The organism is Escherichia sp. KTE96, from assembly GCF_000408525.1.
GTDB classification, from domain to species: domain Bacteria; phylum Pseudomonadota; class Gammaproteobacteria; order Enterobacterales; family Enterobacteriaceae; genus Escherichia; species Escherichia marmotae.
Genome location: NZ_KE137147.1, coordinates 445281 through 502951 on the forward strand (window position 1 = coordinate 445281; position 57671 = coordinate 502951).

Annotated in this window: 53 protein-coding genes, 1 tRNA gene, 1 pseudogene and 1 riboswitch (2 of these 56 cut by a window edge); of the genes and pseudogenes, 27 read left to right on the plus strand and 28 right to left on the minus strand. The window is 50.9% G+C overall.

The window, feature by feature from the left end; genetic code table 11:
• The 4 genes from parC to ygiW form a co-directional block, all read right to left on the minus strand.
• Positions 1 to 364: the 5' portion of a DNA topoisomerase IV subunit A gene (gene parC / locus A1WG_RS16135; RefSeq protein WP_001281917.1), read on the minus strand. 1895 nt of this gene lie to the left of the window's left edge; only the first 364 of its 2259 coding nucleotides appear in the window; the start codon lies at positions 362 to 364; its stop codon lies off the left edge, out of view.
• Between the two features lie 137 nt (positions 365 to 501).
• Positions 502 to 2109: an ABC transporter substrate-binding protein gene (locus A1WG_RS16130; RefSeq protein WP_000288650.1), complete on the minus strand. Its 1608-nt coding sequence runs from the start codon at positions 2107 to 2109 to the stop codon at positions 502 to 504.
• Between the two features lie 108 nt (positions 2110 to 2217).
• Positions 2218 to 2700, minus strand: a complete 483-nt coding sequence (locus A1WG_RS16125) for an AraC family transcriptional regulator (RefSeq protein WP_000796007.1) — start codon at positions 2698 to 2700, stop codon at positions 2218 to 2220.
• A 51-nt stretch (positions 2701 to 2751) separates the two neighbouring features.
• Positions 2752 to 3144 (minus strand): OB fold stress tolerance protein YgiW, encoded by a 393-nt coding sequence (ygiW, locus tag A1WG_RS16120; RefSeq protein WP_000712662.1) that lies wholly within the window; start codon positions 3142 to 3144, stop codon positions 2752 to 2754.
• Positions 3145 to 3295: 151 nt separating this feature from the next.
• Here ygiW and qseB point away from each other — a divergent pair, with 151 nt between their 5' ends.
• The 4 genes from qseB (at position 3296) to A1WG_RS16100 (ending at position 6337) form a co-directional block, all read left to right on the plus strand.
• Positions 3296 to 3955 (plus strand): quorum sensing response regulator transcription factor QseB, encoded by a 660-nt coding sequence (gene qseB, locus A1WG_RS16115; RefSeq protein WP_001517108.1) that lies wholly within the window; start codon positions 3296 to 3298, stop codon positions 3953 to 3955.
• Positions 3952 to 5301 (plus strand): quorum sensing histidine kinase QseC, encoded by a 1350-nt coding sequence (gene qseC / locus A1WG_RS16110; protein WP_000673336.1) that lies wholly within the window; start codon positions 3952 to 3954, stop codon positions 5299 to 5301. Before qseB ends, qseC begins: the two co-directional genes overlap by 4 nt.
• A 109-nt stretch (positions 5302 to 5410) precedes the next feature.
• Positions 5411 to 5992 carry an NADPH:quinone oxidoreductase MdaB gene (mdaB, locus tag A1WG_RS16105; RefSeq protein WP_000065441.1) on the plus strand — a complete coding sequence of 194 codons (582 nt, stop codon included), beginning with the start codon at positions 5411 to 5413 and terminating at the stop codon, positions 5990 to 5992.
• A gap of 30 nt (positions 5993 to 6022) precedes the next feature.
• Positions 6023 to 6337 carry a putative quinol monooxygenase gene (locus A1WG_RS16100; protein WP_000633738.1) on the plus strand — a complete coding sequence of 105 codons (315 nt, stop codon included), beginning with the start codon at positions 6023 to 6025 and terminating at the stop codon, positions 6335 to 6337.
• A 44-nt stretch (positions 6338 to 6381) separates the two neighbouring features.
• On the opposite strand, the gene A1WG_RS16095 is transcribed toward A1WG_RS16100, so the two are convergent.
• The 5 genes from A1WG_RS16095 to A1WG_RS16075 are packed head-to-tail and all read right to left on the minus strand — an operon-like array spanning position 6382 to position 11059.
• Complete coding sequence (locus tag A1WG_RS16095; protein WP_001517109.1) at positions 6382 to 7269, minus strand: MurR/RpiR family transcriptional regulator; 888 nt, start codon at positions 7267 to 7269, stop codon at positions 6382 to 6384.
• Positions 7266 to 8213: an iron-siderophore ABC transporter substrate-binding protein gene (locus tag A1WG_RS16090; RefSeq protein WP_001517110.1), complete on the minus strand. Its 948-nt coding sequence runs from the start codon at positions 8211 to 8213 to the stop codon at positions 7266 to 7268. Before A1WG_RS16090 ends, A1WG_RS16095 begins: the two co-directional genes overlap by 4 nt.
• Before the next feature lie 10 nt (positions 8214 to 8223).
• The gene (locus tag A1WG_RS16085) at positions 8224 to 9261 is read right to left on the minus strand and encodes a FecCD family ABC transporter permease (protein WP_032141510.1); all 1038 of its coding nucleotides are present in this window, start codon (positions 9259 to 9261) and stop codon (positions 8224 to 8226) included.
• A gap of 8 nt (positions 9262 to 9269) precedes the next feature.
• The gene (locus tag A1WG_RS16080; protein WP_001517111.1) at positions 9270 to 10253 is read right to left on the minus strand and encodes a FecCD family ABC transporter permease; all 984 of its coding nucleotides are present in this window, start codon (positions 10251 to 10253) and stop codon (positions 9270 to 9272) included.
• The gene (locus A1WG_RS16075) at positions 10250 to 11059 is read right to left on the minus strand and encodes an ABC transporter ATP-binding protein (protein ID WP_000940884.1); all 810 of its coding nucleotides are present in this window, start codon (positions 11057 to 11059) and stop codon (positions 10250 to 10252) included. The genes A1WG_RS16080 and A1WG_RS16075 overlap by 4 nt, the downstream gene beginning before the upstream one ends.
• 373 nt (positions 11060 to 11432) lie before the next feature.
• On the opposite strand from A1WG_RS16075, the gene A1WG_RS16070 reads away from it, so the two are divergent.
• A complete protein-coding gene (locus A1WG_RS16070; RefSeq protein WP_001051713.1) occupies positions 11433 to 13574 on the plus strand; it encodes a TonB-dependent siderophore receptor in 2142 nt (713 codons plus the stop codon).
• Between the two features lie 55 nt (positions 13575 to 13629).
• Here the strand turns inward: A1WG_RS16070 and parE are convergent, their stop codons facing one another.
• Genes parE through nudF form a run of 5 tightly spaced genes read right to left on the minus strand, consistent with a single transcriptional unit; the run spans position 13630 to position 18036 of the window.
• Positions 13630 to 15522 (minus strand): DNA topoisomerase IV subunit B, encoded by a 1893-nt coding sequence (gene parE, locus A1WG_RS16065; RefSeq protein WP_000195279.1) that lies wholly within the window; start codon positions 15520 to 15522, stop codon positions 13630 to 13632.
• 28 nt (positions 15523 to 15550) lie between these two features.
• A complete protein-coding gene (gene yqiA, locus A1WG_RS16060) occupies positions 15551 to 16132 on the minus strand; it encodes an esterase YqiA (RefSeq protein WP_000105733.1) in 582 nt (193 codons plus the stop codon).
• On the minus strand, positions 16132 to 16959 hold the full coding sequence (gene cpdA, locus A1WG_RS16055; protein WP_000444754.1) for a 3',5'-cyclic-AMP phosphodiesterase: 828 nt from the start codon (positions 16957 to 16959) through the stop codon (positions 16132 to 16134). Before cpdA ends, yqiA begins: the two co-directional genes overlap by 1 nt.
• 24 nt (positions 16960 to 16983) lie before the next feature.
• Positions 16984 to 17406: a DUF1249 family protein gene (locus A1WG_RS16050; protein ID WP_000833390.1), complete on the minus strand. Its 423-nt coding sequence runs from the start codon at positions 17404 to 17406 to the stop codon at positions 16984 to 16986.
• Positions 17407 to 18036: an ADP-ribose diphosphatase gene (gene nudF / locus A1WG_RS16045; protein ID WP_000917113.1), complete on the minus strand. Its 630-nt coding sequence runs from the start codon at positions 18034 to 18036 to the stop codon at positions 17407 to 17409.
• Between the two features lie 204 nt (positions 18037 to 18240).
• Between nudF and tolC the strand changes: the two genes are divergently transcribed.
• The 6 genes from tolC to dsbI all read left to right on the plus strand — a co-directional run bounded on the left by tolC (position 18241) and on the right by dsbI (position 25360).
• Positions 18241 to 19722 (plus strand): outer membrane channel protein TolC, encoded by a 1482-nt coding sequence (tolC, locus tag A1WG_RS16040; RefSeq protein ID WP_000735302.1) that lies wholly within the window; start codon positions 18241 to 18243, stop codon positions 19720 to 19722.
• Between the two features lie 147 nt (positions 19723 to 19869).
• Entirely contained in the window at positions 19870 to 20541 is a 672-nt protein-coding gene (locus tag A1WG_RS16035; protein WP_000831543.1) for a DUF1190 family protein, read from the plus strand.
• Positions 20542 to 20546: 5 nt separating this feature from the next.
• A complete protein-coding gene (locus A1WG_RS16030) occupies positions 20547 to 21707 on the plus strand; it encodes a glutathionylspermidine synthase family protein (protein ID WP_000442874.1) in 1161 nt (386 codons plus the stop codon).
• Positions 21708 to 22191: 484 nt separating this feature from the next.
• The gene (locus tag A1WG_RS16025) at positions 22192 to 23988 is read left to right on the plus strand and encodes an aryl-sulfate sulfotransferase (protein WP_001517112.1); all 1797 of its coding nucleotides are present in this window, start codon (positions 22192 to 22194) and stop codon (positions 23986 to 23988) included.
• Positions 23989 to 24005: 17 nt separating this feature from the next.
• Positions 24006 to 24674 carry a thiol:disulfide interchange protein DsbA/DsbL gene (locus tag A1WG_RS16020; RefSeq protein WP_000040026.1) on the plus strand — a complete coding sequence of 223 codons (669 nt, stop codon included), beginning with the start codon at positions 24006 to 24008 and terminating at the stop codon, positions 24672 to 24674.
• Between the two features lie 14 nt (positions 24675 to 24688).
• Complete coding sequence (gene dsbI / locus A1WG_RS16015; RefSeq protein ID WP_016242547.1) at positions 24689 to 25360, plus strand: protein-disulfide oxidoreductase DsbI; 672 nt, start codon at positions 24689 to 24691, stop codon at positions 25358 to 25360.
• 48 nt (positions 25361 to 25408) lie between these two features.
• Here the strand turns inward: dsbI and ygiD are convergent, their stop codons facing one another.
• Positions 25409 to 26197: a 4,5-DOPA-extradiol-dioxygenase gene (ygiD, locus tag A1WG_RS16010; RefSeq protein ID WP_010378843.1), complete on the minus strand. Its 789-nt coding sequence runs from the start codon at positions 26195 to 26197 to the stop codon at positions 25409 to 25411.
• 142 nt (positions 26198 to 26339) lie between these two features.
• Between ygiD and zupT the strand changes: the two genes are divergently transcribed.
• On the plus strand, positions 26340 to 27113 hold the full coding sequence (zupT, locus tag A1WG_RS16005; protein ID WP_000115865.1) for a zinc transporter ZupT: 774 nt from the start codon (positions 26340 to 26342) through the stop codon (positions 27111 to 27113).
• A 57-nt stretch (positions 27114 to 27170) separates the two neighbouring features.
• Here zupT and yqiD read toward each other — a convergent pair whose 3' ends face one another.
• Together yqiD and ribB are read right to left on the minus strand one after the other, a co-directional pair.
• The gene (yqiD, locus tag A1WG_RS25260; RefSeq protein ID WP_000469265.1) at positions 27171 to 27341 is read right to left on the minus strand and encodes a protein YqiD; all 171 of its coding nucleotides are present in this window, start codon (positions 27339 to 27341) and stop codon (positions 27171 to 27173) included.
• 262 nt (positions 27342 to 27603) lie between these two features.
• The gene (gene ribB, locus A1WG_RS15995; protein WP_001076995.1) at positions 27604 to 28257 is read right to left on the minus strand and encodes a 3,4-dihydroxy-2-butanone-4-phosphate synthase; all 654 of its coding nucleotides are present in this window, start codon (positions 28255 to 28257) and stop codon (positions 27604 to 27606) included.
• 103 nt (positions 28258 to 28360) lie between these two features.
• A riboswitch (FMN riboswitch) is annotated at positions 28361 to 28509 on the minus strand.
• Between the two features lie 122 nt (positions 28510 to 28631).
• Here ribB and ubiK point away from each other — a divergent pair.
• A complete protein-coding gene (gene ubiK / locus A1WG_RS15990; RefSeq protein ID WP_001517114.1) occupies positions 28632 to 28931 on the plus strand; it encodes a ubiquinone biosynthesis accessory factor UbiK in 300 nt (99 codons plus the stop codon).
• A 33-nt stretch (positions 28932 to 28964) separates the two neighbouring features.
• On the opposite strand, the gene glgS is transcribed toward ubiK, so the two are convergent.
• Positions 28965 to 29165, minus strand: a complete 201-nt coding sequence (gene glgS / locus A1WG_RS15985) for a cell surface composition regulator GlgS (RefSeq protein WP_001517115.1) — start codon at positions 29163 to 29165, stop codon at positions 28965 to 28967.
• Positions 29166 to 29433: 268 nt separating this feature from the next.
• Between glgS and A1WG_RS15980 the strand changes: the two genes are divergently transcribed.
• The 3 genes and pseudogenes from A1WG_RS15980 to ibsE all read left to right on the plus strand — a co-directional run bounded on the left by A1WG_RS15980 (position 29434) and on the right by ibsE (position 32049).
• On the plus strand, positions 29434 to 30063 hold the full coding sequence (locus A1WG_RS15980; RefSeq protein ID WP_001517116.1) for an OB-fold-containig protein: 630 nt from the start codon (positions 29434 to 29436) through the stop codon (positions 30061 to 30063).
• A 26-nt stretch (positions 30064 to 30089) separates the two neighbouring features.
• Positions 30090 to 31751 (plus strand): annotated as a pseudogene (locus tag A1WG_RS0121540) (flotillin family protein).
• 238 nt (positions 31752 to 31989) lie between these two features.
• Positions 31990 to 32049, plus strand: coding sequence for a type I toxin-antitoxin system Ibs family toxin (gene ibsE / locus A1WG_RS24490; RefSeq protein WP_001387082.1), 60 nt, complete (start codon positions 31990 to 31992; stop codon positions 32047 to 32049).
• 118 nt (positions 32050 to 32167) lie between these two features.
• Here ibsE and hldE read toward each other — a convergent pair whose 3' ends face one another.
• Genes hldE through ygiF form a run of 3 tightly spaced genes read right to left on the minus strand, consistent with a single transcriptional unit; the run spans position 32168 to position 37813 of the window.
• Positions 32168 to 33601: a bifunctional D-glycero-beta-D-manno-heptose-7-phosphate kinase/D-glycero-beta-D-manno-heptose 1-phosphate adenylyltransferase HldE gene (gene hldE, locus A1WG_RS15975; RefSeq protein ID WP_001517119.1), complete on the minus strand. Its 1434-nt coding sequence runs from the start codon at positions 33599 to 33601 to the stop codon at positions 32168 to 32170.
• A 47-nt stretch (positions 33602 to 33648) separates the two neighbouring features.
• Positions 33649 to 36489, minus strand: coding sequence for a bifunctional [glutamate--ammonia ligase]-adenylyl-L-tyrosine phosphorylase/[glutamate--ammonia-ligase] adenylyltransferase (gene glnE / locus A1WG_RS15970; protein WP_001517120.1), 2841 nt, complete (start codon positions 36487 to 36489; stop codon positions 33649 to 33651).
• Between the two features lie 22 nt (positions 36490 to 36511).
• Positions 36512 to 37813 carry an inorganic triphosphatase gene (gene ygiF / locus A1WG_RS15965; RefSeq protein WP_001517121.1) on the minus strand — a complete coding sequence of 434 codons (1302 nt, stop codon included), beginning with the start codon at positions 37811 to 37813 and terminating at the stop codon, positions 36512 to 36514.
• 241 nt (positions 37814 to 38054) lie between these two features.
• Here ygiF and A1WG_RS15960 point away from each other — a divergent pair, with 241 nt between their 5' ends.
• Positions 38055 to 38675 (plus strand): TIGR04211 family SH3 domain-containing protein, encoded by a 621-nt coding sequence (locus tag A1WG_RS15960; RefSeq protein WP_001125318.1) that lies wholly within the window; start codon positions 38055 to 38057, stop codon positions 38673 to 38675.
• 63 nt (positions 38676 to 38738) lie between these two features.
• The gene (gene cca, locus A1WG_RS15955; protein WP_001517122.1) at positions 38739 to 39977 is read left to right on the plus strand and encodes a fused tRNA nucleotidyltransferase/2',3'-cyclic phosphodiesterase/2' nucleotidase/phosphatase Cca; all 1239 of its coding nucleotides are present in this window, start codon (positions 38739 to 38741) and stop codon (positions 39975 to 39977) included.
• A gap of 181 nt (positions 39978 to 40158) precedes the next feature.
• Here the strand turns inward: cca and bacA are convergent, their stop codons facing one another.
• Together bacA and folB are read right to left on the minus strand one after the other, a co-directional pair.
• Positions 40159 to 40980 carry an undecaprenyl-diphosphate phosphatase gene (bacA, locus tag A1WG_RS15950; protein ID WP_001517123.1) on the minus strand — a complete coding sequence of 274 codons (822 nt, stop codon included), beginning with the start codon at positions 40978 to 40980 and terminating at the stop codon, positions 40159 to 40161.
• Positions 40981 to 41070: 90 nt separating this feature from the next.
• Positions 41071 to 41439, minus strand: coding sequence for a bifunctional dihydroneopterin aldolase/7,8-dihydroneopterin epimerase (gene folB, locus A1WG_RS15945; RefSeq protein ID WP_001517124.1), 369 nt, complete (start codon positions 41437 to 41439; stop codon positions 41071 to 41073).
• A 105-nt stretch (positions 41440 to 41544) separates the two neighbouring features.
• Between folB and plsY the strand changes: the two genes are divergently transcribed.
• Positions 41545 to 42162: a glycerol-3-phosphate 1-O-acyltransferase PlsY gene (plsY, locus tag A1WG_RS15940; protein ID WP_001272800.1), complete on the plus strand. Its 618-nt coding sequence runs from the start codon at positions 41545 to 41547 to the stop codon at positions 42160 to 42162.
• Between the two features lie 44 nt (positions 42163 to 42206).
• Here the strand turns inward: plsY and tsaD are convergent, their stop codons facing one another.
• Positions 42207 to 43220: a tRNA (adenosine(37)-N6)-threonylcarbamoyltransferase complex transferase subunit TsaD gene (tsaD, locus tag A1WG_RS15935; RefSeq protein ID WP_001264356.1), complete on the minus strand. Its 1014-nt coding sequence runs from the start codon at positions 43218 to 43220 to the stop codon at positions 42207 to 42209.
• Between the two features lie 237 nt (positions 43221 to 43457).
• Here tsaD and rpsU point away from each other — a divergent pair, with 237 nt between their 5' ends.
• The 3 genes from rpsU (at position 43458) to rpoD (ending at position 47565) form a co-directional block, all read left to right on the plus strand.
• Complete coding sequence (gene rpsU, locus A1WG_RS15930; RefSeq protein ID WP_001144069.1) at positions 43458 to 43673, plus strand: 30S ribosomal protein S21; 216 nt, start codon at positions 43458 to 43460, stop codon at positions 43671 to 43673.
• A 110-nt stretch (positions 43674 to 43783) separates the two neighbouring features.
• Positions 43784 to 45529: a DNA primase gene (gene dnaG / locus A1WG_RS15925; RefSeq protein WP_000918813.1), complete on the plus strand. Its 1746-nt coding sequence runs from the start codon at positions 43784 to 43786 to the stop codon at positions 45527 to 45529.
• A gap of 194 nt (positions 45530 to 45723) precedes the next feature.
• On the plus strand, positions 45724 to 47565 hold the full coding sequence (gene rpoD, locus A1WG_RS15920) for an RNA polymerase sigma factor RpoD (RefSeq protein WP_000437384.1): 1842 nt from the start codon (positions 45724 to 45726) through the stop codon (positions 47563 to 47565).
• 79 nt (positions 47566 to 47644) lie between these two features.
• Here the strand turns inward: rpoD and mug are convergent, their stop codons facing one another.
• The gene (mug, locus tag A1WG_RS15915) at positions 47645 to 48151 is read right to left on the minus strand and encodes a G/U mismatch-specific DNA glycosylase (RefSeq protein WP_000227305.1); all 507 of its coding nucleotides are present in this window, start codon (positions 48149 to 48151) and stop codon (positions 47645 to 47647) included.
• A gap of 125 nt (positions 48152 to 48276) precedes the next feature.
• On the opposite strand from mug, the gene A1WG_RS15910 reads away from it, so the two are divergent.
• A tRNA-Ile gene (locus tag A1WG_RS15910) sits at positions 48277 to 48352 on the plus strand.
• Positions 48353 to 48410: 58 nt separating this feature from the next.
• Here the strand turns inward: A1WG_RS15910 and nfeF are convergent.
• Positions 48411 to 49175: an NADPH-dependent ferric chelate reductase NfeF gene (gene nfeF / locus A1WG_RS15905; protein WP_001517125.1), complete on the minus strand. Its 765-nt coding sequence runs from the start codon at positions 49173 to 49175 to the stop codon at positions 48411 to 48413.
• 277 nt (positions 49176 to 49452) lie between these two features.
• Between nfeF and nfeR the strand changes: the two genes are divergently transcribed.
• Positions 49453 to 50082, plus strand: a complete 630-nt coding sequence (nfeR, locus tag A1WG_RS15900; protein WP_016242548.1) for a DNA-binding transcriptional regulator NfeR — start codon at positions 49453 to 49455, stop codon at positions 50080 to 50082.
• A gap of 117 nt (positions 50083 to 50199) precedes the next feature.
• Here the strand turns inward: nfeR and aer are convergent, their stop codons facing one another.
• Entirely contained in the window at positions 50200 to 51720 is a 1521-nt protein-coding gene (aer, locus tag A1WG_RS15895; RefSeq protein ID WP_001517126.1) for an aerotaxis sensor receptor Aer, read from the minus strand.
• 418 nt (positions 51721 to 52138) lie between these two features.
• Between aer and ygjG the strand changes: the two genes are divergently transcribed.
• Positions 52139 to 53518 (plus strand): putrescine aminotransferase, encoded by a 1380-nt coding sequence (ygjG, locus tag A1WG_RS15890; protein WP_032141512.1) that lies wholly within the window; start codon positions 52139 to 52141, stop codon positions 53516 to 53518.
• 43 nt (positions 53519 to 53561) lie between these two features.
• Here the strand turns inward: ygjG and A1WG_RS15885 are convergent, their stop codons facing one another.
• Positions 53562 to 53894 (minus strand): tRNA-binding protein, encoded by a 333-nt coding sequence (locus tag A1WG_RS15885; RefSeq protein ID WP_001517127.1) that lies wholly within the window; start codon positions 53892 to 53894, stop codon positions 53562 to 53564.
• A 218-nt stretch (positions 53895 to 54112) separates the two neighbouring features.
• On the opposite strand from A1WG_RS15885, the gene ebgR reads away from it, so the two are divergent.
• Complete coding sequence (gene ebgR, locus A1WG_RS15880; RefSeq protein WP_001517128.1) at positions 54113 to 55096, plus strand: transcriptional regulator EbgR; 984 nt, start codon at positions 54113 to 54115, stop codon at positions 55094 to 55096.
• A 183-nt stretch (positions 55097 to 55279) separates the two neighbouring features.
• Positions 55280 to 57671, plus strand: partial view of a beta-galactosidase subunit alpha gene (gene ebgA / locus A1WG_RS15875; protein WP_001517129.1) — the 5' portion only. Its footprint extends 701 nt past the window's final position; the window shows 2392 of its 3093 coding nt (coding positions 1-2392); it begins with the start codon at positions 55280 to 55282; its stop codon lies beyond the right edge, outside the window.

Sequence of the window (57671 nt, forward strand, 5' to 3'; positions counted from 1 at the left end):
CGGTGTAACGCATTGCCGCGAACGATTTCGGATCGTCCGGCGCGCCCCAGTTCCCCTGACCATCAACCAGCGGATAACGGTAAGAAAACGGCTGCGCCATCAGAACCATCGCTTCATAGCAGGCGCTGTCGCCGTGCGGATGGTACTTACCCAGTACGTCACCGACGGTACGGGCCGACTTTTTAAATTTGGCGGTAGCATTCAGACCCAGCTCAGACATCGCATACACAATGCGGCGCTGAACGGGTTTCAGACCATCACCAATAAACGGCAACGCACGATCCATGATGACGTACATGGAGTAGTTTAAGTAGGCGTTTTCCGTAAATTCATGTAGCGCAAGGCGCTCTGCCATATCGCTCATTAATTCTGATTCCTCAACTTATTCGCCAGCCTTCAAAGGGGCAATATTGCCGGAGATACTACATTATCTGTCGCGTCGAGTCACAGGAGATCAGCGTGAATAGCGCCGCCGGGCGTGCTCCGACGGCGATAAAGGCATCAATGTGCCTTGATATACAACTCTTTGCTGTAGACATAATCCTGGGGATTATGCAGCGGGAAACCGCCAACGTAAGGTTTAAGCAATTTGATCAGCGGCTGATAGTAGATGGGAATGAGCGGTGCCTGCTGATTAATGATCATCTCTGCCTGCTGATACAACGCATTACGCTTTGTCGCGTCAGTGGTCTGCGCCGCCTGATTTAGCAACGCGTCATACTGCGCATTTTTCCAGTGACCGACATTCTCTTCACTATCGCTTTTGAGCGTGTTCAGGAAAGTGGAAGCATCATTGTACGTCGCATCCCACGACTGCCGCGATAGCATGAAATCACCGGCTCGCCGGGTATCAAGATAGGTTTTCCACTCCATCGTGCGCAGCGTCACCTGTGCACCAAGCCATTTTTTCCATTCGGAAGACAACGCAATTGCCGTTTTTTCATGCAAATCATACTTGTTGTAGAACAGTTCAAAGCGTAGCGGATGAGAAGCATCGTACCCCGCTTGTTTGAGCAAGGCTTTTGCCGTCGCCACGCGCTCACTCATCGGCTTTTGCAGTTCATCAAACGTCGTCGCGTTAAAGCCTTCTACCTCTGGCGGCGTCAACGTGGTTGCAGGCGTTCGCAACCCGAGTATCTTTTGCGCAATTAACGGCCTGTCGACCGTCAGATATAGCGCCCGCCGGACACGAACATCGTCAAACGGTGGTTTCTGGATATTGAAATTGTAATATTCACTGTTCAGACGCGGGATAATTTGCAACTCACCAGGCAGTGATTTTTCAATAGCAGGAATTTGTTGTGCCGGAACCCAGGTGAGATCGACTTCACCCGCACGATAGCGGTTATAGCCGGTGACTGAATTATCCAGTGCCAGATACTCAACCTGCTGCAATACCGTATGTTGTGCATCGCGGTACTTTGGATTTTTGCGTGCGGTAATCTTTTCGTTAACCACCCATTTATCAAGCACAAAAGCACCGTTGTAAACCATATGCTCTGGCTTACTCCAGCTATCGCCATACTTCGCAATCATATGATGCGGAACCGGAAACAGCGTCGGCCAGGCTAGCATTGTCGTAAACCACGGTACGGGCTGCTCAAGCGTGACTTCAAAAGTGCGGTCATCCGTCGCTTTCACGCCTAACGATGAGACATCCGATTTTCCCGCCGCGATAGCCGCTGCATTTTTAATATGCGCCTGCGCCAGATAGCCAGCAAAAGGGCTTGCCGTTTTGGGGTCAACCGCGCGCTGCCAGCCGAGGACAAAATCCTGCGCTGTCAGAGGCTGACCATCAGACCACTGTAAGCCGTTGCGTAAATGGAAAATATAGCGTTTGCCGCCATCTGACACTTCCCAGGATTCAGCCTGGGCAGGTTGCACTTTACCTTCGCCGTCCATCCATACCAGACCTTCAAACAGATCCAGCACAATCTGCGCGGCGGTATTCTCCTCAACCTTTTGCGGGTCAAGCGTGCCGGGGTCGCTATGATTGTTGTAACGAAAGAGCTGTTGCGGGGCGAGCGGTGTGTTGGCGGGAACGTCAGCAGCATAGAGAGGAGCCGCACTTACCAGGCTGACCAGCCATAATAAATTTCGCGTATACATGGTATTCCTTACCGGAGAAATTATAAGCCTGACAACAATACGCCAGTGGCATTGTTAGCTCAAACTTATCGCGAGTGATTTGGCTCACACTCCGGAAAAGATCCCCCTTCACATTAACGGCACATAAATATCCGTTTCCAGCCGCTTCTCTGACATCCCTTCGGCCAGGTTGGTGTAGTGAAACAATATCGGTGCGTTACGCATTTTCTCGCCGCTATCAGGAAGCCAACGGCGAATGATGGCCCGGATAGTGTGAGATATGTTATCCAGGTCGCCAGAATGACGGGCAACCGCATAACGCCCTGCGGTGAGTTCGCCATTACTCACACCATAACGATTCTCCGGAACAGGCTCGTTAACGCTGCCGCAAATATCAAAGCGAAACGCGTCTGGCGCAGTGGTGGCAGGATCGTCCCAGGCGACGCCAAAAGTCTGGCTTTGGTTAACGGGAGATAACCCCGTGTCTTTGCGCCACATGATAAATTTCGCCACGCTGTAGTTGAGCAACTCAGGGCTACAGCGATGCGGCAACATCGCCACGCGGGTTGATGGGAAATCGATAATATTTACGTCCAGTGCACGGTTTTTCATGTTGCTCCCTGCGAAATTATTCCCGGGAACGCGTCCCGGGAGCAGTAACAATTACGGATTGACTTTACTGATCTGTTTCACGTCAATCTCAACAGAGTTCCAGTCTTTATCCACTTCCCCCTGAATCTCAACCGTATCTTTCGGCGTAACTGTCACGCCGTTCCAGCGTTTGTGGTCGATATCGACATTGATGGTGCCGCTGGCATCTTTGAACACATACAGATCGTCAGAGATGCGCTCAACGATATTGCCACGCAGAGTTACCCAGGTGTCGTCACGCAAAGATTTCGCGTTTTCTACGTTAGTTACGCTGCCGTTCGGCCCCTGGAATCCTCCGGTTTGACTTTGTGTTGCCGATGGGCCAGAAAAGCCCCCCTGCTCTGCTGCCATAACCGGTGCGCTACACAGGGCCATTACTGCAATTACTGCTGCGAATTTTTTCATGTTTGTTACTCCCTTTGATGTCTGTTTCCAGGCATTAAACAAGATAGTCCTTAACAACTTCTTAAGGAAAAAAAAGAAAATTTAGTACTGTACAGAGCGCGTTACAACACGGTTTACTGACAACGAATACAGCTATCGCAGGGATGAAAAGATGCGAATTTTACTGATAGAAGATGACATGCTGATTGGTGACGGCATCAAAACAGGTCTTAGTAAGATGGGCTTTAGTGTTGACTGGTTTACGGAAGGTCGTCAGGGAAAAGAGGCGCTTTATAGCGCACCTTATGACGCGGTGATCCTTGATCTCACCTTACCGGGAATGGATGGCCGCGATATTTTGCGCGAGTGGCGGGATAAAGGTCAGCGTGAGCCGGTACTGATCCTGACCGCGCGCGACGCACTGGCCGAACGCGTGGAAGGTTTGCGTCTGGGGGCCGACGATTATCTGTGTAAACCTTTTGCATTGATAGAAGTCGCCGCCAGGCTGGAAGCGCTGATGCGCCGAACCAACGGCCAGGCCAGCAACGAGCTACATCACGGCAACGTCATGCTCGACCCGGGCAAACGGATCGCCACCCTGGCAGGTGAATCCTTAACACTCAAGCCAAAAGAATTTGCCCTGCTGGAATTACTGATGCGTAACGCTGGTCGTGTTCTACCACGCAAACTGATTGAAGAAAAACTGTATACCTGGGACGAAGAGGTCACCAGCAATGCCGTCGAAGTACATGTGCATCATCTGCGACGCAAACTCGGCAGTGACTTTATTCGCACCGTTCACGGTATTGGCTACACATTAGGTGAGAAATGAAATTTACCCAACGCCTTAGTCTGCGAGTCAGGCTGACGCTGATCTTTTTGATTCTGGCCTCGCTGACCTGGGTTGTCTCCAGCTTTGTAGCCTGGAAACAAACGATTGATAATGTCGATGAGTTGTTCGATACCCAGTTAATGCTGTTTGCCAAACGATTAAGTACGCTCGATCTTAACGAAATTAATGCGGCAGATCGTATGGCAAGAACGCCGGATAAATTCAAACACGGCCATGTGGATGACGATGCCCTGACATTTGCCATTTTTACCCGCGACGGCAGAATGGTTCTTAACGATGGCGATAATGGAGAAGATATTCCCTATAGCTATCAGCGTGAAGGTTTTGCTGACGGGCAACTGGTGGGTGATAAAGATCAATGGCGCTTTATCTGGATGACATCACCTGATGGTAAATATCGCATCGTTGTCGGCCAGGAATGGGAATACCGTGAAGACATGGCGCTGGCAATCGTCACCGGCCAGCTCATCCCCTGGCTTGTTGCGCTACCCATCATGTTAATCTTCATGATGGTGTTACTGGGTCGTGAGCTCTCGCCACTGAACAAACTAGCGCTGGCGCTACGTATGCGCGATCCCGACTCGGAAAAACCACTCAACGCCGCGGGCGTACCCAGCGAAGTGCGTCCGCTAGTCGAGTCGCTGAATCAACTGTTCGACCGTACACATGCGATGATGGTGCGTGAACGGCGCTTTACCTCTGACGCCGCTCACGAACTGCGTAGCCCGTTAACAGCGCTGAAAGTACAAACCGAAGTCGCACAGCTTTCTGACGATGATCCGCAGGCACGGAAAAAAGCACTGACGCAATTACATTCGGGGATCGATCGCGCCACCCGTCTGGTTGATCAACTGCTCACACTATCGCGGCTCGACTCGCTGGATAACCTTCAGGACGTCGCGGAGATCCCACTTGAAGATCTCCTGCAATCGGCGGTGATGGATATCTACCACACGGCGCAGCAGGCAAAAATTGACGTACGGCTGACGCTCAATGCCCACGGCATCAAACGCACCGGACAACCGCTATTGCTAAGTCTACTGGTACGAAATCTGCTGGATAACGCAGTACGCTACAGTCCACAGGGCAGCGTAGTGGATGTCACTCTGAATGCAGATAATTTCACCGTAAGAGACAACGGCCCCGGCGTGACGCCAGAGGCGCTGGCGCGAATTGGCGAACGTTTCTACCGCCCACCAGGACAAACCGCAACCGGTAGCGGACTGGGGTTGTCGATTGTCCAGCGGATCGCAAAATTGCATGGCATGAATGTTGTGTTTGGGAATGCGAAACAAGGTGGATTTGAGGCGAAAGTGAGCTGGTAGTAGTGAGACTTTTGCAAAATTCGCAAAAGACTTTGCACATTTTGCTAATTTCACCGCACCGCTCTGTGACGTACTATTGTCGGTAAACGTCTCTCCTTGAGGATAAAAAATGAGCAACATTCTGATTATCAACGGTGCGAAAAAATTCGCCCACTCCAATGGTCAACTGAACGACACCCTGACCGAAGTCGCGGATGGCACGCTGCGCGACCTCGGGCATGATGTCCGCATCGTTCGCGCTGAGAGCGACTACGATGTCAAAGCCGAAGTACAAAACTTTCTCTGGGCTGATGTGGTGATCTGGCAGATGCCTGGCTGGTGGATGGGCGCGCCGTGGACGGTGAAAAAATACATTGATGATGTGTTCACCGAAGGTCACGGCACGCTGTATGCCAGCGATGGTCGTACCCGCAAAGATCCGTCGAAAAAATACGGTTCTGGCGGTCTGGTACAGGGTAAAAAATATATGCTCTCGCTGACCTGGAACGCCCCAATGGAAGCCTTCACCGAAAAAGATCAGTTCTTCCACGGCGTTGGCGTTGACGGTGTGTATCTACCGTTCCATAAAGCAAACCAATTCCTCGGCATGGAACCGCTGCCGACATTTATCGCTAATGACGTGATAAAAATGCCTGATGTTCCCCGCTATACTGAAGAATATCGCAAGCATCTTGTGGAAATTTTTGGTTAACTAGAGCTCTGGCTTTAGAAGGAGTTAACCATGATTACAGTAATCGCAGAAATCCGTACTCGCCCTGGCCAACATCACCGTCAGGCGGTATTGGATCAGTTTGCTAAAATCGTTCCAACAGTTCTGAAGGAAGAAGGTTGCCACGGCTACGCGCCAATGGTGGATTGCGCTGCTGGCGTGAGTTTCCAGTCTATGGCGCCGGACTCTATTGTGATGATTGAGCAGTGGGAAAGCATCGCGCACCTTGAAGCGCATCTGCAAACCCCGCACATGAAAGCATATAGCGAAGCCGTAAAAGGCGATGTGCTGGAGATGAATATTCGTATCCTGCAGCCGGGACTTTGATGTTCCTGAAAAGAGGCCGGTGTTGCTACCGGTCTCAGGCCTGATTAGCCATTCTTTCTTCCCGTTTTCAAACCCCGATGGAAATCGTTAATTCGCTTAATGGTTTTAACCGCACGCTGCGGCACCGCTGAGGCCACCGACCAGACAATCATTTCCAGGCACAACAATACCGTACCATGTAGCGGCGTTTTCCCCTTTTCATCCCCGCGCGGAACGTGGATGACGATACTGGCGTCTTTACTAAAACGCGAATCCAGAGCGTTTGTCAGCAAAATAACCGGGATCCCCAGCCGTTTCGCTTCACGCAGCGTTGTCAGCCCTTCCCGGTGTGCAGATTTTTGCGCCATCATGATCAGCACATCGCCACGCTGAAGCGCGATCAATTGCTCGGCAAGGCCAATACCCGTACGGTTTAGCGCCGTGGCGGGCAAGCCAATGCGGTTGAATAGCCGCGCGGTATAATCCGCCAGAATACCCGAAGCGCCAATGCCAAAAATAGCAACTTGCCGCGCCTGCACCAACAAGGCTACCGCTTGCGCAAGCGAGTGGCGGTTTTCAGGCTCTGACAGGACATTGCAGGTATACAGATGCCCTTCAAGAACAAAGTCGATTGCGGTGTTAACATCGCTCGTCAAGTTACTCACCGTCGTAGACATCTTTTCGCTGGAGCTAAGGGCTGGGCCAAGCCACTGTTCCAGAGTACGTTTCAGATCGCGCAGCCCGGCAAACCCCAGAGCCTGTATAGCCCGAATTACTGTGGCATCGGAAGTGTTTAACGTGGCCGCAATTTCCATCGCCGTTTGCTCGAGGACCACTTCACGGTGCTCATTAATGTAGCTGGCGACGGTTCTTAACCCTGGCGTTAACTGACTCGCACGAGTACGAAAACGCTCCCCAAAAATATCAACCCGCGTTTTGTCTTTCTGGATCATTTGGCCTCCGGTAAAGGTCGCCCCGCAATTTGTGATTGTATCTGCGCAGCCATCAATCCCAGAGATGCAAAGGAGTTAGAAATCGCCTCTTCACGCGAAATCAACACATAACGTCCGGAACGACAGGCTGTCAGAAACTGACACCATCCCGGCATGACTTTTTCCATTGCTGCCAGCTCGTCCTGAGGTTTACCACCAGAATCACCGCGCCAGGTTGCAAAAACAAAATCGGCATCCAGTTCAGGCAAACGCTCCGCGCTCACATCCATTCGCCCACCTTCAGGAATGCTCTCAATTAGCGGCGGAAAGCGAAAACCAGCATCGCGTAATACCCGCCCCAGCGAATGATAGCTATGCATCACATTAATTTTTCCCTGATTTGCCTGAATCACCGATACCGTTATTTTTTGACTGTCCAGCGTCGCCTTCAGCGCATTGATTTGCGCCTGATAGCGGCGTTCAAGTATCGCCAGCCGCGCCTGTGTTCCTGTAAGTTCGGCCAACTTGCGGTAGATTTCTGGCGCGCCCCCTTTGAGATGATCAATGCTCACCGTGGGCGCAATTTTCTCCAGTTGTTCAATGGGCGTATTACGGGTCGGTTCTGTGATGATCAGGTCCGGCTTTGCCGCCACAATCGCTTCAATATCAATATCGGCTGTTCCAATGAAGGCGATCGATGAATTATCGAAATCAACACCTGTCAGTAACGCACCTGATCGAATGAAATGGCTACCGTCAGGCCGTGTACGCCCGTGGCTGGCGACAGGAGGTACACCGAGTTCAATCAGAGGAATGGTGATATCAAGATCGTGTAAAGAAACGATTCTCTTTGGATGTGCAGGCACTGTGACTTTGCGCCCTAAATCATCGGTAAACACCTGAACAGGCTCTGTTGCACGAGCAAAAAATGACAACAGTATCAGCAGAGAAAAAAATAAACGCATATAACTCCCGTTAAAAACTGTTCCTGCGTTGCCAGAGAAGTAGCAGAAAGAATGGTCCACCAATCAGTGAGATAACGATTCCTGCAGGGAGTTGCAAAGGCAAAAAAGCCAAACGACCAATGCTATCCGCCAGAATGACTAACAACGCCCCCGATACGGCGCTCCCCAGCAGTAATGTCGTCTGTCCACCACGCAGAATAAAACGTGATATATGAGGTGCTATCAGCCCGACAAAGCCGATGTTGCCAACGCAAGAAACGCAGACGGCTGTCAGGATTATTGGCGCGGCTACACGCAACAACGCCAGACGAGAACTGTTCACGCCTAATCCGGTTGCAACCTGATGACCAAGCAGAGCGATATCCGCAGTCCGGGCTGTGAACAGCAATAAAAGAGCGGCTGGCAACATCCAACAGGCTGAAATACCGACTAACATCCAGTTGGCTGCATGTAGGCTTCCCGATAACCACATCAATGCAGTTTGTACGTCACGAACATCTGCTGTGGTCATAAATACACCGATCCCCGCGGCGAAAAACCAGGAAACGCCAATGCCGATCAAAACAAATCGCGGGCGGGAAATATCGCGTGCACAGAAAATCACCACTAACGCAACGAATAAGCCGCCAGCGAGGCCAGCCACTGGACGCCAGAACATCCCCAGCATTGGAAACTGGAAAATCAGCCACAGCACTGCCACGCTACATCCTTCCTTGACCCCGATAAGACCGGGATCCGCAAGGCTGTTACGAGCAATAGACTGCATTGCGGCTCCCGCCATACCTAACATGGCTCCGCATAGCAACGCCATGATGACTCTCGGCAAGCGAATATCCTGCACAATATAACGTGTGTCTGTGTTCACATTTTCTGGAGAGAACAACGCTCGTCCGACTTCCGATGCCGGGACAGAAAAAGAACCATGCATCAGACCGAATATCAGTATTCCAACAGCAAACAGAGACAGTCCACCAAGCAACACCAGATTTTTAGGGCGTACCAGTGTCGAAAACTCACCAACACGTAGCGGGCGTAACCCAACGTTCATTATCCGGCTCATTTGAACATCCTCGTCGCCATAATGACAAAAACAGGTGCACCAACTAATGCCGTCATGACACCTGTCGCCAGCTCATGGGGCGTGAAAAGCGTCCTGGCAATAATATCTGCCAGTAATAGCAGTAAGGCACCGACACAAGCTGAAAGAGGTAGCAGAACGCGCAGATCCGTTGATACCAGACGCCGGACAATCTGCGGTACGAGCAAGCCGACAAAACCAATCGGGCCAGCAATCGATACGGCCGCGCCACAGAGCAACGCGATCGCAATCAGAGTGAATGTTCGCGTGCGTAGTACCGAGACGCCCAGGCCCTGCGCCATGCGATCGCCCAGTGCCAACATGTTAAGAGAGGGCGCAAGATAAAGAGCTAATACAAATCCCCCCAGAGAAAACCAGGCGGACGTACCAAGCGTCGCCCAATCCAACCCCGCTAAATCACCCGCTAACCATGTCCGCATCGCCAACAACGTTTGTTCGTCAAGAATCAGGATTGCAGCCGTTATTGAGGAAACGAACGCCGATAGCGCCACGCCGCATAAGGTAACTTTCATTGGCGTTAACCCTGAACGTCCTGCGGAAGAGAGCAGCAATATCAGCAGGAACAGTACCGCGCCTCCCGCTGATGCCAGCAATGGACGCCCAACAGGAAATGCCAGTCCTAGTGCACTGGCGGCAACGACAGCTAGGGCGGCTCCGGCATTTAAGCCTAAAATATGTGGCTCCCCCAATGGGTTACGAATGACAGCCTGCAACAAAGCACCAGCAACACCAAGAGAAGCACCAGTAAGCAATGCTGCCGCCAAACGCGGCAAACGGAGTCTTATAATCACGTTGTGATCGAAGTTTTGCGGTTCAAAATGGAAAAATGCCTGCAACACCGTTTGTGGTGCAATAAATCGGGCACCAATCCCAGGATATACAACGCATCCCACCAGCAGTAAGGTGAGGAAAAAAACAGTAACCAGCCCCGTGCGCATCATACTTTTTCTACACCACGAAACGGCATGAAAAACGGTTTTCCCGTCAGAGGATTTATTGATGCGTGAACATCAACGTCAAAGACAGCTTTCACCAGCTCAGGCGTGCAATGCTCCCCCTCATTCAACACACGCACCACTTTCCCCTGGCGTAAAAATATCAACGTATCGCCATAATTGACGGCAAAATTCAGATCATGCAACACCACGACGACTGTACGCCCGTGATGACGCGTTAAGTCATGTAATAACTCAAGAATTTCAACCTGATAACGTAAATCAAGCCAGGTTGTTGGTTCATCCAGCAGGATATAAGGCGTCTTTTGCGCCAACACCATCGCAATCCAGCACCGCTGGCGCTGCCCACCAGAGAGTTTTTCAACAGGTAAATGCGCAAACTCCTGCGTACCGGTTAATTTCAGGGCCTCTTCTACCGCCTGCTCGTCAGCGTCGCTCCATTGACGTATAAAATTCTGCCAGGGAAAGCGCCCGCGCGACACCAGTTCATAAACGGTTAAGCCCTCCGGCAATAATGGCGACTGCGGTAAGATCCCAAGTCTGCGGGATAACGCTTTCGTTGGTTGCTCGTGAATCGCTTTGCCATCAAGCAATATCGAGCCGCCCATGGGTTGCAATATACGCGCAATGGTACTGAGCAACGTCGACTTTCCACAGCCGTTTGCCCCAACCAGAACGGTCATTTTCTCTGTGGGAACGGAGAAAGAAACACCATCAACAATGATGTTCTTGTGATACCCGGCAGAAACATTGTCGAGGATCAGCCCCTGCCCTTTTGCGTTATGTGCCACGTGTACGCCAACTTAATCAAAGACAAACAAAAATAAAACTCATTCTCCTTTGAGAGTTTGACGCCACAAAATGTAGTAGTCAAGAAGTTAAAAGCCACACAAAAACAAGGTAAATAACAGGTAAAATCTTTTTGAAAATAAAAATTAAAACATTAAATATTAATGAGTTAAAAACAATCAACCTGCATTAAATCATCGTGAAAACACCTGTAGCATTTTTTCGTTATTTCTCATTTACTACTACATTATTGCATGATTGAATGATTCTCAATTACATATCCGATGGCGAAATAACAAACGGATAGTGCTTAGTGAGCAACAAGAAACAATTTTCACTCGCGACAATCCGCGAGTTTTTGGGATAAAAGACTAAATGGCTAAGTTCACACCTTCATTCTCAGGAGTCAAAGGTCGGGCGCTCTTTTCACTGCTCTTTGCGGCACCGATGATTCATGCAACAGACACTGTAACGACCAAAGATGGCGAAACCATCACGGTTACCGCGGATGCGAATACCGCAACTGAGGCGACCGACGGTTATCAGCCTCTGAGCACCTCCACGGCGACATTAACCGATATGCCGATGCTGGATATTCCGCAGGTGGTCAATACGGTTAGCGATCAAGTTCTGGAAAATCAGCATGCGACGACGCTGGATGAGGCGCTTTATAACGTCAGTAACGTGGTGCAAACCAATACATTAGGCGGGACTCAGGACGCTTTTGTACGTCGTGGGTTTGGTGCAAACCGGGATGGCTCCATCATGACCAACGGCCTGCGAACCGTACTTCCTCGCAGTTTCAACGCCGCAACAGAACGTGTGGAAGTGCTAAAAGGCCCGGCCTCCACGCTGTATGGCATTCTCGATCCTGGTGGGCTGATTAACGTCGTGACAAAGCGCCCGGAAAAAACGTTCCATGGTTCTGTCTCAGCCACGTCCTCCAGTTTTGGTGGTGGTACAGGGCAACTTGATATCACAGGTCCCATTGAAGGCACTCAACTGGCCTACCGCCTGACGGGGGAAGTGCAGGATGAAGACTACTGGCGGAACTTCGGTAAAGAGCGCAGTACATTTATTGCCCCATCACTCACCTGGTTTGGTGATAATGCAACAGTAACCATGCTCTATTCACATCGGGACTATAAAACGCCATTCGATCGCGGAACAATTTTCGATCTTACGACGAAACAGCCCGTAAACGTTGATCGAAAAATACGTTTCGACGAACCGTTTAATATTACAGATGGTCAGTCCGATCTGGCGCAACTCAACGCAGAATATCATCTCAATAGCCAGTGGACTGCGCGCTTTGATTACAGCTACAGCCAGGATAAATACAGCGATAATCAAGCTCGCGTTACCGCGTATGATGCAACAACAGGAACGCTGACACGGCGTGTTGATGCAACTCAGGGCTCTACTCAGCGCATGCATTCTACTCGTGCGGATCTGCAAGGGAATGTCGATATCGCTGGATTCTATAATGAGATTCTGGGCGGGGTGTCATATGAATATTATGATCTTCTGCGCACAGATATGATTCGCTGTAAAAACGCTAAAGATTTCAATATATACAACCCTGTTTATGGCAATACCAGCAAATGTACAACGGTCTCGGCATCGGACAGTGATCAGACGATCAAACAGGAGAGCTACTCAGCTTATGCTCAGGACGCACTCTATCTGACCGATAACTGGATTGCCGTCGCCGGGATCCGCTATCAGTATTACACGCAGTATGCGGGTAAAGGCCGTCCTTTTAATGTCAATACTGACAGCCGCGATGAGCAATGGACTCCCAAACTGGGGTTGGTCTACAAACTGACGCCATCGGTATCCTTATTTGCCAATTATTCGCAAACATTTATGCCGCAATCGTCAATTGCCAGCTACATTGGCGATCTTCCCCCGGAATCATCTAATGCTTACGAAGTCGGGGCAAAATTCGAGCTGTTCGATGGTATAACCGCAGATATTGCGCTGTTTGATATCCATAAACGCAACGTGTTGTATACCGAAAGTATTGGTGACGAAACCATCGCCAAAACGGCAGGCCGCGTTCGTTCAAGAGGGGTAGAAGTCGACCTTGCGGGAGCATTAACTGAAAATATTAATATTATTGCCAGCTACGGCTATACCGATGCTAAGGTTCTGGAAGATCCTGATTATGCAGGAAAACCATTGCCGAATGTTCCTCGTCATACCGGTTCGCTATTCCTGACCTATGACATTCATAATATGCCTGGCAATAACACGCTGACGTTTGGCGGTGGCGGACATGGCGTAAGCCGTCGTTCAGCAACCAATGGGGCTGACTACTATCTGCCGGGCTATTTCGTTGCCGATGCCTTCGCCGCATATAAAATGAAATTGCAGTATCCGGTCACTCTGCAATTAAACGTCAAAAACCTGTTTGATAAAACGTATTACACCTCTTCCATAGCCACAAATAATCTGGGTAATCAGATTGGCGATCCGCGTGAAGTGCAATTCACGGTGAAAATGGAATTTTGATAAAAAAAGCCCGGTATGTTTACCGGGCTATATTTTATTCTCCTGGCGGGAATTATCAGACCTCAATCTCCGCCATATCACCTTTCTCTTGCAACCAGTTACGGCGGTCTTCCGAGCGTTTCTTCGCCAGCAGCATGTCCATCATCGCGTCAGTACGCTGATCGTCTTCATCATCAATGGTTAACTGCACCAGACGGCGAGTATTCGGATCAAGCGTGGTTTCGCGCAATTGCATCGGATTCATTTCGCCCAGACCTTTAAAACGCTGGACGTTAGGCTTGCCTTTTTTGCGTTTTAACTGCTCAAGCACGCCCTCTTTTTCTTCTTCCGTCAGCGCGTAATAAACCTCTTTCCCGAGGTCAATGCGGTAGAGCGGTGGCAGAGCAACGTAAACGTGGCCGTGTTTCACCAGCGTGCGGAAGTGCTTTACAAACAGTGCGCAAAGCAACGTAGCAATGTGCAGGCCATCGGAGTCCGCATCCGCCAGGATACAGATCTTGCCATAACGCAACTGGCTAAGGTCGGCGCTGTCAGGATCAATACCGATCGCCACAGAAATATCATGCACTTCCTGCGAGGCCAACACTTCATCAGAAGAGACCTCCCAGGTGTTAAGGATCTTACCTTTCAACGGCATGATCGCCTGATATTCACGATCGCGCGCCTGCTTGGCTGATCCACCTGCGGAGTCACCTTCCACGAGGAACAGTTCGGTACGATTGAGATCCTGCGCGGTACAGTCAGCCAGTTTGCCAGGCAACGCCGGGCCACTGGTCAGCTTTTTACGTACCACTTTCTTCGCCGCACGCATACGACGCTGGGCGCTGGAAATCGCCATCTCCGCCAGCAATTCAGCAGCCTGGACGTTCTGGTTCAACCACAGGGTGAACGCATCTTTCACCACGCCAGAAACGAATGCCGCACATTGACGCGAAGAGAGACGTTCTTTGGTCTGCCCGGCAAACTGCGGATCCTGCATTTTTACTGACAGCACATATGCGCAGCGATCCCAGATATCTTCCGCTGACAGTTTCACGCCGCGCGGCAGAATGTTGCGGTATTCACAGAACTCGCGCATCGCGTCCAGCAGGCCCTGACGCAGACCGTTAACGTGCGTCCCGCCCTGCATCGTTGGGATCAGGTTGACGTAGCTTTCGGTCAGCAGTTCGCCACCTTCCGGCAGCCACAAGAGCGCCCAGTCCACCGCTTCGGTATCGCCAGAAAAATTACCGATAAACGGTTTTTCCGGCAGCGTCGGCAAGCCATTTACCGCTTCCGCGAGGTAATCATTCAGACCGTCCTGATAGCACCAGCGTTGTTCGGTATTGTTGATCTCATCTTTAAAAGTGATCTCAACGCCGGGGCACAGTACCGCTTTGGCTTTCAGCACATGCGTAAGGCGCGAAACAGAAAAACGCGGGCTGTCAAAGAAGGTTTCATCCGGCCAGAAATGTACGCTGGTGCCGGTATTGCGTTTACCGCAAGTGCCGACAACCTGCAAATCCTGTACTTTTTCGCCATTTTCAAACGCGATGTTATAAATCTGGCCATCGCGGCGCACGTTGACTTCTACGCGCTTTGACAGGGCGTTAACCACCGAAATCCCCACGCCGTGCAGGCCGCCGGAGAACTGATAGTTTTTATTGGAGAACTTACCACCCGCGTGCAGACGGCAGAGGATCAATTCTACCGCCGGAACACCTTCTTCCGGGTGAATATCCACCGGCATTCCACGGCCATCGTCAATGACCTCCAGCGACTGGTCAGCATGTAAAATAACGTCCACGCGTTTTGCGTGACCGGCCAGTGCTTCATCGACACTGTTATCAATAACTTCTTGCCCCAAATGGTTTGGGCGAGTGGTATCGGTATACATCCCCGGGCGGCGGCGAACCGGCTCAAGCCCGGTGAGTACCTCAATGGCATCAGCGTTATAAGTTTGCGTCATGGTTTAAGTTAGCAATTCGAGTTGATCGTCAGAGATGGTGCAGACCAAGAAAATCGACGATCGGGTTGAAATAATCTTCGAAGCCCGTGAATGCGTGGTTGCCGCCTTCTATTACAGTCTGGCGGCAGGAGGCGTAGTACGCCACCGCCTGGCGGTAATCCAGCACTTCATCTCCCGTCTGTTGCAGCAGCCAGATAAGATCCGGTGCTTCCAGTGGGTCAATCTGCATGACTTTGAGATCGTAAATATGGCGTGACTCTAGCACATATTGCTGCCCGGTGTAGGGGTTCTCGTTCTGGCCGAGATAGTCCGTCAGCAGTTCAAACGGGCGCACAGCCGGGTTTACCACTACCGCTGGCAGCATAAAACATTGCGACAACCAGGTAGCGTAATAACCCCCAAGTGACGAACCAACGATACCCAGCGAATCACCACCATGTTCCAGCACAATGGATTCCAGCAGTTCTGCCGCATCGGAAGGATACGGCGGCAACTGCGGAATAATCATCTCAACGTCAGGGTGATGCTCCGCCAGCCAGTTTTTCAACAAGCTCGCTTTCGCTGAACGCGGCGAACTGTTGAATCCATGCAAATAAAGAAGCGTTGACATCAGTAGCCTTCTGAAGCGGTATCTGGTTGGAAACGAGTGTCCGCCAGGCGGTGCACTTCGGTAGTCAGAGTGCCATCGGCATGGAGTTCCAGCGTACGCCAGCCAGGGGCAATAGTGTCCAGCGTAAAGTTGGAACAGTGTGGTTTAAACTGCACACAGGTTGACGGCGTTGCCAGCAGGCGGCGACCATTCCAGTCGAGATCGAGTTCCTGATGGATATGTCCGCACAACAGATATTTGACGTGCGGAAACTTCACCAGCACGTTATCCAGTTCACCCGCGTTACGCAGACTGTGCTGGTCAAGCCAGCTACAACCCGCAGGCAACGGATGATGGTGCAGCAGCAGCAAAGTATGACGTTCTGGCGCATCGGCCAGTTTACGTTCCAGCCAATCAAGCTGAAACTCGCTCAACTCGCCGTGCGGTACGCCAAACACCTGGCTATCCAGCATCAGGATTTGCCATTGCTCACCAATAAACACACGCTTCGCCGGGGAGATGCCCGCATCCTGTAATGCGCTGTACATCGCAGGCTGGAAATCATGGTTACCCGGCAGCCAGACGCAGGGCGCACGAAAGCTTGCGATGCCTTCTGCAAAGTGCTGATAGGCCGCAGAGGATTGATCCTGTGCCAAATCACCTGTCGCGACAATCAGGTCGAATTCGTGCTGGTGTGGGCGAATCGCCTCCAGCACCGCCTGATAGCTCTCCCAGGTGTTTACCCCCAGCAGGGCTTCGTGCTTTTGTGCAAACAGGTGAGTGTCGGTAATTTGTAAAATCCTGACTCTGGCCTCACCAGCCAGAGGAAGGGTTAACAGGCTTTCCAAATGGTGTCCTTAGGTTTCACGACGCTAATAAACCGGAATCGCCATCGCTCCATGTGCTAAACAGTATCGCAACCAGTCCGCTAAAAACTGATTAATTTGATGCTTTTCGTCGCGTTGATGCAACTTTTTATTAGGATAATCATACCGCGCTTTAAAGCGAAAAATCTGCTGACTTGAACACACTTCAGCCACCATCGCGTCATGATACAGACGCACCGTCATTGACGGAAGGCTCCAGTAACTGATTGCAGGTGCAATCTGTTCAATTGTCACCAGGGTAGTGTATCGGGTCGATTCCACAATCGTTAACCGATATTGTGCGTTTGCCACCTGATAGCTTACAGTTTCGCCGGGTGCGTCATTGCGCGGCAACAAACGGCGCAATTGTGAAAAGTTCATCTCGCACAGGCGCATCATTTCAGGAAAGTCAGGTGTGTAACGCTTCATTTATGCCCACTCATTTTTTAACGCTTGATGATGCAGTTGCAGCCATTGCAAAGCGATGACCGACGCTGCGTTGTCGATTTTCCCCTCTTCTACCCACCGGTATGCCTGTTCCCGGCTTACCACATGAACGCGAATATCTTCGTTTTCATCAGCCAGACCGTGAATACCGCTTGCGGTCGTGGCGTCCACTTCGCCCACCATAATTGACGAACGCTCACTGGTGCCGCCCGGGCTTGCCAGAAAACTTAACACCGGTTTGATCCGTTTGACTATCAGTCCCGCCTCTTCAATCGCTTCGCGACGGGCGACATCTTCTACGCTTTCACCTTCTTCGATCATCCCGGCAACCATTTCCAATAACCAGGGCGTTTCGCTGGTGTCATAGGCGGCAATCCGAATCTGCTCAATCAGCACAACTTCATCGCGTACTGGGTCAAAGGGTAGCAAGACTGCGGCGTGCCCGCGCTCAAAAATTTCCCGCCGGACCTCATGACTCATTTGCCCGTTGAATAGACGATGACGAAATCTATAAAGATCTAATGAAAAAAAGCCGCGATAAAGTGTTTCTCGTGCAATAATTTCTACATCGTTTTTGCCAAATGTAACGGGCAGGTTGTCTGGCTTAAGCATTGTTAATGTCCTGACACTAATAGTGAATTAAATGTGAATTTCAGCGACGTTTGACTGCCGTTTGAGCGGTCATGTGTTAAATTGAGGCACATTAATGCCCTATGGCACGTAACGCCAACCTTTTGCGGTAGCGGCTTCTGCTAGAATCCGCAATAATTTTACAGTTTGATCGCGCTAAATACTGCTTCACCACAAGGAATGCAAATGAAGAAATTGCTCCCCATTCTTATCGGCCTGAGCCTTTCTGGGTTCAGTACGTTGAGCCAGGCCGAGAACCTGATGCAAGTTTATCAGCAAGCACGCCTTAGTAACCCGGAATTGCGTAAGTCTGCCGCCGATCGTGATGCTGCCTTTGAAAAAATTAATGAAGCGCGCAGTCCATTACTGCCACAGCTGGGTTTAGGTGCAGATTACACCTACAGCAACGGCTATCGCGACGCGAACGGCATCAACTCTAACGCGACCAGTGCGTCCCTGCAGTTGACCCAGTCCATTTTCGATATGTCGAAATGGCGTGCGCTGACCTTGCAGGAAAAAGCGGCCGGAATTCAGGACGTCACTTACCAGACCGATCAACAAACTCTGATCCTCAACACCGCGACCGCTTATTTCAACGTGTTGAATGCGATTGACGTTCTTTCCTATACCCAGGCGCAAAAAGAAGCGATCTACCGTCAGTTAGATCAAACCACCCAACGTTTTAACGTGGGTCTGGTGGCGATCACCGACGTGCAGAACGCCCGCGCACAGTACGATACCGTGCTGGCAAACGAAGTGACCGCACGTAACAATCTCGACAATGCCGTTGAGCAACTGCGTCAGATCACTGGTAATTACTACCCGGAACTGGCGGCGCTGAATGTTGAAAACTTTAAAACCGACAAACCACAGCCGGTGAACACTCTGCTGAAAGAAGCTGAAAAGCGTAACCTGTCGCTGTTACAGGCACGTTTGAGCCAGGACCTGGCACGCGAGCAAATTCGCCAGGCGCAGGATGGTCACTTACCGACTCTGGATTTAACGGCCTCTACCGGAATTTCTGACACCTCCTACAGTGGTTCGAAAACCCGTGGTGCGACCGCAGGCCAGTATGACGACAGCAATATGGGCCAGAACAAAGTGGGCCTGAGCTTCTCGCTGCCGATTTATCAGGGCGGAATGGTTAACTCGCAGGTGAAACAGGCGCAGTACAACTTCGTGGGTGCCAGCGAGCAACTGGAAAGCGCACACCGTAGCGTCGTGCAAACCGTGCGTTCCTCCTTCAACAACATTAATGCATCTATCAGTAGCATTAACGCTTACAAACAAGCCGTTATTTCCGCCCAAAGCTCATTAGACGCGATGGAAGCTGGTTACTCGGTCGGTACGCGTACCATTGTTGATGTATTGGACGCCACCACGACGCTGTACAACGCCAAGCAAGAACTGGCGAATGCACGTTATAACTACCTGATTAACCAGTTGAATATTAAATCAGCTCTGGGTACGTTGAACGAGCAGGACCTGCTGGCATTGAACAATGCGCTGAGCAAACCGGTTTCCACTAACCCGGAAAACGTCGCGCCGCAAACGCCGGAACAAAATGCTATCGCTGATGGTTATGCACCTGATAGCCCGGCACCAGCCGTTCAGCAGGTATCCGCACGCACTTCCACCAGTAACGGTCATAACCCTTTCCGTAACTGATGACAACGACGGGGCTTCGGCCCCGTCTGAACGTAAGGCAACGTAAAGATATGGGTTATCTGCCGCATTCTTCCCCCTTCTCGCTTCAATTTCGACCAGCCATCCTCTATTCTGATGGGTATTTACCACTGGTCCCGGAAGACAAAAATGAAACGGACAAAATCCATACGCCACGCATCGTTCCGCAAAAACTGGAGCGCACGCCATCTGACACCTGTCGCTCTTGCTGTTGCCACTGTTTTTATGCTGGCGGGCTGTGAAAAGAGTGATGAGACCGTGTCTCTGTATCAGAACGCTGATGATTGTTCAGCCGCAAACCCAGGCAAAAGCGCAGAATGCACCACCGCGTACAACAATGCGCTGAAAGAAGCCGAACGTACCGCGCCGAAATACGCCACCCGTGAAGACTGTGTTGCCGAATTTGGCGAAGGTCAATGCCAGCAGGCACCTGCCCAGGCAGGCATGGCACCAGAAAACCAGGCGCAGGCCCAGCAATCCAGCGGAAGCTTCTGGATGCCGCTAATGGCAGGTTACATGATGGGTCGTCTGATGGGCGGCGGAGCGGGTTTTGCACAGCAACCGCTGTTCTCCTCAAAGAACCCTGCCAGCCCGGCTTACGGTAAATATACCGACGCAACCGGTAAAAACTATGGCGCAGCCCAGCCAGGCCGCACCATGACCGTACCGAAAACAGCAATGGCACCAAAACCAGCGACCACCACCACCGTTACCCGCGGCGGCTTTGGCGAGTCTGTTGCCAAACAAAGCACCATGCAGCGTAGCGCAACCGGCACCTCTTCTCGTTCAATGGGTGGTTAATACCGATGGAAAGAGTCAGTATTACCGAGCGCCCGGACTGGCGCGAAAAAGCCCACGAATACGGTTTCAATTTTCACACCATGTACGGCGAGCCGTACTGGTGTGAAGATGCCTACTACAAGTTGACCCTCGCCCAGGTTGAAAAACTGGAAGAAGTTACCGCCGAACTGCACCAGATGTGCCTGAAAGTGGTGGAAAAAGTGATCGCCAGCGATGAGCTGATGACCAAATTCCGCATTCCAAAGCATACCTGGAGCTTTGTACGTCAGTCATGGCTGACCCACCAGCCGTCGCTTTATTCACGTCTTGATCTGGCGTGGGACGGTACAGGCGAACCTAAGTTACTGGAAAATAACGCTGATACGCCAACATCACTGTATGAAGCAGCGTTCTTTCAGTGGCTCTGGCTGGAAGATCAGCTTAACGCTGGCAACCTGCCGGAAGGCAGCGATCAGTTTAATAGCCTGCAAGAAAAGCTGATTGATCGCTTTGCCGAGCTACGTGAACAGTATGGCTTTCAGTTGCTGCATCTCACCTGCTGTCGCGACACGGTGGAAGATCGCGGCACTATTCAGTATTTGCAGGACTGCGCGACCGAAGCTGAAATCGCTACCGAGTTTCTGTATATCGACGATATCGGTTTAGGTGAAAAAGGTCAGTTCACGGATTTACAGGATCAGGTCATCGCTAACCTGTTCAAACTATATCCGTGGGAATTTATGCTGCGCGAAATGTTCTCTACCAAGCTGGAAGATGCTGGCGTACGCTGGCTGGAACCGGCGTGGAAGAGCATTATCTCCAACAAGGCGCTTCTGCCACTGCTGTGGGAGATGTTCCCGAATCACCCGAACCTGTTGCCCGCTTATTTTGCGGAAGATGATCATCCGCAAATGGAAAAATATGTGGTTAAGCCGATCTTCTCACGTGAAGGTGCAAACGTGTCGATCATTGAGAACGGTAAAACCATTGAAGCGGCGGAAGGCCCGTATGGCGAAGAAGGAATGATTGTTCAGCAATTCCATCCGCTGCCGAAATTTGGCGACAGCTATATGCTGATTGGAAGCTGGCTGGTGAACGATCAACCTGCCGGAATTGGCATTCGTGAAGACCGTGCATTGATCACCCAGGATATGTCTCGCTTCTACCCCCATATTTTTGTTGAATAATACTGCTTAAAATTGCCCCGATAACCGGGGCAATTCATTATTAATCCGCAATTCATAACTCCAATCAATATATAACCACATACATCTCTACATTTTATTTAACATTAATAATCAATCTAATGTTAAATCGTCATATACAGACGGTTTTGTAATTAAAACAAGTAAAGAAATCACAATACAAGTCACTGATATTCCTTAAATATTTTGTTTTTATCACATTAAAATTTGATTTAATAATAAAAAAAACAATGCCGCAGAGATCACACTACACAATATTGAATATTGTTATTGATATATCGCCACCCTACTATCCATTAAAGATAAATATTCATTTCAGAGAATGACAATATATTAAAAAACAACAAAAACATTCTCACTATTTATTTAACCTGCATCTTCATTCATAAAATGAATTTATTAGTCCTATCTCAACAGTCGATATTCATCATTATTATATATTTGCGTTATATAAGGAGATATATCCATGTTTGATAAATACAGAAAAACACTGGTAGCCGGAACTGTGGCATTAGCTCTGGGTTTATCTGCAACTGGCGTGATGGCTGCGGGTTTTAAACCAGCGCCACCAGCCGGGCAACTCGGTGCTGTCATCGTTGATCCCTACGGTAATGCACCTCTGACCGCTGTGGTTAATTTAGACAGTCACGTCATTTCAGACGTCAAAGTTACCGTCCACGGTAAGGGCGAAAAAGGCGTTGAAATCAGCTATCCCGTGGGTCAGGAGTCACTAAAAACTTATGATGGCATACCGATTTTTGGTCTTTATCAGAAATTTGCAAACAAAGTGACCGTTGAATGGAAAGAAAACGGCAAAGCCATGAAAGATGACTACGTGGTGCAGACTTCAGCCATCGTCAACAATTACATGGATAACCGCTCCATCTCCGATCTACAGCAGACCAAAGTTGTTAAAGTCGCCCCCGGTTTTGAAGACCGCCTCTATCTGGTTAATACCCATACCTTTACCGCACAAGGTTCCGATCTCCACTGGCACGGCGAAAAAGATAAAAATGCCGGTATCCTCGATGCAGGCCCGGCAACCGGTGCACTGCCTTTTGATATCGCCCCCTTTACCTTCATTGTCGATACCGAAGGTGAATATCGCTGGTGGCTGGATCAAGACACCTTCTATGATGGCCGTGACCGCAACATCAACAAACGTGGTTATCTGATGGGTATCCGCGAAACACCGCGTGGCACCTTTACCGCAGTACAAGGCCAGCACTGGTATGAGTTCGACATGATGGGCCAGGTGCTGGAAGATCACAAACTGCCGCGTGGATTCGCTGACGCTACCCATGAATCCATTGAGACGCCTAACGGCACGGTACTGCTGCGCGTAGGCAAGAGCAACTACCGTCGCGATGATGGCATACACGTCACGACCATTCGTGATCACATTCTTGAAGTCGATAAATCGGGTCGCGTTGTCGATGTATGGGATCTGACAAAGATCCTTGATCCGAAACGTGATGCTCTGCTTGGCGCACTGGATGCCGGCGCAGTTTGCGTTAACGTTGATCTGGCCCACGCGGGTCAGCAGGCAAAACTGGAACCGGATACACCGTTCGGTGACGCTCTGGGTGTAGGACCAGGCCGTAACTGGGCGCACGTTAACTCCATCGCATATGACGCCAAAGATGACTCAATTATTCTCTCCTCTCGTCATCAGGGCGTAGTGAAGATTGGTCGTGATAAGCAAGTGAAATGGATCCTTGCACCATCCAAAGGCTGGGAAAAACCGCTGGCCAGCAAACTGCTGAAACCTGTGGATGCCAATGGTAAACCTATCGCCTGTAACGAAAATGGCTTATGTGAAAACTCGGATTTCGACTTCACCTACACCCAACATACCGCATGGATCTCCAGCAAAGGTACGCTCACTATCTTTGATAATGGCGACGGTCGCCATCTGGAACAGCCCGCCTTACCGACCATGAAATATTCACGCTTCGTGGAATATAAGATTGATGAGAAGAAAGGTACTGTTCAGCAAGTTTGGGAATACGGTAAAGAACGCGGTTACGATTTCTATAGCCCAATCACCTCCATCATCGAATATCAGGCCGACCGTAACACCATGTTCGGCTTCGGCGGTTCCATTCATCTGTTCGACGTCGGTCAGCCTACCGTCGGTAAGTTGAACGAAATCGACTACAAAACCAAAGAAGTGAAAGTGGAAATCGACGTGCTGTCTGATAAACCCAACCAAACTCACTATCGCGCGCTGTTAGTCCATCCAAAACAGATGTTTAAATAATTAAGAAGGGAATAAAAATGTCGAAATTAGGGATCTCATCACTGCTTAAAAGCGTGCTACTTACCGCTACCCTGGCGGTTTCATTTACTGCTTCCGCCTTCACCGAAGGCACGGATTATATGGTTCTGGAAAAACCCATTCCGAACGCCGACAAAACGCTGATCAAGGTTTTCAGCTATGCCTGCCCGTTCTGCTACAAATATGACAAAGCAGTTACCGGCCCGGTATCGGAGAAAGTGAAGGATGTCGTCGCTTTTACCCCATTCCATCTGGAAACCAAAGGTGAATACGGTAAGCAGGCAAGCGAAGTCTTTGCAGTATTGATTAATAAAGATAAAGCGGCCGGCATTTCTTTATTTGATGCTAACTCGCAGTTTAAGAAAGCCAAGTTTGCTTACTACGCGGCTTATCACGACAAAAAAGAACGCTGGTCTGACGGTAAAGATCCGGCTGCTTTTATCAAAACCGGTCTGGATGCCGCAGGTATGAGCCAGGCGGATTTTGACGCCGCACTGAAAGAGCCTGCGGTACAGGAAACACTGGAAAAATGGAAAGCGGCCTATGACGTAGCCAAAATTCAGGGCGTTCCGGCCTATGTCGTCAATGGTAAATACTTGATCTATACCAAGAGCATTAAATCTATCGACGCTATGGCAGACCTTATCCGTGAGTTAGCAAGCAAATAACAGGGAAACAGGCTATGGGTATTAAGGGAATGTGGAAAGACCTTAGCACTTCACCGGTGAACACGCTGGTAAGATGGCAGGAACAACGCTTTTTATGGTTGTTAATGGCTGTTGCGATGGGCGCGCTGATTATCCTGGCGCACTCTTTCTTCCAGATCTATCTCTACATGGCACCCTGTGAGCAGTGTGTTTACATTCGCTACGCCATGTTTGTGATGGTTATTGGTGGATTGGTTGCGGCGATTAATCCGAAGAATATCGTCCTTAAGTTGATTGGCTGTGTGATGGCCTTTTACGGCAGCATTATGGGACTGAAGTTTTCGCTCAAACTGAACGATATCCATCATGCAGTGCATAACCCGGATCCCGATTCACTGTTTGGCGTACAGGGTTGCTCGACCGATCCCACTTTTCCCTTTAATCTGCCGCTGGCACAATGGGCTCCAAACTGGTTCAAGCCTACCGGGGATTGCGGCTATGATGCGCCAATCGTTTCTGATGGCGTCACACTGAGCAGTATGCAGCAGTGGTTTGTGGAGATGTATCAGCAATCTGAAGGTTGGTATCTGCTACCTCCGTGGCACTTTATGAACATGGCACAGGCCTGTATGTTGGCTTTTGGTCTCTGTTTGTTGCTGCTACTGGTGATGAGCGGTGCGTGGGGACTTAACCTGCTGAGAAAGTAAGGTAATGCAAACCGAAGCCAACAATTTGGCTTCGGTTTTCTTCATCTATTAACCTACCTGCACCGATAGCATACTTAAACTCCCCATTTCTATGCCATCGACTGGAATGGTAATTGCCTCTTGCCCATCCCATGCGCCTAAAATATACAAAAGCGGTAGATAGTGTTCCGGTGTTGGGTTCGATAACGCCCCGCCCTCATGGTCCAGGTAGTTCACCAGAGGATGCTGTTCCACTGGCCCTTGCCACGTTAAATTCGCTTTCACATACTCATTGAACGACATCGCCCACGGATACGGTGAGCTGTCGCCATGCCATTTTACTGTGCGAAGGTTATGCACCACGTTGCCGCTGGCGACTAACATTATTCCTTCATCGCGCAGCGCCGCCAGTTTACGCCCCATTTCGAAATGCCAGGCGATGGGTTTAGTACTATCGATACTCAACTGCACCATCGGAATATCAGCTTGCGGATACATCTTAATCAGCACGCCCCACGAACCGTGATCAAAACCCCAGGCTTCTTGATCCAACGTGACAGGGACTGGCGCTAACAATTCAACCAGACGTTGCGCCAATACTGGCGATCCTGGAGCCGGGTAATGAGTGTCGTAAAGCGCCTGCGGAAAGCCACCAAAGTCATGAATAGTGGGCGGCGCTTCCATCGCAGTAACTCCTGTTCCCCGGGTAAACCAGTGAGCCGAAACCACAACAATCGCTTTCGGGCGCGGTAACGTCATCCCCAACTTGTACCAGCTACGGGTATATAGATTATCTTCCAGCACGTTCATCGGGCTACCGTGACCTAAAAACAATGCTGGCATACGTGTTGAAGACATGATGATATCCTTAACTAAAGGTGTCATTTTGATATCCTCACAATACGCTTGTTCGGCGGAGTAAGAACCCGGATAACAATGATGATCATCATCAGTTATTTTGAAGATCCGCCTGAAGGTGAAGATTTATAAGGAGTAGTCGATGTCAGTACCTCTCATTCTGACCATACTGGCGGGGGCAGCCACGTTTATTGGCGCGTTTCTCGGCGTTCTCGGGCAAAAACCCTCGAACCGGCTACTGGCGTTTTCGCTAGGATTTGCAGCGGGGATCATGTTGCTTATCTCATTGATGGAGATGCTACCTGCCGCATTAGCCGCTGAAGGGATGTCCCCTGTTCTGGGCTATGGGATGTTTATCTTTGGTCTGCTGGGCTATTTTGGTCTGGACCGTATGTTACCGCATGCGCATCCGCAGGATTTAATGCAAAAATCGGTGCAACCGTTACCAAAATCGATCAAGCGTACTGCCATTCTGCTCACTCTTGGCATCAGTCTGCATAACTTCCCGGAAGGTATCGCTACCTTTGTAACGGCAAGCAGCAATCTGGAACTGGGCTTTGGCATCGCGCTGGCCGTTGCATTACACAATATTCCTGAAGGTCTGGCAGTGGCGGGTCCTGTTTATGCAGCTACGGGGTCAAAACGAACAGCGATTCTGTGGGCGGGAATTTCTGGGCTGGCGGAAATACTCGGCGGCATTCTGGCGTGGTTGATCCTCGGCAGCATGATTTCACCCGTCGTTATGGCGGCAATTATGGCGGCGGTGGCTGGGATTATGGTGGCGCTCTCTGTTGACGAATTAATGCCGTTAGCGAAAGAGATAGACCCCAATAATAACCCGAGCTATGGCGTGCTATGCGGAATGTCAGTGATGGGATTCAGTTTAGTGCTGCTACAAACGGCAGGAATTGGCTAAAAACAATTTCAGATGTTGTCCTGTACATGGACAACATCTGCTGGCTCCCATAAAGCCCTATTCTAGCTTTTCGGCCGTCTCTTCTCTCGTACTGTTTAAGTATTTGTTTCGCGCTTCCAGCAGTGCGTCTCTATCCTGGCGAAAAGCCCGACAATAACGTTTCAAATGCAGGAAATAACCCACTACAACCAGCGCAATCAATACAATCCAGTACCAGGCGATAAACATCCTTTTTACCCTTAATATTTAACAATACTAAACATTTGGCGCATAAATTTCACATACCCTTTTCGGATATATTCATATGGTCGCATAATAACGGAACAAATATATGATTTTGATCATAATGAAAAAGGTTGGCTGATATCAGTGAAATTTTTTCATAGAAAAAGAGGGGATATTTACATTCCGTCAGGTGAAGACAAAATAAAACCGAAGCCTGCTACCGCTTCGGTTTCTTTGATTATCGCGCCAGTTTAAGCAGCCGTTTTCAGCTAGCTTTACGCTCATGCGCCTGCCGATACGCCACCAAATCTTCAATGGTGACCAGCGCCATATTGTGTTTATTGGCAAATTCAATGCATTCTGGCGCACGCGCCATAGTGCCATCATCATTAGTCAATTCACACAGCACACCTGCTGGTTTAAAGCCTGCCAGCGTCACCAGATCGATAGTCGCTTCAGTATGACCACCGCGAGTCAGTACACCACCCGCCTGTGCACGCAATGGAAATACGTGACCCGGACGATTGAGGTCAGAGGGTTTCGCATCATCGGCAATGGCGGCACGAACGGTCGTAATACGATCAGCAGCAGAAACACCGGTAGTCACACCTTCAGCAGCTTCAATGGTTACGGTAAAACCGGTGCCATAGGCACTGGTGTTATTTTCTACCATCATTGGCAGATCAAGTTGTTTACGGCGATCCTCGGTAATGCACAGGCACACAATACCGCTACCGTGGCGGATGGTCAGCGCCATCTGCTCAACGGTCATGGTTTCTGCCGGGAAGATCATATCGCCTTCGTTTTCACGGTCTTCGTCATCAAGCACCATTACACCGCGTCCTTCACGCAGCGCAGCCAGTGCATTTTCAACACGTTCGAAAGGCGTACCAAAAGAGGAAAGTAGCGTCTGATTCATGGTAAAAAAACCTCACTAAAATTATGGTTACCAGAATCAGGGCAGTCTTAGGAGTGGCGGCATACAGCCAAAATAACGTGAGCGGGTCCATGCCCGACAGAATCGTTACTCTCTCCCATCCGGACTTTAACCGTCGGCCCCGGAATTACACCGGATCTGCTGTCCTTTGAGTTTGCACCCAAAGCGCTCGCGGGCTTTCAACTATGTTGATTTACCGCCGGTGGGGAATTTCGCCCCGCCCTGAGAATAAGCGAGATCACTATAACGCTAATGGCTAGCGGCAGCAACGCTGCAGGTTCACATAATTCTGGTTTATGCCTGTCTCTTATCGCACTACAATGTTACTCAATACCTATCAGTTCAGGGAAACTACAATGATTGACCCGAAAAAAATTGAGCAAATCGCTCGCCAGGTTCACGAATCGATGCCTAAAGGAATCAGGGAGTTCGGGGAAGATGTGGAGAAGAAAATCCGCCAAACCCTACAAGCGCAGTTGACGCGTCTCGATCTGGTAAGCCGTGAAGAATTCGACGTTCAGACGCAGGTCTTGTTACGGACTCGTGAGAAACTGGCATTGCTGGAACAGCGCATCAGTGAACTGGAAACACGCTGCACCCCGACAGCAGAAACTCAATCTCCACCAGCTATCCCACCAGTTGATAAGCCTGAATAAAATAAACAAAAACGGGCCAAATGGCCCGTAATATCAATGTTCTAATTCCAGTTCTCTTGGCTGTGTCATCTGCTGGCAATACCATGCATAGCGGGCGCAAAACCAGGTTCGATGTTCTTCATCCATATTACCGGTGACGGCCAGAATATCGACCGGGCGGCCTTCAGTATGCATTCTGGCAAAACTACGCGCCAGGAAATCGAAATTATTTAAAGAATTAAGACTATGATCCATAAGCACATCCTCCGGTTATCGCATACCTTTTAAGGCTATATGCTTTTTCTGATTTCAGTATTCCTTAATCAGTGTAGTGCCTTTAAACATAACGTGCGTAAATATATTGTTTCGGATCACACTTTTTATCGAAAAATAAAAAATAACATTAATGGACTTCCCCTTTTAAAACATCACTAACACATGTTATTATTAGCAAAGGCAAATGTAAGAAAGGAAACAATACCATTGTAAACAATGCGTCACTGAATGGACGATGGAGTGACAGATGATTTTATTTACCGACTATAACGCACCTTATCTTTTTGCTATTTCCTTTGTACTATTGATCGGTTTGTTGGAAATTATTGCCATTATCTGTGGCCATATGCTCTCCGGCGCTCTTGATGCACATCTTGATCATTACGATTCCATAACCACAGGTAATATTAGCCAGGCACTTCATTATCTCAATATTGGAAAACTGCCAGCCCTCGTCGTCCTCTGTCTGTTGGCAGGCTTTTTTGGCCTCATTGGCATTCTTCTTCAGCATGTCTGTGTCATGCTCTGGCAAACACCACTCCCAAACCTGTTCGTAGTTCCAGTTAGTTTACTGCTCACAATTATCATGGTGCATTATACCGGCAAGGTGATTGCGCCCTGGATCCCTCGCGACCATAGTACTGCCATTACAGAAGAAGAATATATTGGCTGCATGGCATTAATTACTGGTCATCAGGCCTCTTCCGGAAAACCCTGTGAAGGAAAACTCACTGATCAATTTGGTCAAATACACTATTTATTACTGGAACCCGAAAAAGGGATATTCTTCAATAAAGGCGATAAAGTATTAATTATTTGTCGACTTTCTACAACGCGGTATTTGGCTGAAAAAAATCCCTGGCCAAACATATTGTAATTATTTAATTAAAAGGAAATTTAATAATGGATGATATTGTCAACTTAGTTCCGTCATGGATGTTCACCGCGATTGTTGCCGTATGCATTCTATTTATTATCGGTATTATTTTCGCGCGGCTTTATCGTCGGGCATCCGCCGAGCAGGCATTTGTCCGTACCGGATTAGGCGGGCAAAAAGTAGTCATGAGCGGCGGCGCAATTGTTATGCCTATCTTCCATGAAATAATCCCCATCAATATGAATACATTGAAACTGGAAGTCAGTCGCTCGACAATTGATAGTCTGATCACGAAAGACCGTATGCGCGTCGATGTGGTTGTCGCTTTCTTTGTGCGCGTAAAACCTTCAGTTGAAGGAATTGCCACCGCAGCTCAGACGCTGGGGCAACGCACTCTGTCGCCTGAAGATTTACGTATGCTGGTCGAAGATAAATTCGTCGATGCCCTACGTGCGACAGCGGCACAAATGACGATGCATGAGTTGCAAGATACGCGCGAAAACTTCGTTCAGGGAGTGCAAAATACCGTTGCAGAAGACTTATCGAAAAACGGCCTGGAACTGGAAAGCGTGTCACTCACCAACTTTAACCAGACCTCCAAAGAACATTTCAACCCGAATAATGCCTTTGACGCTGAGGGTTTGACCAAGCTGACCTAGGAAACAGAACGTCGCCGCCGCGAACGTAACGAGGTTGAACAAGATGTAGAAGTTGCGGTTCGTGAAAAAAACCGTGATGCGCTGTCGCGGAAGCTGGAAATTGAACAGCAAGAAGCGTTTATGACCCTTGAGCAGGAGCAGCAGGTGAAAACCCGCACTGCCGAGCAGAACGCAAAAATTGCTGCTTTTGAAGCTGAACGTCGGCGTGAAGCAGAGCAAACGCGTATTCTTGCTGAACGTCAGATTCAGGAAACCGAAATCGACCGCGAGCAGGCCGTCCGCTCCAGAAAAGTTGAGGCTGAACGTGAAGTTCGCATTAAAGAAATCGAACAGCAACAAGTCACCGAAATCGCCAACCAAACGAAATCGATCGCCATTGCGGCCAAATCGGAACAACAATCGCAGGCAGAAGCCCGTGCCAACCTGGCTTTAGCAGAAGCAGTAAGCGCCCAGCAAAACGTAGAAACGACACGTCAGACCGCCGAAGCTGACCGTGCCAAGCAGGTAGCGCTGATTGCAGCAGCACAGGATGCGGAAACCAAAGCAGTTGAACTGACCGTGCGGGCGAAAGCAGAGAAAGAAGCTGCAGAAATGCAGGCGGCAGCCATTGTTGAGTTAGCCGAAGCTACGCGTAAAAAAGGCCTGGCAGAAGCAGAAGCGCAACGAGCGTTGAACGACGCCATCAACGTACTTTCTGACGAACAAACCAGCCTTAAATTCAAGCTGGCACTATTGCAGTCTCTGCCTGCTGTAATCGAGAAATCCGTTGAGCCGATGAAGTCTATTGACGGTATCAAGATTATTCAGGTCGATGGCTTAAATCGTGGCGGCGCTGCGGGTGATGCGACATCAGGCAGCGTTGGCGGAGGAAACCTGGCGGAGCAGGCATTATCAGCCGCTCTTTCTTACCGTACACAGGCACCGCTTATTGACTCTCTACTTAATGAAATCGGTGTTTCAGGCGGTTCGCTGGCGGCACTGACTTCACCATTGGCTTCATCGATTCCCGTCGCAGATAAAGTAGAATAAATCTTCTTATATTCACATCCCTGGCTCAAAAAGCCGGGGATTTTTTATATCTACGTTCCAGCAAAAAGTGCAAATGATCAGGCTGTTGCAGCGTTTTGCGTGACCGCTCGGGGAAGACCAAACTGCATCAGAGAAAGCATTGTGCGGGGTCTGTCACTCATCAACACTCGGAGAGTCAGTAAGGGGCTGAAACAGAAAAGCCCCTCCCAAGGAAGGGGCCTTATAGAAGGAAAGGGTTATGATGAAGTTCGTCATCATACTGGTTGTGTTGTTACTGTTAAGTTTCCCGACTTACTAACAACTCATCAGAGGGAGAGAAATCCTCCCTTACCCTTGTTCCTTTACCTTAGGTTGAAAAAACAACAGCGCCAATAGATCTACCTGGCACGAAGCGAGATCTGCGAACCGCTTTCCAGTTAGCCTTTTTTATCCTGTTGGATCTTCTTGATGATGTTGGTTGTCGAGCAACCATCTTCGAAGTTGAGCACCAGCACTTCACCGCCGTTGGCCCAGACTTCTTTACTCCCGGCGATCTCTTCCGGTTTATAGTCGCCGCCTTTTACCAGCAGATCCGGCAGGATCCCGGCGATCAGGCGCTGCGGCGTATCTTCTTCAAATGATACCACCCAGTCGACCGCTTCCAGTGCGCCCAGTACAATCATGCGCTGTTCGAGCGGATTAACCGGACGAGAATCCCCTTTCAGCCGTTTAGTGGAGGCATCGCTGTTCACGGCGACAATCAAGCGATCGCCCAGTTTACGGGCATTTGCCAGATAGGAGACGTGCCCGGCATGCAAAATATCGAAGACGCCGTTGGTCATCACCACTTTTTCACCGCGTTTACGCGCCGCGGCTACAGCCAGCTTCAGTTCTTCTTCAGTCATCACGCCAAAGCCGGTGTCCGCACGTCCACGTACTGCGTTTTCCAGCTCGATCGGTGAAACCGTGGACGTCCCCAATTTACCGACAACAACGCCTGCTGCCGCATTCGCAAAGAAGCAAGCTTCTTCCAGTGAATTACCCGCAGCCAGCGTTGCCGCCAGCACGCCAATCACCGTATCGCCTGCGCCAGTTACGTCATAAACTTCCTGCGCCTGAGTTGGCATATGCAGCGGCGCTTTCCCCGGTTGCAGCAGTGTCATCCCTTGTTCAGAACGGGTTACCAGCAGCGCAGAGAGTTCATAATCGGCAATCAGTTTCATGCCGCGTTCAACAATCTCTTCTTCGGTCTTACATTTACCAACAACAGCTTCAAATTCAGAGAGATTCGGCGTCAGCAGTGTAGCGCCACGGTAACGTTCAAAATCAGTACCTTTTGGATCAATCAGCACCGGAACGCCCGCTTTACGCGCTAATTGGATCATATGCTGTACGCTTGCCAGCGCGCCTTTGGCGTAGTCAGAAAGCACCAGCGCGCCAATCGAACCCAGCGCCTGATTAATCCGCTCGTGCAGTGGCTGCGGATCGACGCCTTCGAAACCTTCTTCAAAGTCCAGGCGGATAAGCTGTTGGTTACGGGAAAGCACCCGCAGTTTGGTAATGGTTGGATGCGTCGGCACAGAAACGAAGTCGCATTTTACGTTCACGTCCGCCAGTGATTTACTGAGCGCGCGCGCCGCATCATCAATACCTGTCAGCCCAACCAGACGCGCGTTAGCACCGAGAGAAGCGATGTTCATCGCCACGTTGGCTGCGCCGCCCGGACGTTCTTCAATGGTATTGACCTTAACCACAGGCACCGGCGCTTCCGGCGAAATACGACTGGTGGGGCCGTACCAGTAACGATCCAGCATCACATCACCAACCACCATCACTCCAGCACGTTCAAACTCTGGCAGCGTTACTTTCATTCCTGTCTCCTGAGAGATTCAAAATTTGCGCGCGATAATATCACACTTCATTCCTCCACCAGCCACTTCTGCCAGCTTGCCCGCACCAGTTCACGCTCTGCGGTGAAGCACTCATCCGGCACATGGCCCGGCAACTCCTGTAACGCCAGGTGGTGAAGTTCATCGCGAAGCGTAGTGTAAGCACGGGTTAGCGCCATCGCTTCCCGCTCTTCCATAATGTCGTTTTGCGCCAGCAGTTCCAGAATGCGCACATTGTCTGACCAGCGCGTTAACTTTGGTTTTTCATGAGCGTAGCGCAACACCAGATATTGGGTAATAAATTCGATATCGGTAATTCCGCCCTCATCGGCTTTGATATCAAAGCGATCGCGATGTTTATTGCCGAGATGAGCGCGCATTTTCTCGCGCATTTCCCGCACTTCCGTTTGTAGGTTTTTACCTTCACGCGGCAGTGTCATAATTTCCTGACGCACCGCGTCGAATTGCGCTGTCAGTTGTGGATCGCCATACACCACACGCGCACGCACCAACGCCTGATGCTCCCACGTCCAGGCCTCGTTTTTCTGATAATCGGCAAACGCTTCTGTGGAGGTAACCAGCATTCCCGCCGCTCCGGACGGGCGCAGCCGCGCATCCACTTCATACAAAATGCCGGAAGAAGTACGTGTGCTGAACAGGTGCATAATGCGTTGCGCCAGACGCAGATAAAACTGCCGTCCGTCGATTTCCCGATCGCCGTCGGTCATTACATCCATCGGGCAATCGTGCAGGAAGATCAGATCAAGATCAGAACTGTAGCCTAACTCCCAGCCCCCCAGCTTACCGTAGCCGACCACCGCAAAACCGCGGCCTTCGCGTTCACTCAGGTGATTCGGTTTACCATAGCGGGCAACCATTTGTCCCCATGCTTGCTGTACCACAGCATCGATCATCGCCTCCGCCAGCCAGGTTAAGTGATCGCTCACTTTCATCACTGGCAGCGTTCCGGCAATATCCGCGGCAGCAATACGTAACAACTGTGCCTGTTTAAATTGACGCAACGCCTCAAGCTGTTGTTCTTCATCATCTTCTGGCACGCGCAGCAAATACTGGCGCAGTTCATCACGATATGCATCAGTCGCCGTCGGCTGGTAGAGCGTGTTCGGATCGAGCAGTTCATCCAGCAATAATGGATAACGCGCCAGTTGGCTGGCAATCATCGGAGATGCAGCGCACAGCGAAATCAAATGTTTAAGCGCCGCCGGAAATTCACTGAGCAACTCAAGATAAGTGGTACGAGTGACAATCCCCACCAACAAGGCGGTAATACGCGACAGCGTGACGGCGGCATCTTCACGCCCACAAACGTCACTCAGCAGATGCGGCATCAGATGGTCGAGTACCTGACGTCCGCGCGGCCCGATGGTACGTTTGTCTAACTCTTTACGGAAATCGGCAATCAGCGCCAGCACTTGTTTGCGATCATCCTCGCTAAGATGCGCCAACACCGGCGTGGTGTCATCTTCCTGCAACGCATCCTGCCACAACTCACGCCACTGCTCCGATAGCGACTCTTCCTGAGTTTCGCTTTCGTCATCGCCAATCAGTTCGTTAAATACCCGGCGCACATTGGTCATATGTCCGATCAGCGCTCCGGTCAGTTGCAACCAGTCAGCGAAATCCATCGCCCACGCCAGCCGCGCACGGTTAAGCTCATCGGCTGGGAGCGTCTGGGTTTGTTCATCATTAATGCTTTGCAGCAAGTTTTCCAGACGACGCAGAAACAGATATGCCACTCGCAATTGTTCGGCATCGTTTTCAGAAAGCAGATGCAGCGCGGCAATGGCGCTGAGTGTTGGCAGTAAAGAGCGTGATTGCAGCGACGGTTCGCGCCCACCGCGAATGAGCTGAAACACCTGGACGATAAATTCAATTTCACGAATGCCACCGGCACCAAGTTTGATGTTGTCAGTAAGGCCACGACGGCGGACTTCACGGGCAATCATCCCTTTCATGTTGCGTAGCGACTGGATCACGCTGAAATCGATGTAACGGCGGAAAACAAACGGACGCAGCATCGAACGCAATTCGTTAGCATAAACGCCATCGCTATCGCCCATAATCCGCGCCTTGACCATCGCGTAACGCTCCCAGTCACGCCCCTGTTCCTGGTAATAATCTTCCAGCGCCGCGAAACTCAGCACCAGCGGGCCACTTTCACCAAACGGGCGCAGCCGCATATCCACGCGATAGACAAAGCCATCTTGCGTCGGTTGATCCAGCACTTTAATCAGCCGCTGGCCCATGCGGGTAAAGAACTGAGCATTATCCAGTTCGCGGCGTCCTCCCTGCGTGCAACCATGTTCCGGCCAGGCAAAAATCAGATCGATATCCGAGGAGAAATTCAGTTCTCCACCACCCAGCTTACCCATGCCTAAAATCAGCAGCGGTTGCGCTTCGCCCTGCGCATTACACGGCGTTCCCCATTCGCGGCAGCAGGCGTCATACAGCCAGTCACGCGCCGCGACAATCAGCGTCTCCGCCAAATGGCTGAGTTGCTGCAAAATGTTCTCTTCCGCAACCAGCGCCAGTATTTGCGCCCAGGCAATACGCACCATAATGCGCCGACGGAACAGCCGCAGTTCGCGCATTAAGCTGGCTTCATCGTTTACATCACTGAGCGCCTTCTGTAACCATGCAGCGTAATGCTGCCATTCGTCGGCCTGCGGTGGTTCGCTTTCCAGTTCCACCAACCACTCTGGATGCGCAATCACACTGTCCTGCACAAAATCACTGAAGGTAAGTACTGACTTCGCCTGTGAGCTAAGTGATTCCTCGGCTAAAGGCGCTGGCAGCCGCTCAACAACGGTCTGCCAGTACTGCTGTAACGGTGAAGAGAGCGGCTTCATACGCGATTTTATCCTTGCCTGATTAACGTTTTCCGCTGTGCAACCAGAACGGTTCCTGATTGTTTGCCTCATTACGGAAATGTTCAATTTCAATGCGTTGCCCGATCGCAATAGCGTGACGCAGCCCCTGCCAGTTCTCCAGCCAGGCTTGCGCGACGAGAGGATCGTAATAACCTGCCAGCAGCAATACGGAGTCAATATCACGCGTAAGACGTGGCAACTGATCACGATAGCGATCGCCCAACGGCTGGCAAAAAACACTTTTCAGCTCAGCGGCGTGGCGGGAGAGATGGATATCAGCAAAGCGTTTAAAGGAATCACTCATTTTGCTCTGCGCTTTGCTATCTAAAAACGGCTGCCAGGCTTTGCTTACCAGCCATTCGGTCAACGCCAGTTTCGCCATTGCCGTTTCGGTAGAGTAGACAGCCGTTACGGCAGAAACCGCAGAAACAATTGTCGCTTCACATTGGGTCAGCAGATCACGTAAGTGAGTGCTCGCTTTACGTGGGACAATGCCACCGAACAGCATCAGCGTATGACGAACCAGGCCGATGGCTGCCAACACTTGCTCTTTCGCCGCATCGTTGCCGCGTACCCACAGCTCCTCATGATACTGCCATTGCGCTAATGCCAGCTCCAGCGCCGCTTCCAGCCCCTGCTCGACATCCGCTTTTGCCGCAACATGCAGAATAGAGGTGGGTTTAATTTCACGCGCAGGATTGCCCTGTGCCAGGTGATAACCACGTGCGGCTTTGCTCAGGCTGCCCTGACGCAATCCGGTTTGCGATACCAGTTGGCTCGCCAGTTTCAGCACCGCGCGCGTTTCACCGCTAAGTAATTCCAGCTCCAGTTCGCAGATGGGTTCAGCAAATTCACCGGCTTTCACTTCCCCCAAATCGAGGGCAATCTCAATCTGGCTGCCATCAACATCTACCAACCATTTTTCGCGATAAAAATCAGTGCTGAACAGCGGCTGTACGCGGGAAGCAAGATCGGCAGGTAATTCATTGTTTGGCCAGACTTCTACTGGAAACTGTGCCAGATCGAGGTTCGCCTCACTCAACGCAACGTTATATTCCGGTCGCTGGTGTAACCCGCCCGTTACCCGCCCGGCAACTTTCATGGTCATCTCATAGCGACCATTTTCGCCACGAATACGCAGGCCCATATCGTGCCCACGCAGCCAGTTATCCGGCGTTTCGTAGTAGACGTTGAGCAACTGCACGGGGTCATGATGCTCACCGCCCAGCGTATTGAGATGGTCACGCAACGCCTCAACGGCACTGTGATTAACAATAAACTTTAATTCGATTTCCTGAGCCATGGCCTTTACTTATCGGTTATGTCACATAAGTGACGATGAACGGCGAACTAAATGCGATCTTTTTTGTCAGTAGATAGTATTTTGCGCCAAATTGCCATGCAACGAGCATTTTGACGGGCGTAAAAGTTTGAAACAGTGGCAAGAGCTGACACAGAGGATTCCGATTGATGCCGAATGCTTTGCGTAGCGACACTGATGCCACTACTATCGTTCCACTTTCCATGACAATAACGACAGCCTGATGCCAAAATTACGCCTGATCGCACTAACTTTACTCGCGCTTAGCGCCACTGCCGTCTCTCACGCGGAAGAAAAGCGCTATGTTTCTGACGAACTGAATACCTGGGTCCGCAGTGGCCCGGGAGATAATTATCGCCTCGTGGGCACGGTTAACGCCGGTGAGGAAGTGACATTATTACAAACTGACGCCAACACCAGTTACGCCCAGGTGAAAGACAGCTCTGGTCGTACCGCCTGGATCCCGTTGAAACAACTTAGCACAGAGCCAAGTCTACGCTCCCGTGTGCCAGATCTGGAAAATCAGGTCAAAACCCTGACTAATAAGCTCACTAATATCGATAACACCTGGAATCAGCGCACGGCAGAAATGCAGCAGAAAGTGGCGCAGAGCGACAGCGTGATCAACGGGTTAAAAGAAGAAAATCAGAAGCTGAAAAACGAACTGATTGTCGCCCAGAAAAAAGTTGATGCCGCCAGCGTGCAACTGGATGACAAACAGCGCACCATCATCATGCAGTGGTTTATGTATGGTGGCGGCGTGCTGGGGCTTGGCTTGCTGCTCGGTCTGGTATTGCCGCACCTGATCCCAACGCGCAAACGTAAAGATCGCTGGATGAACTAAATCGCCTTCTTCGTCACACTATCTTATTATTAGGAATTGTGTATTTGACGAAGGGAAAATGGCGTGAAGATTTATCTGGTCGGTGGTGCGGTTCGGGATGCGTTATTAGGGCTACCGGTCAAAGACAGAGATTGGGTGGTTGTCGGCAGCACGCCACAACAGATGCTTGACGCGGGCTACCAGCAGGTAGGCCGCGATTTTCCTGTTTTTCTGCATCCGCAAACGCATGAAGAGTATGCGCTGGCGCGTACCGAGCGGAAATCCGGTTCGGGATACACAGGTTTTACCTGTTATGCCGCGCCTGATGTCACGCTGGAAGATGATCTTCAGCGTCGCGATCTGACTATCAATGCGCTGGCCCAGGATGATGACGGCGATATTATCGATCCGTACAACGGTCTGGGCGATCTGCAAAGCCGTCTTCTGCGCCATGTTTCCCCCGCTTTTGGCGAGGATCCGCTACGCGTGCTACGCGTAGCGCGTTTTGCCGCACGTTATGCTCATCTCGGTTTTCGTATTGCCGATGAAACAATGACGTTGATGCGCGAGATGACCCACGCGGGTGAACTGGAACACCTGACGCCCGAACGCGTGTGGAAAGAAACTGAAAGCGCCCTCACAACCCGCAATCCACAGGTGTTCTTTCAGGTACTACGCGATTGCGGCGCATTACGCGTTTTATTCCCGGAGATCGACGCGTTGTTTGGTGTCCCCGCTCCGGCGAAATGGCACCCGGAAATCGATACTGGTATTCACACCTTAATGACACTCTCAATGGCGGCGATGCTAAGTCCGCAGGTCGATGTCCGTTTCGCAACGTTATGCCACGATCTCGGTAAAGGGCTAACGCCGCCGGAGCTGTGGCCACGTCATCATGGTCATGGTCCGGCAGGCGTGAAATTAGTAGAACAATTGTGCCAGCGCCTGCGCGTCCCTAATGAAATCCGCGATTTAGCCAAACTGGTCGCGGAGTTTCACGATCTCATCCACACCTTCCCAATGCTGAATCCGAAAACCATCGTCAAATTGTTTGATTCCATCGATGCCTGGCGTAAACCGCAGCGTGTCGAGCAACTGGCGCTGACCAGCGAGGCAGACGTGCGCGGTCGAACCGGTTTTGAAGCGGCAGATTACCCACAAGGACGCTGGTTACGTGAAGCGTGGGAAGTAGCGCAGTCAGTACCAACAAAGGCGGTTGTTGACGCAGGATTTAAAGGCGTGGAGATCCGCGAGGAGCTGACACGACGCCGAATTGCGGCGGTGGCTACCTGGAAGGAACAACGTTGCCCAAAGCCTGAATAAGTTTTGGGCATTTTGCCGGATGCGGCATAAACGCCTTATCCGGCTACATGTCAACGACGGTTGTAGGCCTGATAAGACGCGCAAGCGTCGCATCAGGCGTTGATTGCCGGATGCGGCGTGAACGACTTATCCGGCCTACGCAATCGTGGACAATTCCAGGCATCCGACACTGTTCTTCACATCAAAAGAACACAACGTACACCGCAGCCGCCACAATAAAGCGATAAATGGCGAACGGGATAAACGAAATCCGCTTAATTAATTGCAGGAAGGTTTTAATCGCAATCAGCGCCACCACAAAGGCGGTGAAAAACCCAACGGCAAACATCGGGATATCACCGGTTGTCAGGAACCCCCAACTTTTGTAGAGATCGAGCGCCGTTGCGCCCATCATCATCGGCACCGCCAGCAGGAACGAGAACTCAGAAGCGGCGTAACGACTCACGCCCATCAGCATCCCACCAGAAATAGTCGCTCCGGAGCGGGAGAAACCCGGCCACAGCGCCAGACACTGGAAACAGCCAATCATAAACGCCTGACGATATGTCATATCATCCAGACCCGGCGCGCGCGGCTCTTTCGGCTTCAGGCATTCCGCGGCAATCAACAATAGACCGCCAACGACCAGCGCGTACATGACATTTATCGGGTTAAACAATGACTTAATCGTATCGTGGAATAACAGCCCCAGGACAACTGCCGGGATCATCCCCAGTAAAATGTGGATCATCGTTAACCGGCCTTTGCTTTCTCCTTCGCGCTGCAATGGACGGCCAAAATGAATGCCAATCAGGCCAAACAAACGCCGCCAGAACATGACAACCACAGCCAGAATCGATCCTAACTGGATAACGACTTCAAAGGTTTTCGCCGTATCGCCCTCAAATCCCAACAAATGACCGACAATAATCATGTGGCCCGTGCTGGATACCGGCAGAAATTCTGTCAATCCTTCGACCACACCCAATATTGCCGCTATCAGCAGCGAGTGCATATCGCTCATCAATAAACCCCTAAATTATAAAAATATACCGCTTGTCCAAACTACTGCAGTATGACCCGCTTATAACCATTTGGTTTAACAGCTATAAAATTAATTATTCTCTTTCAGATTATTGCCACGCTCAATGATTACGCCAACATTAGCAGCGCGCGCCACTGCACCTGGCTTGCTGAGTTTGATGCGCACCCACGGAGAGTTAAAGCGAGTCAGTAGCAATTCCGCCACCTCTTCCGCCACGCGTTCCACTAACGCAAAACGCGCCCCCTCGACGTGGCTAACCACCGTTTCTGCGATGTCTGCGTAGCTGAGGCAGTCCGCCACATCATCGCTTTTCGCCGCTGTACGGTTATCCCACGCCATTTCGATATCGAACACCAGCTTCTGCTCGATGGTCTGTTCCCAGTCGTAAACACCAATAGTGGTGATTACCGAAAGTTGCTCTATAAATACAATATCCATCACGACCTGCTCGCTTTTTGGCTAACCCGGATACCACTTCCGGCGAAATGTGCGTATTATCCACGGATTCATCGTTAAACACGAATTTTCAAAACGGAACAGCTTATGAGTGCAATCGCGCCTGGAATGATCCTCATCGCGTACCTCTGCGGCTCCATTTCCAGTGCCATTCTGGTTTGCCGCTTGTGTGGTCTGCCCGATCCGCGAACCAGCGGCTCCGGTAATCCTGGCGCAACCAATGTATTACGTATCGGTGGCAAGGGAGCAGCCGTAGCAGTACTGATTTTCGACGTTCTGAAAGGAATGTTGCCCGTTTGGGGCGCGTATGTATTAGGTGTCAGCCCCTTCTGGTTAGGCTTAATTGCTATAGCTGCCTGTCTTGGACATATCTGGCCGGTTTTCTTCGGTTTTAAAGGGGGGAAAGGCGTTGCCACCGCTTTTGGTGCAATAGCCCCGATTGGCTGGGATTTAACGGGCGTGATGGCGGGAACCTGGCTGCTTACCGTGCTATTGAGTGGATATTCGTCGCTGGGGGCGATTGTCAGCGCGCTGATTGCTCCGTTTTATGTCTGGTGGTTTAAGCCACAATTCACCTTCCCGGTTTCGATGCTCTCTTGCCTGATCCTGCTGCGTCATCATGACAACATCCAGCGTCTGTGGCGTCACCAGGAGACAAAAATCTGGACGAAATTCAAAAGAAAGCGCGAAAAAGATCCTGAGTGATTTTTCAGCCCGTGCTTATCCTTTTCACAGGCTGAATCATAGCCTTACGCAGCCGGTAACTCTGCCAGTGGCCAGCGCGGACGCACACTCACGCCGAGATCCGCCGTCGCGCCTGCTTTAAACCGCACCATTCCAGCATAGGCGATCATCGCGCCGTTATCGGTACAAAACTCCGGACGCGCGTAGAATACCTCGCCACGACGCTTTTTCATCATTTCCGCCAGTTTCGCCCGCAGCGTGCGGTTAGCACTCACGCCGCCTGCCATGACCAGTCGCTTAAAGCCCGTCTGATCCAGCGCTCGCTTACACTTAATCATCAACGTATCGACCACCGCATCTTCAAAGGCGCGAGCGATATCAGCACGCGTCTGGTCGTCGGTGCCGTTGTCACGAATGGTATTTGCCGCGAAGGTTTTCAGGCCAGAGAAGCTGAAATCCAGCCCCGGACGGTCGGTCATCGGACGCGGGAAGACAAAGCGCCCGGCAGTACCCTGGGCGGCCATTTTCGACAGTAACGGCCCGCCTGGATAATCCAGCCCCAGCAGCTTCGCGGTCTTATCAAACGCTTCCCCGGCAGCGTCATCAATGGACTCACCGAGCAACTCGTACTGACCAATACCAGTGACGCTGATTAACTGCGTATGACCGCCGGAAACCAGCAGCGCGACAAACGGAAATTCCGGTGGGTTATCTTCCAGCATCGGCGCTAACAGATGCCCTTCCATATGGTGTACCGGGATCGCCGGAACGCCCCAGGCAAACGCCAGCGAACGCCCAACCGTTGCGCCAACCAACAGCGCGCCGACTAATCCAGGGCCTGCGGTATAGGCCACTGCATCAATATCTTTTGCTGTCAGCCCGGACTCTTTCAGCGCCGCCTGGATCAACGGTACGGTTTTACGCACGTGATCGCGGGAGGCCAGTTCAGGCACTACGCCGCCGTAGTCAGCGTGTAATTTCACCTGACTATACAATTGGTTGGCTAACAAACCTTTTTCATCGTCGTAAATGGCGATGCCGGTTTCATCGCAAGAAGTTTCAATACCCAGTACACGCATGACTTGTTTTACCTCGCTTTATTACCGCGCAGTGTAGGACCAATGCGGGTTGATGTAAAACTTTGTTCGCCCCTGGAGAAAGCCTCGTGTATACTCCTCACCCTTATAAAAGTCCCTTTCAAAAAAGGCCGCGGTGCTTTACAAAGCAGCAGCAATTGCAGTAAAATTCCGCACCATTTTGAAATAAGCTGGCGTTGATGCCAGCGGCAAACCGAATTAATCAAAGGTGAGAGGCACATGCCGGTAATTAAAGTACGTGAAAACGAGCCGTTCGACGTAGCTCTGCGTCGCTTCAAGCGTTCCTGCGAAAAAGCAGGTGTTCTGGCGGAAGTTCGTCGTCGTGAATTCTATGAAAAACCGACTACCGAACGTAAGCGCGCTAAAGCTTCTGCAGTGAAACGTCACGCGAAGAAACTGGCTCGCGAAAACGCACGCCGTACTCGTCTGTACTAATTCCCCGAGAGCGTTGCTCTCCGATCAGACCGAGTTGTAGTTGTAAGGCCGTGCTTCCGAAAGGAATGCGCGGCTTATTTTCGTTTATGAATTGCTAAAAATCGGGGCCTATGGCTGGACGAATCCCACGCGTATTCATTAATGATCTGCTGGCGCGCACTGACATCGTCGATCTGATCGATGCTCGTGTGAAGCTAAAAAAGCAGGGCAAGAATTTTCACGCGTGTTGTCCATTCCACAACGAAAAAACCCCGTCCTTCACCGTCAACGGTGAGAAACAGTTTTACCACTGCTTTGGATGTGGCGCGCACGGCAACGCGATCGACTTTCTGATGAACTACGACAAACTCGAGTTCGTCGAAACGGTCGAAGAGTTGGCGGCAATGCACAATCTTGAAGTGCCATTTGAAGCAGGCAGCGGCCCCAGCCAGATAGAGCGCCATCAACGGCAAACTCTTTATCAGTTGATGGACGGTCTGAATACGTTTTACCAACAATCTTTACAGCAACCTGTTGCTACATCTGCGCGCCAGTATCTGGAAAAACGCGGATTAAGCCATGAGGTAATCGCCCGTTTTGCGATTGGTTTTGCGCCCCCCGGCTGGGACAACGTCCTGAAACGGTTTGGCGACAATCCAGAAAATCGCCAGTCATTGATTGATGCAGGCATGTTGGTAACCAACGATCAGGGCCGCAGTTACGATCGTTTCCGCGAGCGGGTGATGTTCCCCATTCGCGATAAACGCGGTCGGGTGATTGGTTTTGGTGGGCGCGTGCTGGGCAACGATACCCCAAAATACCTGAACTCGCCGGAAACTGATATTTTCCATAAAGGCCGCCAGCTTTACGGTCTTTATGAAGCGCAGCAGGATAACGCTGAACCCCAGCGTCTGTTGGTGGTCGAAGGCTATATGGACGTGGTTGCTCTGGCGCAATACGGTATTAATTACGCCGTTGCATCGTTGGGTACATCGACCACTGCCGATCACATTCAGTTGTTGTTCCGCGCGACCAACAATGTCATTTGCTGTTATGACGGCGACCGCGCAGGTCGTGATGCCGCGTGGCGAGCGTTAGAAACTGCGCTGCCCTATATGACAGATGGTCGTCAGCTACGCTTTATGTTTTTACCGGATGGCGAAGACCCTGACACGCTGGTACGCAAAGAAGGTAAAGAGGCGTTTGAAGCGCGTATGGAGCAGGCCATGCCGCTCTCTGCGTTTCTGTTTAACAGCCTGATGCCGCAAGTTGATCTGAGCACACCTGACGGGCGTGCGCGTTTAAGTACGTTGGCGCTGCCGCTGATTTCTCAGGTGCCCGGAGAAACATTGCGCATCTATCTTCGTCAGGAATTAGGCAACAAGTTAGGCATACTTGATGACAGCCAGCTTGAACGATTAATGCCGAAAGCAGCGGAGAACGGTGTTTCTCGTCCTGTTCCGCAGCTAAAACGCACGACCATGCGTATACTTATAGGGTTGCTGGTGCAAAATCCAGAATTAGCGACGTTAGTCCCGCCGCTGGAAAATCTGGATCAAAATAAGCTCCCCGGACTTGGCTTATTCAGAGAACTGGTCAACACTTGTCTCTCTCAGCCAGGTCTGACCACCGGGCAACTTTTAGAGCACTATCGTGGCACAAATAATGCTGCCACCCTTGAAAAACTGTCGATGTGGGACGATATAGCAGATAAGAATATTGCTGAGCAAACCTTCACCGACTCACTCAACCATATGTTTGATTCGTTGCTTGAACTGCGCCAGGAAGAGTTAATCGCTCGTGAGCGCACGCATGGTTTAAGTAATGAAGAACGCCTGGAACTCTGGACATTAAACCAGGAGCTGGCGAAAAAGTGATTTAACGGCTTAAGTGCCGAATAGCGATCGGGAAGCCCCCGACAGCCGCACTGAGAGGCAGCGGCAATGATATAAGTACGCCCTCGTAATTATCGTTGGCGGTAAACAACCGTTGGATTTCAGCATTAATATCTGAATGATATCCGGTCAATCGCCCAACACCAACCTCATGAAATAAGTGTGGATACCGTCTTATGGAGCAAAACCCGCAGTCACAGCTAAAACTTCTTGTCACCCGTGGTAAGGAGCAAGGCTATCTGACCTATGCCGAGGTCAATGACCATCTGCCGGAAGATATCGTCGATTCCGATCAGATCGAAGACATCATCCAAATGATCAATGACATGGGCATTCAGGTGATGGAAGAAGCGCCGGATGCCGATGATCTGATGCTGGCTGAAAACACAGCAGACGAAGATGCTGCCGAAGCCGCCGCACAGGTGCTTTCCAGCGTGGAATCTGAAATCGGGCGCACGACTGACCCGGTACGCATGTACATGCGTGAAATGGGCACCGTTGAACTGTTGACCCGCGAAGGCGAAATTGACATCGCTAAACGCATCGAAGACGGGATCAACCAGGTTCAATGCTCCGTTGCTGAATATCCAGAAGCAATTACCTATCTGCTGGAACAGTACGATCGTGTTGAAGCGGAAGAAGCACGTCTGTCCGATCTGATCACCGGCTTTGTCGATCCGAACGCAGAAGAAGAACTGGCACCAACCGCCACTCACGTCGGTTCAGAGCTTTCTCAGGAAGATCTGGACGATGACGAAGATGAAGACGAAGAAGATGCCGACGACGACAGCGCCGACGATGACAACAGCATCGACCCGGAACTGGCTCGCGAAAAATTTGCTGAACTGCGTGCCCAGTATGTTGTAACGCGCGACACCATCAAAGCGAAAGGCCGCAGTCACGCAGCCGCTCAGGAAGAGATCCTGAAACTGTCTGAAGTGTTCAAACAGTTCCGCCTGGTGCCGAAGCAGTTTGACTACCTGGTCAACAGCATGCGCGTCATGATGGATCGCGTTCGTACACAAGAACGTCTGATCATGAAGCTCTGCGTTGAGCAGTGCAAAATGCCGAAGAAAAACTTCATCACCCTGTTTACCGGCAACGAAACCAGCGATACCTGGTTCAATGCAGCGATTGCGATGAACAAACCGTGGTCGGAAAAACTGCACGATGTCTCTGAAGAAGTGCATCGCGCCCTGCAGAAACTGCAGCAAATTGAAGAAGAAACCGGCCTGACCATTGAGCAGGTTAAAGACATCAACCGCCGTATGTCCATCGGTGAAGCGAAAGCCCGCCGTGCGAAGAAAGAGATGGTTGAAGCGAACTTACGTCTGGTTATTTCTATCGCCAAGAAATATACCAACCGTGGCTTGCAGTTCCTCGATCTGATTCAGGAAGGCAACATCGGTCTGATGAAAGCGGTTGATAAGTTCGAATACCGTCGTGGTTATAAGTTCTCCACCTACGCAACCTGGTGGATCCGTCAGGCGATCACCCGCTCTATCGCGGATCAGGCGCGCACCATTCGTATTCCGGTGCATATGATTGAGACTATCAACAAGCTCAACCGTATTTCTCGCCAGATGCTGCAAGAGATGGGCCGCGAGCCGACGCCGGAAGAACTGGCTGAACGTATGTTGATGCCGGAAGATAAGATCCGTAAAGTGCTGAAGATCGCCAAAGAGCCAATCTCCATGGAAACGCCGATCGGTGATGATGAAGATTCGCATCTGGGGGATTTCATCGAGGATACCACCCTCGAACTACCGCTGGATTCTGCGACCACCGAAAGCCTGCGTGCGGCAACGCACGACGTGCTGGCTGGCCTGACCGCGCGTGAAGCGAAAGTTCTGCGTATGCGTTTCGGTATCGACATGAACACCGACCACACGCTGGAAGAAGTGGGTAAACAGTTCGACGTTACCCGTGAACGTATCCGTCAGATCGAAGCGAAGGCGCTGCGCAAACTGCGTCACCCGAGCCGTTCTGAAGTGCTGCGTAGCTTCCTGGACGATTAATCTGTAGGCCGGATAACACGTTCACGTCATATCCGGCACTCGTCTTGCTACTCTAACGCCACCTTTCTGGTGGCGTTTTTTATCGCCCACGCACTACCAGTGCCTGATCCAACTCCCGATATGCCTCAACCAGTTTCTCCAGAGAAACTCGACTTAAACCGCTGGGATTCGGCAATACCCAAATCTGCGTCGAACCAATGGTCAGCGTTTGTTTCCCCCACTGCACGCCTCGCTGACTGAATCCCTGTTCATACGCCTGCTTACCCAGAATCGCCAACGCCTGCGGCTGATAATTCTCAATTTTTTCAATTAGCTTGCGCCCACCTGCGTGCAATTCCTGCTTTGACACTTCATTAGCCTGCACCGTTGGCCTGTCAACCAGTTTGGTGACGCCACAACGATAATCCAGCAGATGCTGCGCTTCCTGCGGCTTCAACTGACGGTCGGTAAACCCGGCCTGATAAATCACCTTCCAGAAGCGATTCGCCGGATGGGCAAACGGAAAACCAGACTCCGCGGAAGAAAGACCCGGATTGATGCCACAAAACACCACACGCAATCCTGGCGCAAGAATATCGTCAACCATATTAACTCCTGAACAACACAACCCGCAGGAAGTATAACGAATTGAAAACACATTGTTTATAAAAACAGCAGCCGCGCGGTAATGGCTGGATTGCGACACGGAGTTACTTTATAATCCGCTACCATGGCCCCTTAGCTCAGTGGTTAGAGCAGGCGACTCATAATCGCTTGGTCGCTGGTTCAAGTCCAGCAGGGGCCACCAGACACAGCAAAAGGCTGACGAAAAATCGTCAGCCTTTTGTTTTTTTCTTTCTGTTCAATCACTTCGCGTGCCAATAAGCCGCTGCGCGTACCCGCTGTGGATCATACTGTTCCGCTTCAAAGCGACGGCTTAAATTCTTAACCACTTTTCCTTCACCGGTTATCCAGATGAAGTAATCATCAGCAGGAATTGCCAACTGCGCCAGACGCGCGTCCACCGCCTGCTCATCATGCGTCAGCCATTCGATGTTAAAACCGTCAAGGTGCGCGAGATAATCCTGACAGGCGTTATCCCGCACGCTGACCAGCGCAGTAACTTGCGTTTTAACGGCAAGTTTGCTCAACGTTTCCAGGCGGCGGCGCAGTGCAGGCATTCCGGACTCATCGCAGACATACACCTGATACGCGTAATCCTCCGGCACCACCAGCGAACCTCGCGGTCCGGCCACCGTGAGTTTATCGCCTGGTTGCGCCTGCATCGCCCAGCCGCTGGCGACGCCGCCGTCGTGTATAAAGAAATCGATCGCCAGTTCATGGCGTTGTTCATCGTACAGCGGCGTATAGTCACGCGACGGCGGGCGCGGTCCTTCCGGCCAGACGATACCTTCTTCCGTTACTGTTGGCGGCACAAAATGAGCGTCAGTTTGAGGAAAGAAGAGTTTGCTGTGATCGTCAAAGCCGCGCGACGTAAAACCGTCCAGCGCCTCGTCGCCAAGGACAATACGCTGAAAACCGGCGCTGATACGCTCAACACGTAACACAGTCAGTTCACGGAAGCGCAGATCATTTCGAACGCGCTGTGGGTAGCGGGGAGAGTTAGTCATTGTTATCGCCTTCGTGATGGTAATCAGATATATCTAAATAAAATTCACAAATGATAATGATTGCTAATCATGATAAATGCAAGCAATTTGTAGAATTGATATATCTGAAGTATGTGAAGGCATTCAGCACCATAGCAAGGCTGCCGGATGCGGCGTGAACGCCTTATCCGGCCTACATGTTGAGCACATCTGCGTTTAAAAATCATTTTTGCACTTGCAGTAATGTTCACATTAGATATAAATTAGATATATCTAATTAAGCAACAGGAGGCTGATTATGAGCCATCATCACGAAGGGTGTTGTAAACATGAAGGCCAGCCACGCCATGAAGGCTGCTGCAAAGGTGAGAAGTCAGAACACGAGCACTGCAGGCACGGTCATCAGCATGAGCACGAGCATGGTCAATGCTGCGGTGGTCGTCACGGTCGCGGCGGTGGTCGTCGGCAGCGTTTCTTTGGTCACGGTGAATTGCGTCTGGTGATTCTGGATATTCTTTCACGCGATGACAGCCACGGTTACGAGTTGATTAAAGCGATTGAGAATCTGACCCAGGGAAATTACACCCCAAGTCCGGGCGTCATCTATCCGACGCTGGATTTTCTCCAGGAGCAGTCGCTGATTACCATCCGCGAAGAAGAAGGCGGCAAGAAGCAGATTGCGCTGACCGAACAGGGCGCGCAGTGGCTGGAAGAAAATCGCGAACAAGTGGAAATGATTGAAGAGCGGATCAAAGCCCGCTGCGTTGGCGCTGCGCTACGCCAAAACCCGCAAATGAAGCGGGCGCTGGATAATTTTAAAGCGGTACTGGACTTACGTGTCAACCAGAGTGACATCAGCGACGCGCAGATAAAAAAGATCATTGCGGTAATTGACCGCGCCGCTTTTGATATTACGCAACTGGATTAATCACCGATTGCCGGATGCGGCGTGAACGCCTTATCAGCCTACGCGCCCGTAGGCCTGATAAGATGCGCCAGCATCGCATCAGGCAGTGTGTACCAACCACGATATCCGGCATACCGATTAATGCAGCACCGTCACCGCGTCTTCCAGTCGGCTGGCGCGGTGTTTAACCATCGCTGACACCTGCGCGCTCTCTTCCACCAGCTCGGCGTTTTTCTGGGTAATCAGGTTAAGTTCATCTACCGCACGGGTCAGACTGGAAAGCCCATCGGCTTGTTCCAGCGTTGAATGGCTAATCTGAGCAATCAACTGAGTTACGTTTTTCACCTGCGCCACAATATCGTCCATCGTCCGTCCGGCAGCGTGCACTTGTTGTGAACCGGATTGCACCTTATCAGCACTGGCATCGATCAGCTTGCGAATATCGTTGGCAGCATTGGCGCTGCGGCTGGCTAAATGACGTACTTCGCCCGCAACCACCGCAAAACCTTTACCCTGCTCTCCGGCACGCGCCGCTTCCACCGCCGCATTCAGCGCGAGGATATTGGTCTGAAAAGCAATATCGTTAATCAGCGAAGTAATAGTGCCAATGCGCTGAGTACTGTCTGCAATATCATCCATCGTTTTGATCACCGTGGTCATCGCTTCCCCGCCCTGCACTGCCGCATTACTGGCGGTAATAGAAAGTTTATCGGCAGCCGAAGCCGTGGCAGAGTTCTGTTTTACCGACGCTGCCATCTGATTCATGGTCGCTACCGTTTGCTGAACATTATCTACCGTCTGCTGAGTATGTTCGTTAAGTTCATCGGTGCCTTTTGCCAGCGTTTCACTGCCGCTTCTGACGCTGGAAACCTGGCTTGATACGTCATTAATCAACCAGCGGCACATCAAACCAAGCTGCCCTACTGCCCGCAACGTCAACCCCAGTTCATCACTGCGATTCAGATGATCAACACTGTTACACTCACCGGTCGCCACCTTCAGCGCCTGGCTGGCGACATTTTCTATCGGACGAATAATCTGCCATTCAAAACAGGCAATTCCTGACAGCATCACTAACGCACAGAGGAAATAATTCACCACTGGTGCGGCGGCAAACCAGAGCATGGTCGCCAGCGCGATAAACATCAGCGCCATCACTCCACGCGCCCGCCAGCGAAGCGGCAATGAAGGGAGTTTTCCCAACCAGCCTTTACGCACCACTAAACCTTTATGGATACGCTTATTTGTGCGCCCGACATTCAACGCCTTGTACAGCGGCTCTACCGCTGCGATCTCTTTATCCGTCGCCCGCGTGCGAATCGACATATAGCCACTGATTTTGCCATCGCGCACCATCGGCACCGCGTTCGCCCGCACCCAATAATGATCGCCATTTTTGTGCCGATTTTTCACGATTCCACTCCAGGGTTCCCCCTGTTTCAGGGTGTACCACATATCAGCAAAGGCCGCTTTCGGCATATCCGGATGGCGCACCATGTTATGCGGCTGCCCCTGTAACTCCCGCAATGTATAGCCGCTAATCTGCACAAAAGTGTCATTAGCATGTGTGATATAGCTTTGTAGATTGGTAGTAGACATCAGAGTGGTATCGTCAGCCAGCGGGATATTTTGCTGGGTGACATACGGATGAGAAGACATAATCGCGTCCTGTGCAGGTTATATTGTTGTTAACTTCTTGTCGGAAGTTATGTCGGCCCCGGCGCGGTTATCTTTAGCGGTTTAATTTGATTTAGATCGCAATTTGCGATTAAAGCACAAAATGTAATTCATTGATTTAAAATACTTTCACCATGTTACTATGCGATAACATTAATTACATTGCCCAAAAAACAGGCATTTGCTGCCCTGAAAGAGTGCATTTACATAACAAGCGCAAAATCCATACTCGATAGAAATCGTACCAAATAACAACAAATGTTAACAATCAGCATTAAATGTTGCACAGATGATTGCCGCATTTGTGTTTATCCCGATTTTCGCAATCGCAGCCGGAGTGGCGCAATCCCTGCAATACTTAAATCGGTATCATGTGATACGCGAGCCTCCGGAGCATATTTTGAACAGGTTACCTTCGAGCGCATCGGCTTTAGCGTGCAGCGCCCACGCCCTGAATCTCATTGAAAAGCGAACGCTGGATCATGAGGAGATGAAAGCACTTAACCGGGAGGTGATTGAATACTTCAAAGAACATGTCAATCCGGGATTTTTAGAGTATCGCAAATCTGTTACCGCTGGCGGGGATTACGGAGCCGTAGAGTGGCAAGCGGGAGGTTTAAATACGCTTGTCGACACCCAGGGACAGGAGTTTATTGACTGCCTGGGAGGTTTTGGAATTTTCAACGTGGGGCACCGTAATCCAGTTGTAGTTTCCGCCGTACAGAATCAACTTGCGAAACAGCCACTGCATAGCCAGGAGTTGCTCGATCCGTTACGGGCGATGCTGGCGAAAACCCTTGCCGCGCTGACGCCCGGCAAACTGAAATACAGCTTCTTCTGTAATAGCGGCACCGAGTCCGTTGAAGCGGCGCTAAAACTGGCGAAGGCTTATCAGTCACCGCGCGGCAAATTTACTTTTATTGCTACCAGCGGCGCGTTCCACGGCAAATCGCTTGGCGCACTGTCGGCCACGGCGAAATCGACCTTCCGCAAACCGTTTATGCCGCTGCTGCCGGGTTTCCGTCATGTACCGTTTGGCAATATTGAAGCCATGCGCACAGCCCTTAGCGAGTGCAAAAAAACCGGTGATGATGTTGCCGCAGTGATCCTTGAGCCAATTCAGGGCGAAGGTGGTGTAATTCTGCCGCCGCCGGGTTATCTCACCGCCGTACGTAAGCTGTGCGATGAGTTCGGCGCACTGATGATCCTCGATGAAGTGCAAACGGGCATGGGGCGCACGGGCAAGATGTTCGCCTGCGAACATGAGAACGTTCAGCCGGACATCCTGTGCCTGGCGAAAGCCCTCGGCGGCGGCGTAATGCCGATTGGCGCGACCATCGCCACCGAAGAGGTATTCTCAGTGCTGTTCGACAATCCGTTTCTGCATACCACCACTTTTGGCGGCAACCCGCTGGCCTGTGCGGCAGCGCTGGCAACCATCAACGTGTTGCTGGAACAGAATTTACCGGCCCAGGCTGAGCAAAAAGGCGATATGTTGCTGGACGGTTTCCGTCAACTGGCGCGGGAATATCCCGATCTGGTGCAGGACGCGCGCGGCAAAGGAATGTTGATGGCGATTGAGTTTGTTGATAACGAAATCGGCTACAACTTTGCCAGCGAGATGTTCCGCCAGCGCGTGCTGGTTGCCGGAACGCTCAACAATGCCAAAACGATCCGCATTGAACCGCCACTGACACTGAGCATTGAACAGTGTGAGCAGGTGATCAAAGCGGCGCGTAAGGCGCTGGCCGCCATGCGAGTAAGTGTCGAAGAGGCGTAATACCGATGGCGGATAGCGAGGCAAATTCGCCATCCGCCATTTTTTATACGATACGCACGCCCGCAGGCATCATCCGCTCCGGCGTTAATAACACGCTTTCACTGCCGTCATCAGTTTCTGCACACAACAGCATGCATTCCGAAGTTTCACCGCGCATTTTTGCTTTTTGCAGATTGCACAGTACCACCACCGTTTTACCCATCAGCTCTTCTTCGCGGTAGTACGGCACCAGGCTGGTCACGGTTTGCAGCGTTCTTTCACCGACATCAACCTGTACGATGTACAGCTTGTCGGCGTTTTCATGGCGTTTAACTTCCACAATCTTCCCGACACGCATTTCCAGACGCGCAAAATCAGCGTAAGCCACGGTTTCCATTGTTTCTCTCCTTCAAGTAAAATTTTACTAAACTATAGCAAAAGTTTTTCTGAATCCTGTAGGCTAAAAATAGAGAATGCAGGCGTGATCACATTCATAAGCCACTGTGTTACCGTTACAGCGTCAAAGAAACGCGCTTTATTTACTGAAAACAGGTGACCCAATAAGCACTTCCTCTACAATGAAGGCGCACATCAGGGAAAGTAAAAAAGGTAAACATGGCAACACTAAAAGACATCGCAATCGAAGCTGGCGTATCCCTGGCGACAGTATCCAGGGTCTTAAATGACGATCCGACATTGAATGTAAAGGAAGAGACGAAACATCGCATTCTGGAGATCGCAGAAAAGCTGGAGTACAAGACCAGCAGCGCCCGTAAATTACAGACTGGCGCAGTCAACCAGCACCATATTCTGGCCATCTACAGCTACCAGCAGGAGCTGGAGATCAACGACCCTTACTATCTGGCGATCCGTCACGGCATTGAAACCCAGTGCGAAAAGCTGGCGATCGAACTGACCAACTGTTATGAGCACAACGGCTTGCCGGACATTAAAAACGTCACCGGCATTTTAATTGTCGGCAAGCCCACGCCTGCCCTACGCGCCGCCGCCAGTGCGTTAACCGATAATATCTGTTTTATCGACTTTCACGAGCCAGGCAGCAATTACGATGCGGTAGATATCGATCTGGCACGCATCAGTAAAGAAATCATCGATTTCTATATTGCTCAGGGTGTAAATCGCATCGGTTTTATTGGCGGCGAAGACGAGCCAGGCAAAGCAGATATTCGCGAAGCGGCATTTGTCGAGTATGGTCATCTCAAGCACGTTGTGCGCGAAGAGGATATCTGGCGCGGCGGTTTTTCCAGCTCGTCAGGCTATGAACTGGCAAAACAAATGCTGGCGCGGGAAAACTACCCGAAGGCATTGTTTGTCGCTTCCGATTCCATTGCTATCGGCGTACTACGGGCAATTCATGAACGTGGCCTGAACATCCCGCAGGATATTTCGCTTATCAGCGTTAACGACATTCCTACCGCGCGATTTACCTTTCCGCCGCTCTCAACCGTGCGAATCCATTCCGAGATGATGGGAAGCCAGGGCGTTAACCTGTTGTATGAAAAGGCTCGCGATGGTCGCGCGCTGCCGCTGCTAGTCTTCGTTCCCAGCAAATTAAAACTGCGCGGTACAACCCGCTAAATCCCCTCACACACTGTCTGGCAATCGTTTTTGCCGGACAGTGCTGCCGTTTATTTTCGTGATCCAGTTAAAGTAAATGCATTTACCTGCTACTTTTTAGTAAAAATTTTACTAAACTCCCCATCAATTACACAAACTACCATCGCCATAAATGGTTCCGATTTCTCTCTACCGGGAGGCCCTATGAATCGCTGGGAAAACATTCAGCTCACCCACGAAAACCGACTTATGCCGCGTGCGTACTTTTTTTCATATGATTCTGTTGCGCAGGCACGTACCTTTGCCCGCGAAACCAGCAGCCTGTTTCTGCCTTTAAGCGGTCAGTGGAATTTCCATTTTTTTGATCATCCGCTGCAAGTGCCAGAAGCCTTCACCTCTGAGTTAATGGCTGACTGGGGGCATATTACCGTCCCCGCCATGTGGCAAATGGAAGGTCACGGCAAACTGCAATATACCGACGAAGGTTTTCCGTTCCCCATCGATGTGCCGTTTGTTCCCAGCGATAACCCAACCGGTGCCTATCAACGTATTTTCACCCTCAGCGACGGCTGGCAGGGTAAACAGACGCTGATTAAATTTGACGGCGTCGAAACCTATTTTGAAGTCTACGTTAACGGTCAGTATGTTGGCTTCAGCAAGGGCAGTCGCCTGACCGCAGAGTTTGACATCAGTACGATGGTTAAAACTGGCGACAACCTGTTGTGTGTGCGCGTGATGCAGTGGGCTGACTCCACCTACGTGGAAGACCAGGATATGTGGTGGTCGGCGGGGATCTTCCGCGATGTTTATCTGATCGGTAAACAACTGACGCACATTAACGATTTCACCGTGCGTACCGACTTTGACGAAGCCTATTGCGACGCCACACTTTCCTGCGAAGTGGTGCTGGAAAATCTCGCTGCCTCCCCTGCCGTAACGACGCTGGAATATACCCTGTTCGACGGCGAACGCGTGGTGCACCGCAGCGCCATTAATCACCTGGCAATTGAAAAACTGACCAGCGCCAGTTTTGCTTTTACTGTCGAACAGCCGCAGCAATGGTCGGCAGAATCCCCTTATCTTTACCATCTGGTCATGACGCTGAAAGATGCCAACGGCAATGTTCTGGAAGTGGTGCCGCAACGCGTTGGCTTCCGTGATATCAAAGTGCGCGACGGTCTGTTCTGGATCAATAACCGTTATGTGATGCTGCACGGCGTCAATCGCCACGACAACGATCATCGCAAAGGCCGCGCCGTTGGGATAGATCGCGTTGAGAAAGATATCCAGTTGATGAAACAACACAACATCAACTCTGTGCGTACTGCTCACTACCCGAACGATCCGCGTTTTTACGAACTGTGTGATATCTACGGCCTGTTTGTGATGGCGGAAACCGACGTCGAATCGCACGGCTTTGCTAACGTTGGTGATATCAGCCGCATTACCGACGATCCGCAGTGGGAAAAAGTCTACGTCGAGCGCATCGTTCGTCATATTCACGCGCAGAAAAACCATCCGTCGATCATCATCTGGTCGCTGGGCAACGAGTCCGGCTATGGCTGTAACATCCGCGCGATGTACCACGCGGCGAAGGCGCTGGATGACACGCGTCTGGTTCACTACGAAGAAGATCGCGATGCTGAAGTGGTCGATATTATTTCCACCATGTACACCCGCGTGCCGCTGATGAATGAGTTTGGTGAATACCCGCATCCAAAACCGCGCATCATCTGTGAATACGCCCATGCGATGGGTAACGGACCTGGCGGGCTGACGGAATACCAGAACGTCTTCTATAAGCACGATTGCATTCAGGGGCATTATGTCTGGGAGTGGTGTGATCACGGGATCCTGGCGCAGGATGACAACGGCAACGTCTGGTATAAATTCGGCGGCGATTACGGCGACTATCCCAACAACTATAACTTCTGTCTTGATGGTTTGATCTATTCCGATCAGACACCGGGGCCGGGTCTGAAAGAGTACAAACAGGTTATCGCGCCGGTAAAAATTCACGCGTTGGATCTGAATCGCGGCGAACTGAAAGTCGAAAATAAACTGTGGTTTACCACGCTTGATGACTACACCCTGCACGTAGACGTGCGCGCCGAAGGTGAAACGCTCGCGACGCAGCAAATTAAGCTGCGCGACGTTGCGCCGAACAGCGAAGCCCCCTTGCACATCACGCTGCCGCAACTGGACACCCGCGAAGCGTTTCTCAACATTACGGTGACCAAAGATTCCCGCACTCGCTACAGCGACGCCGGGCACCCTATCGCCACTTATCAGTTCCCGCTGAAGGAAAACACTGCGCAGCCTGTGCCTTTCGCGCCGAATAACGCCCATCCGCTGAAGCTGGAAGATGAACGTTTGAGCTGCACCGTTCGCGGCTACAACTTCGCAATCACCTTCTCAAAATTGACTGGCAAACCGACGTCATGGCAGGTGAATGGCGAATCACTGCTGACTCGCGAGCCAAAGATCAACTTCTTCAAGCCAATGATCGACAACCACAAGCAGGAGTACGAAGGACTGTGGCAACCGAATCATTTGCAGATCATGCAGGAGCATCTGCGCGACTTTGCCGTTGAGC

Excerpts from the sequence above, each read along its gene's own strand:
- A1WG_RS16130 (WP_000288650.1), bottom strand. The coding sequence starts at position 2,109 with ATGTATACGCGAAATTTATTATGGCTGGTCAGCCTGGTAAGTGCGGCT.
- A1WG_RS16125 (WP_000796007.1), bottom strand. The coding sequence starts at position 2,700 with ATGAAAAACCGTGCACTGGACGTAAATATTATCGATTTCCCATCAACC.
- ygiW (WP_000712662.1), bottom strand. The coding sequence starts at position 3,144 with ATGAAAAAATTCGCAGCAGTAATTGCAGTAATGGCCCTGTGTAGCGCA.
- qseB (WP_001517108.1), top strand. The coding sequence starts at position 3,296 with ATGCGAATTTTACTGATAGAAGATGACATGCTGATTGGTGACGGCATC.
- qseC (WP_000673336.1), top strand. The coding sequence starts at position 3,952 with ATGAAATTTACCCAACGCCTTAGTCTGCGAGTCAGGCTGACGCTGATC.
- mdaB (WP_000065441.1), top strand. The coding sequence starts at position 5,411 with ATGAGCAACATTCTGATTATCAACGGTGCGAAAAAATTCGCCCACTCC.
- A1WG_RS16100 (WP_000633738.1), top strand. The coding sequence starts at position 6,023 with ATGATTACAGTAATCGCAGAAATCCGTACTCGCCCTGGCCAACATCAC.
- A1WG_RS16095 (WP_001517109.1), bottom strand. The coding sequence starts at position 7,269 with ATGATCCAGAAAGACAAAACGCGGGTTGATATTTTTGGGGAGCGTTTT.
- A1WG_RS16090 (WP_001517110.1), bottom strand. The coding sequence starts at position 8,213 with ATGCGTTTATTTTTTTCTCTGCTGATACTGTTGTCATTTTTTGCTCGT.
- A1WG_RS16085 (WP_032141510.1), bottom strand. The coding sequence starts at position 9,261 with ATGAACGTTGGGTTACGCCCGCTACGTGTTGGTGAGTTTTCGACACTG.
- A1WG_RS16080 (WP_001517111.1), bottom strand. The coding sequence starts at position 10,253 with ATGATGCGCACGGGGCTGGTTACTGTTTTTTTCCTCACCTTACTGCTG.
- A1WG_RS16070 (WP_001051713.1), top strand. The coding sequence starts at position 11,433 with ATGGCTAAGTTCACACCTTCATTCTCAGGAGTCAAAGGTCGGGCGCTC.
- parE (WP_000195279.1), bottom strand. The coding sequence starts at position 15,522 with ATGACGCAAACTTATAACGCTGATGCCATTGAGGTACTCACCGGGCTT.
- yqiA (WP_000105733.1), bottom strand. The coding sequence starts at position 16,132 with ATGTCAACGCTTCTTTATTTGCATGGATTCAACAGTTCGCCGCGTTCA.
- A1WG_RS16050 (WP_000833390.1), bottom strand. The coding sequence starts at position 17,406 with ATGAAGCGTTACACACCTGACTTTCCTGAAATGATGCGCCTGTGCGAG.
- nudF (WP_000917113.1), bottom strand. The coding sequence starts at position 18,036 with ATGCTTAAGCCAGACAACCTGCCCGTTACATTTGGCAAAAACGATGTA.
- tolC (WP_000735302.1), top strand. The coding sequence starts at position 18,241 with ATGAAGAAATTGCTCCCCATTCTTATCGGCCTGAGCCTTTCTGGGTTC.
- A1WG_RS16035 (WP_000831543.1), top strand. The coding sequence starts at position 19,870 with ATGAAACGGACAAAATCCATACGCCACGCATCGTTCCGCAAAAACTGG.
- A1WG_RS16030 (WP_000442874.1), top strand. The coding sequence starts at position 20,547 with ATGGAAAGAGTCAGTATTACCGAGCGCCCGGACTGGCGCGAAAAAGCC.
- A1WG_RS16025 (WP_001517112.1), top strand. The coding sequence starts at position 22,192 with ATGTTTGATAAATACAGAAAAACACTGGTAGCCGGAACTGTGGCATTA.
- A1WG_RS16020 (WP_000040026.1), top strand. The coding sequence starts at position 24,006 with ATGTCGAAATTAGGGATCTCATCACTGCTTAAAAGCGTGCTACTTACC.
- dsbI (WP_016242547.1), top strand. The coding sequence starts at position 24,689 with ATGGGTATTAAGGGAATGTGGAAAGACCTTAGCACTTCACCGGTGAAC.
- ygiD (WP_010378843.1), bottom strand. The coding sequence starts at position 26,197 with ATGTCTTCAACACGTATGCCAGCATTGTTTTTAGGTCACGGTAGCCCG.
- zupT (WP_000115865.1), top strand. The coding sequence starts at position 26,340 with ATGTCAGTACCTCTCATTCTGACCATACTGGCGGGGGCAGCCACGTTT.
- yqiD (WP_000469265.1), bottom strand. The coding sequence starts at position 27,341 with ATGTTTATCGCCTGGTACTGGATTGTATTGATTGCGCTGGTTGTAGTG.
- ribB (WP_001076995.1), bottom strand. The coding sequence starts at position 28,257 with ATGAATCAGACGCTACTTTCCTCTTTTGGTACGCCTTTCGAACGTGTT.
- ubiK (WP_001517114.1), top strand. The coding sequence starts at position 28,632 with ATGATTGACCCGAAAAAAATTGAGCAAATCGCTCGCCAGGTTCACGAA.
- glgS (WP_001517115.1), bottom strand. The coding sequence starts at position 29,165 with ATGGATCATAGTCTTAATTCTTTAAATAATTTCGATTTCCTGGCGCGT.
- A1WG_RS15980 (WP_001517116.1), top strand. The coding sequence starts at position 29,434 with ATGATTTTATTTACCGACTATAACGCACCTTATCTTTTTGCTATTTCC.
- hldE (WP_001517119.1), bottom strand. The coding sequence starts at position 33,601 with ATGAAAGTAACGCTGCCAGAGTTTGAACGTGCTGGAGTGATGGTGGTT.
- glnE (WP_001517120.1), bottom strand. The coding sequence starts at position 36,489 with ATGAAGCCGCTCTCTTCACCGTTACAGCAGTACTGGCAGACCGTTGTT.
- ygiF (WP_001517121.1), bottom strand. The coding sequence starts at position 37,813 with ATGGCTCAGGAAATCGAATTAAAGTTTATTGTTAATCACAGTGCCGTT.
- A1WG_RS15960 (WP_001125318.1), top strand. The coding sequence starts at position 38,055 with ATGCCAAAATTACGCCTGATCGCACTAACTTTACTCGCGCTTAGCGCC.
- bacA (WP_001517123.1), bottom strand. The coding sequence starts at position 40,980 with ATGAGCGATATGCACTCGCTGCTGATAGCGGCAATATTGGGTGTGGTC.
- folB (WP_001517124.1), bottom strand. The coding sequence starts at position 41,439 with ATGGATATTGTATTTATAGAGCAACTTTCGGTAATCACCACTATTGGT.
- plsY (WP_001272800.1), top strand. The coding sequence starts at position 41,545 with ATGAGTGCAATCGCGCCTGGAATGATCCTCATCGCGTACCTCTGCGGC.
- tsaD (WP_001264356.1), bottom strand. The coding sequence starts at position 43,220 with ATGCGTGTACTGGGTATTGAAACTTCTTGCGATGAAACCGGCATCGCC.
- rpsU (WP_001144069.1), top strand. The coding sequence starts at position 43,458 with ATGCCGGTAATTAAAGTACGTGAAAACGAGCCGTTCGACGTAGCTCTG.
- dnaG (WP_000918813.1), top strand. The coding sequence starts at position 43,784 with ATGGCTGGACGAATCCCACGCGTATTCATTAATGATCTGCTGGCGCGC.
- rpoD (WP_000437384.1), top strand. The coding sequence starts at position 45,724 with ATGGAGCAAAACCCGCAGTCACAGCTAAAACTTCTTGTCACCCGTGGT.
- mug (WP_000227305.1), bottom strand. The coding sequence starts at position 48,151 with ATGGTTGACGATATTCTTGCGCCAGGATTGCGTGTGGTGTTTTGTGGC.
- nfeF (WP_001517125.1), bottom strand. The coding sequence starts at position 49,175 with ATGACTAACTCTCCCCGCTACCCACAGCGCGTTCGAAATGATCTGCGC.
- nfeR (WP_016242548.1), top strand. The coding sequence starts at position 49,453 with ATGAGCCATCATCACGAAGGGTGTTGTAAACATGAAGGCCAGCCACGC.
- aer (WP_001517126.1), bottom strand. The coding sequence starts at position 51,720 with ATGTCTTCTCATCCGTATGTCACCCAGCAAAATATCCCGCTGGCTGAC.
- A1WG_RS15885 (WP_001517127.1), bottom strand. The coding sequence starts at position 53,894 with ATGGAAACCGTGGCTTACGCTGATTTTGCGCGTCTGGAAATGCGTGTC.
- ebgR (WP_001517128.1), top strand. The coding sequence starts at position 54,113 with ATGGCAACACTAAAAGACATCGCAATCGAAGCTGGCGTATCCCTGGCG.